57 protein-coding genes (2 of these 57 cut by a window edge) are annotated in these 57,302 nt (G+C 55.1%); 36 read left to right on the top strand and 21 right to left on the bottom strand.

The window, feature by feature from the left end; translation table 11 throughout:
• Nucleotides 1–258 carry the 3' portion of an FAD assembly factor SdhE gene (locus ENH71_RS12450; protein ID WP_294129758.1) on the top strand. Its footprint begins 12 nt before the window's first position, so the window shows 258 of its 270 coding nt (coding positions 13–270); its start codon lies beyond the left edge, outside the window; the stop codon is at nt 256–258.
• Nucleotides 259–341: 83 nt separating this feature from the next.
• Nucleotides 342–710, top strand: a complete 369-nt coding sequence (locus ENH71_RS12445; protein WP_294129761.1) for a hypothetical protein — start codon at nt 342–344, stop codon at nt 708–710.
• On the opposite strand, the gene nadB is transcribed toward ENH71_RS12445, so the two are convergent.
• Nucleotides 695–2,335: an L-aspartate oxidase gene (nadB, locus tag ENH71_RS12440; protein ID WP_294130199.1), complete on the bottom strand. Its 1,641-nt coding sequence runs from the start codon at nt 2,333–2,335 to the stop codon at nt 695–697. The genes ENH71_RS12445 and nadB overlap by 16 nt on opposite strands.
• A 192-nt stretch (nt 2,336–2,527) precedes the next feature.
• Between nadB and rpoE the strand changes: the two genes are divergently transcribed.
• From rpoE to ENH71_RS12360, 16 genes are all read left to right on the top strand, one after another.
• On the top strand, nt 2,528–3,106 hold the full coding sequence (gene rpoE, locus ENH71_RS12435; RefSeq protein ID WP_294129763.1) for an RNA polymerase sigma factor RpoE: 579 nt from the start codon (nt 2,528–2,530) through the stop codon (nt 3,104–3,106).
• Nucleotides 3,107–3,224: 118 nt separating this feature from the next.
• The gene (locus ENH71_RS12430) at nt 3,225–3,881 is read left to right on the top strand and encodes a sigma-E factor negative regulatory protein (protein ID WP_294129765.1); all 657 of its coding nucleotides are present in this window, start codon (nt 3,225–3,227) and stop codon (nt 3,879–3,881) included.
• 397 nt (nt 3,882–4,278) lie between these two features.
• The gene (locus ENH71_RS12425) at nt 4,279–5,676 is read left to right on the top strand and encodes a Do family serine endopeptidase (protein WP_294129767.1); all 1,398 of its coding nucleotides are present in this window, start codon (nt 4,279–4,281) and stop codon (nt 5,674–5,676) included.
• A gap of 107 nt (nt 5,677–5,783) precedes the next feature.
• Complete coding sequence (lepA, locus tag ENH71_RS12420) at nt 5,784–7,583, top strand: translation elongation factor 4 (RefSeq protein ID WP_294129768.1); 1,800 nt, start codon at nt 5,784–5,786, stop codon at nt 7,581–7,583.
• Nucleotides 7,584–7,596: 13 nt separating this feature from the next.
• A complete protein-coding gene (gene lepB / locus ENH71_RS12415; protein WP_294129770.1) occupies nt 7,597–8,370 on the top strand; it encodes a signal peptidase I in 774 nt (257 codons plus the stop codon).
• 47 nt (nt 8,371–8,417) lie between these two features.
• The gene (rnc, locus tag ENH71_RS12410; protein WP_294129772.1) at nt 8,418–9,122 is read left to right on the top strand and encodes a ribonuclease III; all 705 of its coding nucleotides are present in this window, start codon (nt 8,418–8,420) and stop codon (nt 9,120–9,122) included.
• Nucleotides 9,123–9,124: 2 nt separating this feature from the next.
• Complete coding sequence (era, locus tag ENH71_RS12405) at nt 9,125–10,015, top strand: GTPase Era (RefSeq protein ID WP_294129774.1); 891 nt, start codon at nt 9,125–9,127, stop codon at nt 10,013–10,015.
• On the top strand, nt 9,984–10,919 hold the full coding sequence (gene recO, locus ENH71_RS12400) for a DNA repair protein RecO (protein ID WP_294129776.1): 936 nt from the start codon (nt 9,984–9,986) through the stop codon (nt 10,917–10,919). The genes era and recO overlap by 32 nt, the downstream gene beginning before the upstream one ends.
• Before the next feature lie 36 nt (nt 10,920–10,955).
• Nucleotides 10,956–11,885, top strand: a complete 930-nt coding sequence (gene cysM / locus ENH71_RS12395) for a cysteine synthase CysM (protein ID WP_294129778.1) — start codon at nt 10,956–10,958, stop codon at nt 11,883–11,885.
• A gap of 9 nt (nt 11,886–11,894) precedes the next feature.
• Entirely contained in the window at nt 11,895–13,298 is a 1,404-nt protein-coding gene (gene rlmD, locus ENH71_RS12390) for a 23S rRNA (uracil(1939)-C(5))-methyltransferase RlmD (RefSeq protein WP_294129780.1), read from the top strand.
• Nucleotides 13,299–13,306: 8 nt separating this feature from the next.
• A complete protein-coding gene (locus ENH71_RS12385) occupies nt 13,307–15,349 on the top strand; it encodes a RelA/SpoT family protein (RefSeq protein ID WP_294129782.1) in 2,043 nt (680 codons plus the stop codon).
• Nucleotides 15,346–16,206: a nucleoside triphosphate pyrophosphohydrolase gene (mazG, locus tag ENH71_RS12380; RefSeq protein ID WP_294129784.1), complete on the top strand. Its 861-nt coding sequence runs from the start codon at nt 15,346–15,348 to the stop codon at nt 16,204–16,206. The genes ENH71_RS12385 and mazG overlap by 4 nt, the downstream gene beginning before the upstream one ends.
• 36 nt (nt 16,207–16,242) lie before the next feature.
• The gene (adk, locus tag ENH71_RS12375) at nt 16,243–16,893 is read left to right on the top strand and encodes an adenylate kinase (protein ID WP_294129786.1); all 651 of its coding nucleotides are present in this window, start codon (nt 16,243–16,245) and stop codon (nt 16,891–16,893) included.
• 161 nt (nt 16,894–17,054) lie between these two features.
• Nucleotides 17,055–18,023: a hypothetical protein gene (locus ENH71_RS12370; protein WP_294137848.1), complete on the top strand. Its 969-nt coding sequence runs from the start codon at nt 17,055–17,057 to the stop codon at nt 18,021–18,023.
• Nucleotides 18,024–18,161: 138 nt separating this feature from the next.
• On the top strand, nt 18,162–18,872 hold the full coding sequence (gene tsaB, locus ENH71_RS12365) for a tRNA (adenosine(37)-N6)-threonylcarbamoyltransferase complex dimerization subunit type 1 TsaB (RefSeq protein WP_294129791.1): 711 nt from the start codon (nt 18,162–18,164) through the stop codon (nt 18,870–18,872).
• On the top strand, nt 18,872–19,705 hold the full coding sequence (locus ENH71_RS12360) for a class I SAM-dependent methyltransferase (RefSeq protein ID WP_294129794.1): 834 nt from the start codon (nt 18,872–18,874) through the stop codon (nt 19,703–19,705). The genes tsaB and ENH71_RS12360 overlap by 1 nt, the downstream gene beginning before the upstream one ends.
• Here the strand turns inward: ENH71_RS12360 and dapE are convergent.
• The 5 genes from dapE to map all read right to left on the bottom strand — a co-directional run bounded on the left by dapE (nt 19,698) and on the right by map (nt 25,898).
• Complete coding sequence (dapE, locus tag ENH71_RS12355) at nt 19,698–20,867, bottom strand: succinyl-diaminopimelate desuccinylase (RefSeq protein WP_294129796.1); 1,170 nt, start codon at nt 20,865–20,867, stop codon at nt 19,698–19,700. The two genes, ENH71_RS12360 and dapE, sit on opposite strands and share 8 nt — an antisense overlap.
• A gap of 34 nt (nt 20,868–20,901) precedes the next feature.
• A complete protein-coding gene (dapD, locus tag ENH71_RS12350) occupies nt 20,902–21,942 on the bottom strand; it encodes a 2,3,4,5-tetrahydropyridine-2,6-dicarboxylate N-succinyltransferase (protein WP_294129798.1) in 1,041 nt (346 codons plus the stop codon).
• Nucleotides 21,943–22,005: 63 nt separating this feature from the next.
• On the bottom strand, nt 22,006–22,350 hold the full coding sequence (locus ENH71_RS12345; protein WP_294129800.1) for an ArsC family reductase: 345 nt from the start codon (nt 22,348–22,350) through the stop codon (nt 22,006–22,008).
• A gap of 4 nt (nt 22,351–22,354) precedes the next feature.
• The gene (locus ENH71_RS12340) at nt 22,355–25,066 is read right to left on the bottom strand and encodes a [protein-PII] uridylyltransferase (protein WP_294129803.1); all 2,712 of its coding nucleotides are present in this window, start codon (nt 25,064–25,066) and stop codon (nt 22,355–22,357) included.
• Between the two features lie 58 nt (nt 25,067–25,124).
• Nucleotides 25,125–25,898 (bottom strand): type I methionyl aminopeptidase, encoded by a 774-nt coding sequence (map, locus tag ENH71_RS12335; RefSeq protein WP_294129805.1) that lies wholly within the window; start codon nt 25,896–25,898, stop codon nt 25,125–25,127.
• Nucleotides 25,899–26,063: 165 nt separating this feature from the next.
• Here map and ENH71_RS12330 point away from each other — a divergent pair, with 165 nt between their 5' ends.
• From ENH71_RS12330 to ENH71_RS12300, 7 genes are all read left to right on the top strand, one after another.
• Nucleotides 26,064–26,342 (top strand): hypothetical protein, encoded by a 279-nt coding sequence (locus ENH71_RS12330; RefSeq protein WP_317622328.1) that lies wholly within the window; start codon nt 26,064–26,066, stop codon nt 26,340–26,342.
• Nucleotides 26,335–28,311 (top strand): hypothetical protein, encoded by a 1,977-nt coding sequence (locus ENH71_RS12325; RefSeq protein ID WP_294129807.1) that lies wholly within the window; start codon nt 26,335–26,337, stop codon nt 28,309–28,311. Before ENH71_RS12330 ends, ENH71_RS12325 begins: the two co-directional genes overlap by 8 nt.
• A gap of 78 nt (nt 28,312–28,389) precedes the next feature.
• Nucleotides 28,390–28,863 carry a VanZ family protein gene (locus tag ENH71_RS12320; RefSeq protein ID WP_294129809.1) on the top strand — a complete coding sequence of 158 codons (474 nt, stop codon included), beginning with the start codon at nt 28,390–28,392 and terminating at the stop codon, nt 28,861–28,863.
• A 16-nt stretch (nt 28,864–28,879) separates the two neighbouring features.
• Entirely contained in the window at nt 28,880–29,932 is a 1,053-nt protein-coding gene (locus ENH71_RS12315) for an NAD-dependent epimerase (protein WP_294129811.1), read from the top strand.
• A gap of 16 nt (nt 29,933–29,948) precedes the next feature.
• Nucleotides 29,949–30,566, top strand: coding sequence for a glutathione S-transferase family protein (locus tag ENH71_RS12310; protein WP_294129812.1), 618 nt, complete (start codon nt 29,949–29,951; stop codon nt 30,564–30,566).
• A 1-nt stretch (nt 30,567) separates the two neighbouring features.
• Nucleotides 30,568–31,950, top strand: a complete 1,383-nt coding sequence (gene dbpA, locus ENH71_RS12305; RefSeq protein WP_294129814.1) for an ATP-dependent RNA helicase DbpA — start codon at nt 30,568–30,570, stop codon at nt 31,948–31,950.
• A gap of 91 nt (nt 31,951–32,041) precedes the next feature.
• A complete protein-coding gene (locus ENH71_RS12300; protein ID WP_294129815.1) occupies nt 32,042–32,728 on the top strand; it encodes a tellurite resistance TerB family protein in 687 nt (228 codons plus the stop codon).
• 14 nt (nt 32,729–32,742) lie between these two features.
• On the opposite strand, the gene ENH71_RS12295 is transcribed toward ENH71_RS12300, so the two are convergent.
• On the bottom strand, nt 32,743–34,080 hold the full coding sequence (locus ENH71_RS12295; protein WP_294129816.1) for a UDP-glucose dehydrogenase family protein: 1,338 nt from the start codon (nt 34,078–34,080) through the stop codon (nt 32,743–32,745).
• A gap of 85 nt (nt 34,081–34,165) precedes the next feature.
• Nucleotides 34,166–35,296, bottom strand: a complete 1,131-nt coding sequence (locus ENH71_RS12290; RefSeq protein ID WP_294129817.1) for a patatin-like phospholipase family protein — start codon at nt 35,294–35,296, stop codon at nt 34,166–34,168.
• 103 nt (nt 35,297–35,399) lie between these two features.
• Here ENH71_RS12290 and ENH71_RS12285 point away from each other — a divergent pair, with 103 nt between their 5' ends.
• A complete protein-coding gene (locus ENH71_RS12285) occupies nt 35,400–36,356 on the top strand; it encodes a 5'-nucleotidase (RefSeq protein ID WP_294129818.1) in 957 nt (318 codons plus the stop codon).
• Nucleotides 36,353–37,351: an HTH-type transcriptional regulator CysB gene (cysB, locus tag ENH71_RS12280; RefSeq protein ID WP_294129820.1), complete on the top strand. Its 999-nt coding sequence runs from the start codon at nt 36,353–36,355 to the stop codon at nt 37,349–37,351. Before ENH71_RS12285 ends, cysB begins: the two co-directional genes overlap by 4 nt.
• Here the strand turns inward: cysB and ENH71_RS12275 are convergent.
• A complete protein-coding gene (locus ENH71_RS12275; RefSeq protein ID WP_294129822.1) occupies nt 37,341–38,063 on the bottom strand; it encodes a phosphoadenylyl-sulfate reductase in 723 nt (240 codons plus the stop codon). The two genes, cysB and ENH71_RS12275, sit on opposite strands and share 11 nt — an antisense overlap.
• Nucleotides 38,064–38,267: 204 nt before the next feature.
• Here ENH71_RS12275 and thrH point away from each other — a divergent pair, with 204 nt between their 5' ends.
• Nucleotides 38,268–38,885, top strand: coding sequence for a bifunctional phosphoserine phosphatase/homoserine phosphotransferase ThrH (thrH, locus tag ENH71_RS12270; protein ID WP_294129824.1), 618 nt, complete (start codon nt 38,268–38,270; stop codon nt 38,883–38,885).
• Here thrH and pabB read toward each other — a convergent pair whose 3' ends face one another.
• The 7 genes from pabB to ENH71_RS12235 all read right to left on the bottom strand — a co-directional run bounded on the left by pabB (nt 38,886) and on the right by ENH71_RS12235 (nt 46,137).
• Nucleotides 38,886–40,331: an aminodeoxychorismate synthase component I gene (pabB, locus tag ENH71_RS12265; RefSeq protein ID WP_294129826.1), complete on the bottom strand. Its 1,446-nt coding sequence runs from the start codon at nt 40,329–40,331 to the stop codon at nt 38,886–38,888.
• Nucleotides 40,331–41,014, bottom strand: a complete 684-nt coding sequence (locus ENH71_RS12260; protein WP_294129827.1) for a hypothetical protein — start codon at nt 41,012–41,014, stop codon at nt 40,331–40,333. Before ENH71_RS12260 ends, pabB begins: the two co-directional genes overlap by 1 nt.
• 126 nt (nt 41,015–41,140) lie before the next feature.
• The gene (locus ENH71_RS12255; protein WP_294129828.1) at nt 41,141–42,346 is read right to left on the bottom strand and encodes a cupin domain-containing protein; all 1,206 of its coding nucleotides are present in this window, start codon (nt 42,344–42,346) and stop codon (nt 41,141–41,143) included.
• A 123-nt stretch (nt 42,347–42,469) separates the two neighbouring features.
• Entirely contained in the window at nt 42,470–43,837 is a 1,368-nt protein-coding gene (purB, locus tag ENH71_RS12250; protein ID WP_294129830.1) for an adenylosuccinate lyase, read from the bottom strand.
• A gap of 50 nt (nt 43,838–43,887) precedes the next feature.
• Complete coding sequence (gene hflD, locus ENH71_RS12245; protein WP_294129832.1) at nt 43,888–44,559, bottom strand: high frequency lysogenization protein HflD; 672 nt, start codon at nt 44,557–44,559, stop codon at nt 43,888–43,890.
• Complete coding sequence (gene mnmA, locus ENH71_RS12240) at nt 44,540–45,667, bottom strand: tRNA 2-thiouridine(34) synthase MnmA (RefSeq protein ID WP_294129834.1); 1,128 nt, start codon at nt 45,665–45,667, stop codon at nt 44,540–44,542. Before mnmA ends, hflD begins: the two co-directional genes overlap by 20 nt.
• Complete coding sequence (locus tag ENH71_RS12235; RefSeq protein WP_294129837.1) at nt 45,664–46,137, bottom strand: NUDIX hydrolase; 474 nt, start codon at nt 46,135–46,137, stop codon at nt 45,664–45,666. The genes mnmA and ENH71_RS12235 overlap by 4 nt, the downstream gene beginning before the upstream one ends.
• A gap of 183 nt (nt 46,138–46,320) precedes the next feature.
• On the opposite strand from ENH71_RS12235, the gene moaC reads away from it, so the two are divergent.
• From moaC to moaE, 3 genes are read left to right on the top strand one after another with little or no spacing between them, the layout of a single operon-like run.
• A complete protein-coding gene (gene moaC, locus ENH71_RS12230; protein ID WP_294129840.1) occupies nt 46,321–46,803 on the top strand; it encodes a cyclic pyranopterin monophosphate synthase MoaC in 483 nt (160 codons plus the stop codon).
• A 5-nt stretch (nt 46,804–46,808) separates the two neighbouring features.
• Nucleotides 46,809–47,060 (top strand): molybdopterin converting factor subunit 1, encoded by a 252-nt coding sequence (moaD, locus tag ENH71_RS12225; protein WP_294129842.1) that lies wholly within the window; start codon nt 46,809–46,811, stop codon nt 47,058–47,060.
• A 2-nt stretch (nt 47,061–47,062) separates the two neighbouring features.
• Nucleotides 47,063–47,545, top strand: a complete 483-nt coding sequence (gene moaE, locus ENH71_RS12220; protein WP_294129844.1) for a molybdopterin synthase catalytic subunit MoaE — start codon at nt 47,063–47,065, stop codon at nt 47,543–47,545.
• 6 nt (nt 47,546–47,551) lie between these two features.
• On the opposite strand, the gene ENH71_RS12215 is transcribed toward moaE, so the two are convergent.
• Together ENH71_RS12215 and cspD are read right to left on the bottom strand one after the other, a co-directional pair.
• Nucleotides 47,552–48,121 (bottom strand): pseudouridine synthase, encoded by a 570-nt coding sequence (locus tag ENH71_RS12215; protein WP_294129846.1) that lies wholly within the window; start codon nt 48,119–48,121, stop codon nt 47,552–47,554.
• A gap of 153 nt (nt 48,122–48,274) precedes the next feature.
• The gene (gene cspD, locus ENH71_RS12210; protein ID WP_294129848.1) at nt 48,275–48,496 is read right to left on the bottom strand and encodes a cold shock domain-containing protein CspD; all 222 of its coding nucleotides are present in this window, start codon (nt 48,494–48,496) and stop codon (nt 48,275–48,277) included.
• A 229-nt stretch (nt 48,497–48,725) separates the two neighbouring features.
• Here cspD and clpS point away from each other — a divergent pair, with 229 nt between their 5' ends.
• Both clpS and clpA read left to right on the top strand, forming a co-directional pair.
• A complete protein-coding gene (gene clpS, locus ENH71_RS12205) occupies nt 48,726–49,061 on the top strand; it encodes an ATP-dependent Clp protease adapter ClpS (RefSeq protein ID WP_294129849.1) in 336 nt (111 codons plus the stop codon).
• Between the two features lie 64 nt (nt 49,062–49,125).
• A complete protein-coding gene (clpA, locus tag ENH71_RS12200) occupies nt 49,126–51,438 on the top strand; it encodes an ATP-dependent Clp protease ATP-binding subunit ClpA (RefSeq protein WP_294129851.1) in 2,313 nt (770 codons plus the stop codon).
• 77 nt (nt 51,439–51,515) lie between these two features.
• Here the strand turns inward: clpA and infA are convergent, their stop codons facing one another.
• The 3 genes from infA to trxB all read right to left on the bottom strand — a co-directional run bounded on the left by infA (nt 51,516) and on the right by trxB (nt 53,482).
• The gene (infA, locus tag ENH71_RS12195; RefSeq protein WP_058021674.1) at nt 51,516–51,734 is read right to left on the bottom strand and encodes a translation initiation factor IF-1; all 219 of its coding nucleotides are present in this window, start codon (nt 51,732–51,734) and stop codon (nt 51,516–51,518) included.
• Nucleotides 51,735–51,802: 68 nt separating this feature from the next.
• Nucleotides 51,803–52,516 (bottom strand): leucyl/phenylalanyl-tRNA--protein transferase, encoded by a 714-nt coding sequence (gene aat / locus ENH71_RS12190; RefSeq protein WP_294129856.1) that lies wholly within the window; start codon nt 52,514–52,516, stop codon nt 51,803–51,805.
• 27 nt (nt 52,517–52,543) lie between these two features.
• A complete protein-coding gene (gene trxB / locus ENH71_RS12185; protein ID WP_294129858.1) occupies nt 52,544–53,482 on the bottom strand; it encodes a thioredoxin-disulfide reductase in 939 nt (312 codons plus the stop codon).
• Nucleotides 53,483–53,798: 316 nt separating this feature from the next.
• On the opposite strand from trxB, the gene ENH71_RS12180 reads away from it, so the two are divergent.
• The 3 genes in view from ENH71_RS12180 to ENH71_RS12170 are tightly spaced (at most 59 nt apart) and all read left to right on the top strand, a layout consistent with a single transcriptional unit that may run on beyond the window.
• Nucleotides 53,799–56,126: a DNA translocase FtsK gene (locus ENH71_RS12180; protein ID WP_414704918.1), complete on the top strand. Its 2,328-nt coding sequence runs from the start codon at nt 53,799–53,801 to the stop codon at nt 56,124–56,126.
• Between the two features lie 59 nt (nt 56,127–56,185).
• Nucleotides 56,186–56,881, top strand: coding sequence for an outer membrane lipoprotein periplasmic chaperone LolA (lolA, locus tag ENH71_RS12175; protein WP_294129859.1), 696 nt, complete (start codon nt 56,186–56,188; stop codon nt 56,879–56,881).
• A gap of 4 nt (nt 56,882–56,885) precedes the next feature.
• Nucleotides 56,886–57,302, top strand: partial view of a replication-associated recombination protein A gene (locus tag ENH71_RS12170; RefSeq protein ID WP_294130202.1) — the start only. 948 nt of this gene lie beyond the right edge of the window; only the first 417 of its 1,365 coding nucleotides appear in the window; the start codon lies at nt 56,886–56,888; its stop codon lies off the right edge, out of view.

The following is a 57,302-nucleotide window of genomic DNA, read 5'->3' as shown; positions in this document are numbered from 1 at the left end:
ATTGCATACAAGAAAATGCTCTGGCATAGCCGGCGCGGCATGTGGGAACTGGATATATTATTGCTGCCCTTTGCCGAAAATAAGCTTCGTTCTCTTGAACCTGCCGAGCAGGCGCTTTACGAACGTTTACTGGAAGAAGAGGATCAGGATCTGTTCGCCTGTCTGGTAGAGCGCACTTCGCACCCTGACCCCAAGATACAGGCGCTAGTGGTCAGAATTCGCGACTACGCAGCCTCAGGCGTGCGCCGCCCCCACTAGTGGAGCTTCAGTTCCGGCCGGGCCCTTCGTACTGCCTGGCGGCTTTATATGGCCTGCTGCATCTGGCCGCCGTCGCAGCACTCGTGGCAAGTGCACTGCCATTGCCAGCGCAGTTGGTGCTGATACTGGCCCTGAGCGTACACGCAACACTGCTGATACGCGGTGCCTTGCTGATCACGGGCAGGAGGCTGACTGCTGTTGACGCTGACGCCGGCGGCATCCTGCTGGCGTTTGGTGACGGGCGACGGGTTCCGGTTGTCATCAATTCCATATACTGCACGTCATGGCTACAGGTCGTACAGTTCCGTCGTCAATCCGCCATTGACAGGCGGACTTTCTGGCTAATTGTACTGCCTGACACCGCTGATGCAGACAGCCGGCGCCGGATACGTGCCTGGTTGCTGGCGGTGCCAGTTCAGCACAGCACCATGCCCGTTCAGACCTGCGACTGAGGTGGTGCCAGCACCGTGTCGCTGGCAACATCCAGCATGTCCGGGTAGTCCCGGGTGAAGTGCAGGCCCCGGCTTTCCTTGCGCAGCAGCGCTGATTCTATGATAAGACGTGCCACGAGTACCAGATTTCGCAGTTCCAGCAGATCTCTTGAAATCATGTGGCGACGGTAGTGCTCGTAGATCTCCTGCTCCAGTAACTGAATGCGTTTATGCGCAAGCTGCAGACGTCGGTCGCTTCTGACTATACCGACGTAGTCCCACATCATGCGACGCAATTCGTCCCAGTTATGAGAGACGACAACCTCTTCTTGCGAACGCGTGACGCGACTTTCATCCCAGTCCGGAATGCAGTCCGGAACTGCGGGCGTTGTGGCCAGCCTGGCACGAATATCGTCAGCGGCGCCAAATGCCAGTACAAAACACTCCAGCAGAGAGTTGCTGGCCATACGATTGGCACCGTGCAGCCCTGTGCAGCTGGTTTCACCGATGGCATACAGGTTCGTGATACTGGTTTGGCCGACTTTATCAACGACCACACCGCCACATGTGTAATGTGCTGCCGGCACCACCGGTATCCGGTCTTTGGTTATGTCTATACCAAAATCCAGACACCTGGAATAAATGGTCGGAAAATGCGTCGTGATAAATTCCGCAGACTTGTGCGTAATATTCAGGTAAACGCAGTCGCAGCCCAGTCGTTTCATTTCATGATCAATAGCGCGTGCAACGATGTCACGCGGAGCCAACTCCCCGCGGCTGTCAAATGCCGGCATGAAACGGGTGCCGTCTGGTAGCTCCAACGTAGCGCCTTCGCCGCGCAAAGCCTCAGTGATCAGAAAGGAGCGTGCATGCGGATGGTACAAACAGGTCGGATGAAATTGATTGAATTCCATATTGGCCACCGGGCAACCGGCACGCCATGCCATGGCGATGCCATCACCGGTCGCGCTGTCGGGATTGGTTGTGTACAGGTAAGCCTTGCTGGCGCCGCCGCTGGCCAACACCACGAAACGGGCACGAAACAACTCTACTTTTTCCTGTTCCTTGCAATACACATATGCGCCAACACAGCCGGCGCCTTCCAGCCCGAGTTTCTCGCGGGTGATGACATCTACAGCCAGCCGGTTTTCGAACAGGGAAATTCCAGGGTGATTCAGCGCGCGGTCCCTCAGCGTTTCGAAAACCGCGCGGCCGGTGGCGTCGGTGGCGTGAATGATACGGCGATGACTGTGACCACCTTCCTGAGTAAGGTGTAGCGGTTTCAGGTTGTCACGATTTAAGGGCAGGGACGCTGCACCGGCTCCGGCTTCTTCTGCCGTTTGCAGGGTAAAAGGTACGCCTTGTTCCACCAGCCAGGCGATTGCTTCCTGGCTGTGTTCGACGATGTGCCGGACCATATCTACGTCACACAGACCTGCGCCCGAATCGAGGGTGTCGGCAATGTGGGCATCAACGCTGTCGTTCTCATCGAGCACGGCAGCAATGCCACCCTGCGCCCAATAGGTGGCGCCCTGGCTTAAAGTGCCTTTGCTGAGGACGGCAACACGGGCAAATTCGGCGGTTTTGAGCGCCAGACTGAGTCCGGCGGCACCACTGCCGATGATCAGAATATCAAAGTCGTACACGGTGCCGGGTATCCGAAGTGGTGCGAGGGAGAAGAATTCTATAGACTCTGAGAACTTTTGCAAATCCCTGTGGTCTGTTGTTGCTGTGGTTTGTGACAGGTGCCGCAGCGCCCGATATTTGCAATGACGATAGTGTCAAAGTTCCAGGAGCCGGGAATTGTCAGCGGTTTAATTTAGGCTCGTAATGGACGTATGAAAAATCAGGATTCAGATAATCAGTTGGTCGAGCGTGTTCTCAAGGATGACAAGCAGGCTTTCACGTTGCTGGTACTTAGGTATCAACACAAGGTATTGGGGCTGATCAGCCGGTTTGTGAAAGATCCACATGAGGCTGAGGACGTGGCTCAGGAAGCGTTTCTCAAAGCCTACCGGGCATTGCCCAGTTTTCGCGGTGACAGCCAGTTCTATACCTGGTTGTACCGGATTGCGGTCAATACCGCCAAAAATTACCTGGTGTCACGTAGCCGACGGCCGCCCAGCACCGATGTTGACATGGAAGACGCCCAGCAGGTCGATGACAGCAGTATGCTCAGGGAAATGGACACACCCGAGGCCAATCTGGAAAAGGAAGACATGCGACGGGTAATCAACAAAGCGATAGAAGAGTTGCCGGAAGAATTACGCACCGCTTTTACCTTGCGTGAATTTTCCGGACTCAGCTACGAGGACATCACCGAGGTCATGGATTGTCCAGTGGGCACAGTTCGGTCCCGCATATTTCGGGCCCGTGAATCAATAGACAAGCGTATCAAGGAGTTACTAAGATCCTGAACTTTGTAACAATTATGGCGACCAGTCAGTTTTTTGACATATTTCTCGCACAGTCGGGAACTCGGGCTGAGCGTTGTGGTCGAAAGGGTATAGCAAAATTGGCAAGGTGGGCTTTTGCATGAAGCAAGACGATACGATGCACGATATGACTAATACGCAGGATCAGATCGACCGGGAGGCCCTGTCGGCCCTGATGGACGATGAGCTGAGCGATTTCGAATTGCGACGCCTGCTCCAGCGCATTGAGCAGCAGCCAGCTTTGTTGGCTGAATGGGAACGCTATGGGTTGGTCAGGTCTGCTTTGCAACCTGATCCGATGCGATCGCCCTCGACACCGGATTTTGCCAGTCGAGTGATGAGTGATATCGAGCAGATTCACGCAGAAGAAGGTCCTTTAACGGCGCCCATAGAGCGGCGCCTGAGCAGTCCGGGCAATGGCTGGGCGCGCAACACAACACGGTTTGCAGTGGCGGCGTCGGTCACATTCGCTGTCTTTATGGGTATGCAGACCGTACTGCAAAACCCCGGAACAGGTGACTCTGTGCCAGCGGTAGCCGCTGGCGGGTCAGATATCGATTCCCGGAACCAGCAGCTTGCGGTAGATGCCGATGCGCAGCAGCGACTGAATGATTACATTCGCAGCGTCACCATTCCCGCCCGCGTTGAGTCGCAATCGGTACCGTACAATGTTCTGTTGAACTCGCCTCAGCTGCGTCCGGTCGCTGACCGCGAACTGCTGCAGGAAGTGGAGCGCGAGCCCCTGACGCAGCCCTGAGCGGCACATGACATAGACAGCCCCGGGCGTCACTGAAGACAGCCTTGGGCGTAACTGAAGACAGCCCTGGGCGTAACTGAAGACAGCCCTGGGCGTAACTGAAGACAGCCCTGGGCGTAACTGAAGACAGCCCTGAGCGTCACTGTAGACAGCCCTGAGCGTCACCGTAGATAGCCCTGAGCGACTGTAGAGTCAGCCTCAGCCTGAAAGTAGACGAGCCCCGATCGGGTCTTTGGTTGCATGGGAGTTTCCGCAACTGACGGCTGATCGGGGCTTTTTTGTGGCCGCTCACGTTTGTCCGTTGAACCCTTGGCCGCAAAGCGGTATGTTTGATGCAAAGTTGTTCCCTGGCGCGGATGATCCATTGAGCTTCAGCGCTGTTACCGGAGTGTTTTAGATGAAAAAGTTCTTGTTGATGTCCGTGCTGCTCATGACAGCCACACTGAGCCTGCAGGCCAGCGCCAATTTGCCTGATTTTGAGACTCTGGTGGCGGAGAACTCGGTTTCTATCGTCAATATCACCACGCGCCAACAGGCGCCGCAGCGCTCCGGCGCCGAACAACGCGATCTGGAAGAACTGCTGCGCCAGCTGCGCCCCGACGGTGTGCCACCGATTGACCCGGAAGCCGCGCCGGGGCGTCCGCGCGGCGGCGTGGGATCGGGCTTTATCATGAGCAGTGACGGTTACATCATCACCAACCATCACGTTGTTGCCAATGCGGATTCAATTACGGTCACGCTGACGGACCGCCGTGAATACACGGCAGAGATTATCGGCACTGACGAATTGTCGGATGTTGCCCTGATCAAGATTGATGCAGAGGGGCTGCGCGCAGTCGTCTTTGGTAATTCAGAACAGGTCCGGGTCGGCGAATGGGTCCTGGCTATCGGCTCCCCGTTTGGCCTGGAGTTTTCTGCAGCTGCCGGTATCGTCAGCGCCAAGTCACGTAATGTGCCGTCCCGTGGCCCTGCCAACTATGTGTCATTCATTCAGACCGATGTTGCCATCAATCAGGGCAATTCCGGTGGCCCTTTGTTCAACCTCGAAGGCGAAGTGATAGGCATCAACTCACAGATACTGAGCAGCACCGGCGGCTCCAATGGCATTTCTTTTGCGATACCCAGCAACATGGCGCTCAATGTGCTCGAACAATTGCGTGAGACGGGCTCGGTCAGCCGCGGATTGCTTGGCGTTCTGATCAAGGACGTGGATCACGCGTTGTCCATGGCGTTCGATATGCCCCGGCCCTATGGTGCATTTGTGGATGACGTGCAACCCGGCAGTCCGGCGGAAGATGCCGGGGTGCAGAACAACGATATTATCCTCGCGTTTAACGGCATCACCATCGAACAATCCTCACAATTGCCGTTCTATGTCGGCCAGATCCGTCCGGGCTCATCTGCAGATCTCACTATCATGCGTGATGGTGAGACTTTCGAACTACCGGTGGTGGTAGGGGCGCTGCCGGGAAGTGATCAGGCATTTGGGGGTGAAAGGCCTGCCGCGCCGCGCGGCAACAGCCTGGCTTTGAGCGTCGGCGAGCTCGATCCCGGACTACAGCAGGACGTGCCTGCACTGGCAACGGGTGGTGTGCAGATTGAACAGTTGCGTGACGGTCCCGGCCGGCGCGCGGGGCTGGCGACCGGCGATGCCATCGTGACGCTCAATCACCAACCGATCCGGAATGTGGCGGACTTTAATAGGGTAATGGAGTCATTGCCTGAAACCGGTTTTGTTCCGGTCAGGGTTGTGCGTGATGGCCGCGGTACGACCCTGGTGCTGGAACTGCAATAAGCCCTGATTCCTGCGTGATTCTGCTGTGCCGGTGCTCGAAATCTCCTGACAGCGCATGGCAGATCATGTAGACTTGGCGCCTCTCGATTGACTGGTGATTCTCTTACGTGACTGATTTAAGCCGCATCCGCAATTTTTCCATTATCGCGCACATTGACCACGGCAAATCCACCCTGGCAGACCGCTTCATCCAACATTGCGGTGGTCTGACTCAGCGTGAGATGGCCGCACAGGTGCTGGACTCACTCGATATCGAACGTGAGCGTGGTATTACCATCAAGGCGCAGAGCGTCACACTGTTCTACGAAGCCAAAGACGGACAGCGCTATCAACTGAACTTTATTGATACACCCGGCCACGTCGATTTTTCCTATGAGGTATCACGCTCACTCGCCGCCTGCGAAGGTGCGCTGTTGGTAGTGGATGCCGGGCAGGGCGTCGAGGCACAGTCTGTCGCAACCTGCTACACCGCCATCGAACAGGGTCTCGAAGTCATCCCGGTACTCAACAAGATGGATCTGCCACAGGCTGATCCGGACAAGGTTCGTAAGGAAATTGAAGAGATCATCGGCATCGACGCTTCTGCTGCAGTCAGCGCAAGTGCGAAAACCGGTATGGGCATCACCGATATTCTGGAAGAGCTGATTCGCCTGGTGCCGGCGCCCGTGGGCGATCGCGATGCCCCGCTGCAGGCCCTGATTATCGATTCCTGGTTCGACAACTACCTGGGTGTTGTGTCACTGGTTCGCGTCAAGCAGGGTACCTTGAAGAAAGGTGATAAAATCATCACCAAGACTATCGGCAAGGCGCATCTGGTTGACCACGTTGGCTATTTCGATCCCAAGCGCCATGACATGCCCATGCTGCAGGCAGGTGAGGTGGGTTACATCATTGCCGGCATCAAAGAGATTCAGGGTGCACCTGTCGGCGACACGATTACCCATGCGTCGACGCCTGATGCCCCCATGTTGCCGGGTTTTCGTCGTATTCAGCCGCAGGTCTACGCCGGGCTGTATCCGGTGTCAGCCGATGACTTCGAAGACTTCCGCGACGCTCTGGCCAAACTGACGCTGAATGATGCGTCGCTGTTCTATGAGCCGGAAAGTTCTGACGCACTGGGTTTTGGTTTTCGCTGTGGTTTCCTGGGCATGCTGCACATGGAAATTATCCAGGAGCGACTGGAGCGAGAATACGATATCGACCTGATTACCACTGCACCAACGGTGGTGTATGAAGTGGTGATGCGCAATGACGAGGTGGTGCGTGTTGAAAGCCCTTCGTCATTGCCGCCGGTGGCATCCATTGTGGAAACCCGTGAGCCGATTGTGCTGGCCAGTATGCTGGTACCGCAGGAATATCTGGGGAATATCATCAATCTGTGTGTTGCGCGTCGTGGCGTGCAGCGCGACATGCAGTTTATCGGCAATCAGGTGTCACTGAGTTATGAATTGCCAATGGCGGAAGTGGTCATGGACTTCTTTGATAAACTGAAGTCAGCCAGCCGGGGTTACGCCTCCCTGGATTATCACTTTATCCGTTTTCAGACTGCCAGCCTGGTGCGCCTGGATGTGTTGATCAACGGCGACAGGGTAGATGCGCTGGCGCTGATCGTGCACCGCGACCAGGCGCAAAGCAAGGGTCGCTCGCTGGTAGAAAAAATGAAAGAATTGATACCACGGCAAATGTTTGATGTGGCCATACAGGCGGCCATTGGCGGCCAGATTGTGGCACGTCAGACAGTCAAGGCCCTGCGCAAGAATGTGACTGCGAAATGTTACGGCGGCGATATCACCCGCAAGAAAAAACTGCTGGAGAAACAGAAAGCCGGTAAAAAGCGAATGAAACAGGTGGGTAACGTGGAAGTACCACAGGAAGCTTTCCTCGCAGTATTGAAGGTAGACAGTTGAAGGTGGACAGGTAATGGATATCGATTTCTCGCTGGTTCTGGTAGTACTTGTCGCCATCTGCGGCTTTATCTGGCTTCTTGATGCTCTGCTGTTTGCCGGGGCGCGCAAACAGGCCAATAAAACCGAGGAACCGGTTGTTGTTGAGTACGCCAAATCCTTTTTCCCGGTTCTGCTGATTGTTCTGATGCTGCGCTCATTTTTGGTTGAGCCATTCCAGATTCCCTCCGGGTCAATGATTCCCACGCTGGAAGTGGGCGACTTTATTCTGGTCAATAAGTATCACTATGGCTTGCGACTGCCGGTCGTCGGCACCAAAATCGTTGCCAACAACGAGCCCAAGCGTGGTGAAGTCATGGTATTCATTCCACCCCACGATGAATCCTATTTTATCAAGCGCGTGATCGGGTTGCCGGGCGATACCATTGATTATGAGAACAAGATTCTTCGGGTCAACGGTGACGTCGTTGATATCGATATCGTTGACGAAGTGGCGATAGAAACTGCCGGCGGCATGCGTCCGGGCGTATTGTTCAATGAGACGCTGGGCGATGTCCCGCACCAGGCTCAGATCATTGCGCAGGACGGCCGCAATCGTGGCAGAACGAGTTGGGTGGTACCTCCCGGGCATTACTTCATGATGGGTGACAACCGGGATAATAGCGCTGACAGTCGTGTTTGGGGTCCGGTCCCGGAAGAGAACATTGTTGGCAAGGCATTTGCCATCTGGATGCATAAAGAACCCGGTTTGAATCTGCCGACTTTTAGTCGCAATCAGCGCATTCACTGACCAGCGACACCAATGCTGTTGTCAAACCTGATAGCACGGTGGGGAACATGCGAATCTCGAATCAGGCATTAGACGAGCTCCAGACCAGGCTGGGCCATGACTTCAATAACCGGGATTTGCTCATCCTTGCCCTGACGCATCGCAGCGCCGAGAAAAATCACAATCAGCGGTTGGAATTTCTTGGCGATGCCGTTCTCGGCTTCGTGGTAGCCGAAGCCCTGTATCAATTATATCCCGACGCGCCCGAAGGCGACCTCAGCCAACTCCGGGCGGCATTGGTCAATCGCGAAACGCTGTCCGAACTCGCGCGCAACCTGGCATTGGGTGACTTGCTGGTGCTGGGGCAGGGCGAACGTAAAAGTGGCGGGCAGCGCCGGGACTCTATTCTGTGTGATGCCATGGAAGCACTGCTGGGCGCTGTGTACCTGGACGGTGGAGCCGATGCCTGCCGCCGATGCATCCTCAGCCTCATGCAGGATCGAATGCAACATGATCCGGCCGATGGCGCCAGCAAGGACCCTAAGACACGACTCCAGGAGCTGTTGCAGGCAGGAGCACTGGCACTGCCTGATTACCAGGTCGTGGCAGTCCGGGGCGAAGAGCACGAACAGGAGTTTGAGGTGTCATGCAGCATTGCGCTGCTTGACCGGAAAACCAAAGGTATCGGCCGTTCGCGCCGTCTCGCAGAACAACAGGCAGCCCGGCAGGCGCTGGTGCTACTGCAAAACTCACAAATGAAGGATAAGGGCTGACAATGGCTGATCACGAAGCAACCCGGTGCGGGTTTATTGCAATTGTCGGGCGCCCCAATGTGGGCAAGTCGACCTTACTGAATCATTTGCTGGAACAGAAGATCAGTATAACCTCCCGCAAACCACAAACCACACGCCACCGCATTACCGGCATCAAAACCGATGGTGATACCCAGTTTGTTTATGTGGATACCCCGGGGCTGCACAAAAATCAGAAAAAGGCGCTGAATCGGGCCATGAATGCTACTGTCACCGAGGTACTCAAGGACGTGGATGTTGTCCTGTTTATGGTGGAACGGCTGACATTTAATGAAGAAGACGAAATGGTTTTGCAGGCACTTGAACATGTGAAAGTGCCGGTACTATTGCTGATCAATAAATGCGATCAGATAGACAACCGTGAACGCTTGCTGCCACATATACAGCAGCTCGCCGCGAAACGACAATTTGCCGAGGTCATCCCGCTGGCGGTGCTGACAGGACATAATATGAACACGGTTGAAAACTGTGTCGCAAAATATCTGCCCGAAGGTCCCTTCATGTTCCCCGAGGATCAGGTGACCGACAGAAGTTCACGTTTTCTTGCCGCAGAACTGATCCGTGAAAAAATCACCCGGCAACTGGGTGATGAGCTGCCGTACGAGGTCACGGTGGAAATTGAGAAATTCGTTCAGGAAGGCAACGTTTTGCACATCCATGGTCTTATCCTGGTAGACAAGGCAGGACAGAAACAGATCATCATCGGCCACCACGGAGAGCGTCTGAAGACCATTGGCACTGCCGCACGTCTGGATATGGAAACAGCATTCGACAGCAAGGTGATGCTGAATCTTTGGGTCAAGGTCAAGTCAGGCTGGGCTGATGACGAACGGGCATTGCAAAGCCTTAATTGACACACGTGACCATCATGCCTGGCGCAGTGGCAATCAGCACAACAGTTCAAACTATCAGGCGGTCGCATTGAAACGCATCGATCTGCAACCAGCGTACATATTGCACACGCGTCCATATCGGGATACCAGCGCGCTGGTTGATCTGTTGAGCCTTGACTATGGCCTGTTGCGCGCGGTGGCGCGTGGCGTGCGTGGCGGCAGTTCACGCAAACGCACGGTGATGCAGCCGTTTCAACCATTACTGGTGAGTCTGGCAGGTCGTGGTGAACTGCTTAATCTGAACCAGGTCGAGCATGCCGCGCCGGGTTTTCGTCTGGCCGGCGACCACCTGTTCAGTGCCATGTACCTGAATGAGTTGCTGATGCGACTGCTGCACGCACAGGAAGCTCATCCGGCAATTTACCGTGTATATCAGCAGGCTCTGGTCAGCTTGCAACAGCGAGGCTCGCTGGAAGCATGTCTGCGCCGATTCGAGTTCAGGCTGTTGCAGGAACTCGGTTATGCCTGGGATCTGTCGGTAGACGCAGTCAGCGGCGAGACCCTGCAGGCAGATCAGTGTTATCTGTTTAATCCCGAACACGGCTATGAAAGCGTACAGGCACCCGCGGGCCAATGGCCGCCGGCCCTGTTTCGGGGTGACGAATTACGTCGATTTGCTGCTGACATGGCGACCGGAGACGACAATACACCGGCCGCAGCGTCTGGCAACGGCGATGCCGACACGGAGTGCGCAGATCATGGCCGAAGCGCGGCAAAACGGCTCATGCGGCAGGCTCTGCAGCCCCACCTGGGCAGCAAACCCTTGCTCAGTCGCCGGTTGTTTGCGGCGAGATCGATATCTGACAGGCTACCTGAACAGGGCAGAACAGGGGTGATCCTACCCCCGGAGAACAATAAAGGGTAAAATTGCGCCTCTTTCAGCCACAACATATACGAGTCCATGAGTCATTCCACAAACGAACCTACCGCTACCAAGCCTTTCATTGACCACCCGGCTGTTGACAGCCAGATCGGCAACACGCCGCTGGTGCGTCTGCAGCGCATGGCAGGGGACACCAGCAATACCATTCTGCTCAAGCTTGAGGGCAACAATCCTGCCGGTTCAGTGAAGGATCGCGCTGCTTTCAACATGATTCTGCAGGCCGAGCTGCGCGGTGATATCCAACCCGGCGATACGCTGATCGAAGCTACCAGCGGCAATACCGGTATTGCCCTGGCCATGGTTGCCGCGATCAAGGGTTACCGGATGATCCTGATCATGCCGGAAACCATGTCGCAGGAGCGCAAGGCCTCCATGTCTGCGTACGGCGCCGAACTGGTGCTGGTCAGCGATGATGAAGGCATGGAGGGTGCCCGCGACCTGGCTGCAAGCATGAGTCGTGAAGGCAAAGGAAAAATCCTAGACCAGTTTGCCAACCCCGACAATCCGGCGGCGCACTATTTGACGACCGGACCGGAAGTCTGGCGTGATACGCATGGCAAGGTCACCCATTTTGTCGCCTCTATGGGAACGACTGGCACCATCATGGGCGTATCGCGCTACCTGAAAGAGAAAAACCCCGACATCAGCATTGTCGGTCTGCAACCTCGCGATGGTTCCAAAATCCCGGGTATCCGACGCTGGCCGCAAGAATATCTGCCACGCATTTTTGAACCTGCCAGAGTTGATCGGGTTATTGATATTGCGCAAAGTGATGCTGAGACCACGATGCGAGCATTGGCAAAAGAAGAAGGTATATTCTGTGGTGTTTCCTCGGGTGGTTCGGTATTTGGTGCCTTGCAGCTAAGCCGGGAGCTCGAAAACGCAGTCATTGTTGCGATCATTTGTGACCGCGGCGATCGTTACCTGTCCACCGGTGTATTTTCCTGAGTTGATTTTATGACTAAATCCCGACGCCGGCGGCAAAAGCTGCCCGCTGAAGCTGTATCCGTGACTATTGAACGTCTGAGCCATGAAGGTCGTGGTGTTGGCAAAATAGACGGTAAAATCGTTTTTGTTGATGGCGCGCTTCCCGGTGAGGAGGTAACGGCTGTTTACCGGGCGCAACGAAGCCAGTACGACGAGCTGAAGGTGCAGGACATTGTTACGCCTTCTGCACAGCGCGTGCAGCCGCCCTGTGCCGTTGCTGCCATCTGTGGCGGCTGCGTGTTGCAGCATCTGGCGCCCTCAGGACAACTCGACCTTAAACAACAGGTGCTCGCGGACCAGCTTAAGCATACGGGCGGTATCAGCGATTTTGCGGTACTGCCAGCCATGACCGGTGATACCGAGTTCTATCGACGCAAAGCGCGTCTTGCCGTTCGTTATGTGCACAAAAAGGCTGATGTACTGGTAGGTTTTCGCGAAGCCGCCAACACCTTTATCACTGATATGCACCATTGTTCGGTACTGGTCAAACCAGTCGCGGATTTGATCAGCCCACTGCGAGCCCTGATTCTCTCGCTTGATGCCTGCCGGGATATACCACAAATTGAAGTGGCTGTTGGCGAAACCCACTGTGTTGCCACTGAGCAGATGTCGGAGGTATTGCGCGTCGCTTTGGTGTTGCGTCATCTGGCACCATTGGCTGACGCCGACCTGAAACGGCTGCAGGAATTTGCAGATACGCATGGCATTGAATGGTTTCTGCAATCGGGGGGGCCGGACACGGTGAAAAAATTCTGGCCGGCCGACGACAACACGTCGCTGTATTACTTCTTACCGCAGCCTGCCGACAGATCGGGGGCTCCACAGTCACCCATTACCATAGAGTTTCGCCCCGGGGATTTTACCCAGGTCAATGCGGCCATCAACCGGCAGATGATAGATCAGGCGCTGGATCTGCTGGACCTGCAAGCGGAAGATAATGTGCTGGATCTTTTCTGTGGTCTGGGCAACTTCACGCTGGCGATCGCCCTGCGCTGTAATAGCGTGACCGGTGTGGAGGGCGGTCAGGATATGGTGACACGAGCCACCAGGAATGCAGAACGCAACAACATCGCCAACGCCAGTTTTTACGCGGCCGACCTGTTCACCGACTTTGACAGTTCCACCTGGGCCAAACCGGGTTACAACAAATTGCTGTTGGATCCGCCTCGCTCCGGCGCTATCGAAATCGTTACCCGTATCCGTGAGTTACTGCCACAAAAAATCGTCTATGTATCCTGTAATCCGGCAACTCTGGCCAGGGATTCTGCAGAACTGCAGCGCCAGGGGTACGAGTTGGTCAGTGCAGGGGTTATGGATATGTTTCCTCACACCGGCCATGTAGAATCCATGGCGCTTTTCACTCTCAAGACTTAAGTTACGCTATGGTCCAGGTACGCGAAGAATACTCCTTCAACTCAGATGGCAGCGTCAATTTCGAACAATGGCTGGCGCGCCTTGAGAGTTACGTCAGCCTGTCACGGCACGACGATCTTCGACGTGCCTGCGATTTAAGCTGGCAGGTTGAGAGTCTTGCGATTGCGGCCAAAAATGCCTGGTCTCCGGGAGTCAGCGCCTACCGCACCGGCCTGGAAATGGCCGAAATCCTGGCGCAACTTCACCTGGACAGCGAAGCGATTATTGTGGCTTTGCTTTATCGCCCGGTACGCGAATCAAGATTGCCGCTGGCTCAGGTACAGGACGCTTTCGGCCCCAACATCGCGATACTGCTGGAGGGTGTGTTGCGCATGGCGGCAATCAATGAAACCGACACCAGCAAGACCCGGGTCCTGGGCCAGAGCCAGGATCAAATGGAGAATGTTCGCAAGATGCTGTTGGCGATGGTTGATGATGTGCGCGTTGCGCTGATCAAGCTGGCGGAACGCACCTGTGCCATTCGTTCAGTCAAAACCGCAAGCCCGGTCAAACGCTTGCGGGTAGCCCGTGAAGTATTTGATATTTACGCACCGTTGGCACACCGGTTGGGCATTGGCCAGCTTAAGTGGGAGCTGGAGGACCTGTCGTTTCGCTATTTGCAGGCGGAAAACTATAAGCGTATCGCCGGTCTGATCGATGAACGCCGGGTCGATCGCGAGCGTTTCATTACCGAAGTGACCGAGGAGCTGCGACGTCAGTTCAGCCGCGCAGGCATTGATGCCGAGATCAACGGTCGTGCCAAAAGCATTTACAGCATCTGGCGCAAAATGCAGCGCAAGCAACTTGATTTCTCGCAGATATTCGATATCCGCGCTGTTCGTGTTCTGGTACCAGATGTGCGTGACTGTTATGCCGCACTGGGGATCGTACACAATCTTTGGCGAGTGATACCAAACGAGTTTGATGACTATGTCGCCAGCCCCAAAGAGAACGGCTACCAATCCTTGCATACCGCTGTAATTGGCCCGGACAACAAGGTATTTGAAATTCAGATCCGAACGTTTGCCATGGATGATGATGCTGAACTGGGCGTTTGTGCGCATTGGCGTTACAAAGAAGGTATCGTTGACCCTGATTATCGCGACGGCTTCGACGAAAAAATCGAATGGCTGCGACAGGTGCTGGCCTGGCATGATGAAATGGGAATGGTGGGTGGCCTGGCAGAACAGTTGCGCAGTGATGCCAGCGCCGACAACCGGGTGTATGTTTTCACACCGGAAGGCCATGTGGTTGATCTCATGGCCGGAGCAACGCCACTCGATTTTGCCTATTATGTCCATACTCAGGTTGGCACCCATTGCTCAGGCGCTCGCGTCAACGACAAAATTGTCGCGCTGAACTATCAACTCAAGACCGGCGATCGTGTCGAGATTATGTCCAGTGAGCTGAACGAACCCAGTCGTGACTGGTTAAAACCGCATCTGGGCTACGCCAATACGCCACGGGCACGCGCCAAACTGGTGCAGTGGTTTAAAACGCAGGACCGCGAACACAATATCACCTATGGTAAGCAATGGCTGGAGACAGAACTGAATCGACTGGCCATTCGGCACTTGCCCTATGAAGAAGTCTCGCGCCGGCTTGGCTGTCGCAATGCAGAAGGCCTGTTCGTGTCTATCGGTACCGGTGCCATCGAAGTTCACGAAGTTATCGATACCGCTCAGCAATTATCCCTGTTGTCCGGAAGACAGGATCTGTTTACCGATGAGCAGGCGGAAAGTCAGCAGCTACCCAACAGTCCGATGAGTGTCAACGTGCAGATAATCGCGCGCGACCGTGCCGGATTGTTGCGTGATGTCACTACCATTCTGGCAAATGAGGCGGTTTATGTATTGGCCGTTAACACCCGCAGCGACAAAAAGGCAGCAACCGCATCCATACAACTGGAAATAGAAATCCCATCATTCCACAGTCTGGCGCGAGCGCTTGACCGCTTGAATGACCTGGAAAGTGTAATTGAGGCCCGACGACTGGAGGATGAAAATCTGTGACTGAACATAACGAAAATGCCGATAGCCAGGTCGCTTCCGTTGCCCGGCTGGTGCATTTGATGGCCTGTTTGCGTGACCCCGTTCATGGTTGTGCCTGGGACCGCAAACAAACCCTGTCATCCCTGACCCGGCACACGTTGGAAGAAGTGTATGAAGTCATGGACGCGGTAGAGCAGGGTGATCCGGAGAAAATATGTGATGAACTGGGAGATTTGCTGTTTCAGGTAGTCTTCTACGCACGAATTGCAGAAGAATCGGGACAGTTCGACCTCGGCGCGGTCGCTAACGCCATTTTTAACAAGCTCCTTCACCGCCACCCCCATATTTTTCCTGACGGCAACCTCGCCAGCTTCGGACAACCGTCAGCACTGACGGCAGAAGAGGTCGAGCGCAACTGGGAACTGATCAAGAATGCCGAACGCGAGGCTTCAGCATCCGGCAGCGGGCCCGTGAGTGTGCTCGATGATGTCCCCAGAACGCTGCCGGCGATCGAACGTGCCGGCAAACTGCAAAAAAGGGCTGCATCGGTAGGGTTTGACTGGGACGAGATCAGCCAGGTGCTGAGCTGTCTGCAGGACGAGATTGGCGAACTGCAGGAGGCCATCACGAGCAAGGATATACAGGCACGGGAACATGAAATAGGTGATGTACTGTTTACTTGTGTTAATCTCGCTCGACATTTACAAACGGACCCTGAATCAGCCCTGCGTTTGGCCAATCAACGCTTTGAGCACCGTTTCCGCCATGTCGAAAGCAGCGCCCGCCAGGCCGGAAGTTCTGTCGCAGGCACCAGCGCTGCCACTCTTGACCGATACTGGCAAGCAGCAAAAGAATCCGAAAATTCCAACAATCAGTGACATGCTATTAACTTGAATTTTGAAACAGGAGTCATTATGCGAATAATTTTACTGGGTGCGCCCGGCGCCGGAAAGGGAACACAGGCGCAATTCATTACAACAGAGCTTGGTATCCCGCAAATTTCTACCGGTGATATGTTGCGTGCCGCGGTGAAAGCCGGCACGCCACTTGGCAAAAAAGTCGAGGACGTCATGAACAGTGGCGGTCTGGTAACCGATGAGATCATCATTGCTCTTGTTAAAGAGCGCATTACCCAACCCGATTGCGCAAATGGTTTTTTGTTTGATGGCTTCCCACGAACCATTCCGCAAGCGCAGGCTATGGTTGATGCGGGTATCGATATCGACCGTGTTATAGAGATCCGCGTCGCCGATGAAGAGATAGTGGCCCGCCTGAGCGGCAGGCGAGTTCACCCTGGCTCCGGGCGTGTTTATCATATTGAACACCAACCACCAAAGGCAGCTGGCATTGATGACGTCACCGGCGAAGCACTCGTTCAACGCGACGATGATAAAGAAGAAACCGTGCGCAAACGGCTTGCTGTGTATCACGAACAAACACAACCACTGGTCCAGTTTTATAAAACTCTGGAAGAAAAAGGCACCGGTGTAAAATTGGTCAGCATCGATGGCCAGGCAGACGTTCAGAAAATTCGCAATAAACTGGCTGAAGTTTTAAATGCCTGATCGGCTTTTTGACAGGACAATTCCAGTAAATAATAACTAGAAATTGATGCATATTACTGTATAGCATTATTTTTTTGTGTTATCGTGCCGCTCAAACGTGGGGCATTTTTGCGTTGAAAGTCGTAGGTGGTTTTTTTCCACAGTCTTGGAGAGATAAAAGTATGGCCAAAGTTAAAGCGAAAAAGAAGACGTCTGCCACATCAGCGGTCAAAAATATTAAAGACGCTGGCCTGGCAAAAGCTCAAGCATCTCTGGCAAAAATAGAGAAAGAGGTAGCCGTAAACAAGAAGAAGCTCGACGCAGCTGAAGCGAAAGCCAAAGCAGCCGCTGCCAAAGCTTCCAAAAGTGCAACTGCTGCCAGCAAAAAAGCCAAGGCAAGTGCCCAGGTTGCTGCCAAGAAAGCCGCCGCCAACCTGACGGCCGTTAATGCCAAACTCAGAACTGCCCAGTCGCAGGCAAAAGCAGCAGCGGCTGCAGCACGCGCCAAAGCAGCGGCTGAAGCCAGAAAACAGGCTGAAGAGCAGCGTAAAGCTGATCTGGCTGCCAAAGCTGATGCTGATCTGCAAAAAGCTGTTAAGGCCTTCTCTACTCAGTGGATGAGGAAACGCAAAAAAGCCGATGCAGCCAAAGAAGCGGCTCGCATTAAAAAGCAGCGAGCGAAGGAGCGCGCAGCCGCTCAGAAAGCCGCTGCCAAAGCCCGTGCGGCAGCCAAAAAAGCAGCGATAAAAGCCAGAGCTGCGGCAAAAGCCAAGGCTGCTCGTGAGCGTACCGCTGCCCGTAAAGCTGCAGCCAAAGCCAAGGCAACTGCCAAGGCCAAAGCAGCACGTGAACGCGCTGCTGCCAAACGCGCTGCTGCCAAAGCGAAAGCGTCGGCTTCCAAGTCGAAAGCTAAAGCCAAGTCTACTGCGAAGAAAGCGGCGCCTAAAAAAGCGGCACCCAAGAAAACCGCTGCCAAAAAGACTACAGCGAAAAAAGCTGCGGTAAAAAAGGCACCGGCCAAAAAAGCAGCCGCTAAAAAAGCAGCACCGAAGAAAGCCACTGCCAAGAAAGCACCGGCCAAGAAAGCTGGCGCCAAAAAAGCACCAGCCAAGCGCAAGCCTGCAGCCGCCAAGGCACCAGCACAGGCTTGATCGGCATGTAAAAAGCGTGTCGATCAACTGATCGACACGCTTTTTGTAGCCCGACAACGGCTGTCTCCCCATTTGCGGATACCGGGATATGCCCAACTTTCCTCACCGCAGCTCGTTACTGCAACATGAACCTTCATCATGACGACCTTATTGGCTATCGATACCGCTGCTGATATTTGCTCCGTCGCCCTATCGAGTGGTAACACGATTAACCAGCGCCAAAGCGCCGCTGTGCGCAAGCACGCTGCCGAGGTACTGCCGATGATTCAGTCTTTACTGGATGAGTCGGACTTGTCGTTGAGCCAGATCGACGCCATTGTCATGGTGAGTGGCCCGGGATCATTTACCGGCTTAAGAATTGGCAGCGCGGTAGCGCAGGGGTTATCGTTCGGCGCTGACATTCCTATTATCCGGATTTCATCCCTGATGATGCAGGCCCGAGCCGCTTTTGGCGCTTGCGGTCAGCGCGAGGGTACAGAAAGTGTCTTTTATACCTGTATGCATGCCCGCGAAGATGAATTCTATTTTGCCTGCTATCAGGACGATGGGGTGTCTCAGCCCCGGGCACTGATCGAAGATCAGATCAGTGACACGAAATCAATCCTGAACCTGCTGCGGGACCAGCACGACCAGTCATGCCCTCATTACCGATCAGGCAATGGTTGGCTGCAGCGTACCTTGCAGGATGCCGGCGAGGGCGATCAGGCATTGGCATTAGTGAGCGGAGCAGCGAATGCCGCTACGCTGTGTGCGCTTGGAGAGTATGCGTTGGCTGCGGGTTTGACAGATCGCGCCGACGATGCCGTTCCGGTTTATCTCAAGGAAGATATGGCGTACCGGAAATCCTGATGCACAAACTGGTGATCCACAGTCAACATGGCGATGCTAAAAGCCAGCGGCTGGCTCAGCAACTGCAATTGCCGTTGGTAGACGCAGCAGATCACCATGATGGCTTGATGTTGTCTTATCTCGACGACAAACTGACCCTGAACCGCCCATGCGACCGCGAAGCGGGGTCCGTTTGCGTGGATTTCAGTGATGCAAAACTGACCTTCAGGCTGGCGCAGGCACTGTCCCGGGAAGCCGTTGTCAAGGCGGTTGGTGGTTGCGTTCCGGCGCGAACCGACGCGTCATCAGTACCACATGTGATTGACGCCACTGCCGGCCTCGGTCAGGATGCTTTCATTCTGGCTGCAGCAGGCTGGCAAGTCAGCCTGGTTGAACAGTCCCCCATTATTCATGCCCTGCTTGAAGACGGTCTGCGAAGAGCCCGTGACGCGGTTTCGGAGGCCACACACAATCATCTGATCAGCGACCCGGCTGCCCGGCGCGCGCAGATGCTTGCTGATATTCTGGGGCGTCTGCAGTTGTGCACGGCCGGTGACAGTGTCGATGTGCTACCCAAGCTGAAACCGGCATCGGTAATCTATCTTGACCCCATGTTTCCGGGTCGTGAAAAAACCGCTCGAGTAAAAAAGAACAGATTTCTGCTGCAACAACTTCATGGCGCAGAAGGTTCAGGCGAGGGATTGCTGACGATCGCATTAGGCCTCGCCGCCAAAGTTGTGGTCAAGCGCCCCCGTCTTGCCGTTCCGCTGGACGGGCTTAAGCCGGCGTCCAGTCTGACCGGCAAGACCAGCCGTTTCGATATTTACGTGGGTAACAGCAGCGCACTCAAGTGAGCAGCAGGCGACGCAGGACTCCCTGATACATAAGAGACAGCTCATCAAGATCAGTCAGGCGCACATGTTCATCTATTTTGTGAATGGTGGCGTTGCAAGGCCCCAGCTCCACGACCTCAGCACCGGTCGGAGCGATAAATCGACCGTCAGATGTACCACCCGAGGTGGAAGCTTCTGTGTTGACCGCGTTCACCTCGTACACACTGTCCTTGACTGCCTGAATCAGGCGTTCGCTGCGCGTCAGAAAGGGCAGGCCTGACAGTTTCCATTCCAGCGTGTAGTCAAGCCCGTGAGCATCGAGAATGGCTTCTGTTCGCTGTCTTATAGTGTCTTCACTGAGCTCGGTTGAGAACCGGAAATTGAAGGCTGCGGTCAGCGTACCCGGAATGACATTGTCAGCACCGGTACCGGACCTGATATTTGAAACCTGGAACGTGGTCGGCGGAAAAGCGGCATTGCCGTCATCCCAGCTTTCCCGGGCCAGAGCGTCCAGCGGCAACATGGCCTGGTGAATCGGATTTCTGGCCAGATGCGGGTAGGCAACATGGCCTTGCACGCCGTGCACAGTCAACAGACCATGAAGCGATCCACGACGGCCAATTTTAACCACATCCCCGAGCGTCTCCGTGCTGCTCGGTTCACCGACAATACACCAGGTTATGCTCTCTTCTCTGGCCTGCAGTGTGTCAATGACTTTGCGGGTACCGTTGATGGCAGCGCCTTCCTCGTCGCCCGTGATCAGGAACGCAATCGAACCTTTGGGTGTCGTACCATCGCTCTGGCATTGGGCCAGAAAGCGCTCGCAGGCAGTAACCATGGCGGCCAGGCTGCCTTTCATATCGGCGGCTCCACGTGCGTATAACATGCCGTCGCGAAGAGTTGGGGTAAACGGAGGGGACTGCCAGTTTTCCTCGGGACCTGTTGGTACCACATCAGTATGACCGGCAAAACACAGGACAGGTCCGGTGGTGCCGAAACGCGCCCAGAAATTGTTGACGTCACCAAAGCGCATAACTTCGCTATTGAAGCCAATGGCGTTTAGGCGATCCATCATCATCTGGTTGCAGCCTTTATCATCAGGCGTCACCGACGCAATCTGCAGCAGCTCGATAGCAAGTTGCGCGGTGGCGGACAATGACTGATTTTCCGGATTCTGGTTCATGCGGACTTGCTCTTGTGATTGAATGGGGCGCTGTTCAATTGTTTGAGTGTAACTCTTCATTGAGCGCGATTCGGGTTTTATTGCTCTTGCACTCGACCGCGCCGGTCTGGGAATTTCGGCGGAACAACAAATCGCTCCTGCCCGACAGCGACTTTGCCTTGATCAGTTCGACCAGATTGTTTTCATTGTCCAGGAGGCTGATTTTGGTGCCGCCTGTCACATACAAACCGGCCTCCACGATACAGCGATCTCCCAGGGCGATTCCAATGCCCGCATTGGCGCCAATCAGGCAATCACGGCCGACTGAGATAATGGCCGTGCCACCACCGGACAGTGTGCCCATGGTAGAACAACCGCCACCCAGGTCGCTGCCCGAACCGATCATGACACCAGCCGATATACGGCCTTCGATCATCGCGGTGCCTTCGGTGCCCGCATTAAAGTTGATGAACCCTTCATGCATCACCGTGGTGCCTTCACCCACATAGGCACCCAGTCTGACACGGGCAGTGTCCGCGATCCGGACCCCGGCTGGTACAACATAGTTGGTCATCTTCGGGAATTTGTCGACTGACATGACATCAATCAATTGCCCCTGTGCCCTGGCCAGCAACTGTCGCGCCGGCAGGTCCTCCAAGGCGATGGCGCCCTGATTGGTCCAGGCAATGTTGCGCAGAACAGCAAACGCTCCCTGCAGGTTCAGGCCGTGCGGCCTGGCCAGGCGGTGAGAGAGCAGTTGCAGCTTAAGATACACTTCTGCGATGCTGGTCGGTGCGATATCTTCCGCAATAAAGGTAGCAACAACTGTCTGCTTGCTACCGACCAGGGTATCTACAATCGCGGAGAAAGCCGGGTCTGTTTTGTCTTTACCGGTATCCTGCAATGCTTTCAGATGTGTCGGCGTCAGTTTGATGCACTGATTGCCACCACTGTAACCGCAAGCGCGGATAAGTGCCGACAGGGTGTCCGGGGCTGGGTCTACGATCGGCTGGGGATAGTAGACTTCGATGATGTCCTGTCGGGCATCCGTGGTTGCGATACCCAGTCCAAAACTGTGCAGTTGCGGTGTCTTCATGGATGAAAATGTCTCCTTGGAATAATCTGTTGATTCTGGTCAGAGCTGACGGTTATGCCTCTGTTAGCCGGACAATACCATCAACTGGTCATAGCCCAGTAACCAGCCATGCGTGCGGGCATGGACAATCGGTCGTTTAATCAGGGCAGGGTAGGTCTGCATCAACTTGATGGCAGAGGCGGGATCGGTAATTTTGTGCTGCTCACTGGCATCAAGCTGGCGCCACGTAGTGCCACGTTTATTGATCAGGCGCTCGGCGCCGAATGCTGCCAGCAAGTCAGCAGCGAGCGCATCATCAAGGCCATGCTTGCGATAGTCATGCAACGTCCACTCAATGCCCTGAGCGTCCAGCCACTTGCCGGATTTGCGCACAGTATCGCAATTGCTGATGCCATATAATGTGATCATGACTTCAGGCCGCCAGTTCTTGTGACAGCGCCTGCTGCAAACGTTCTATCTGCGCCGGGTCGGTGATGGGTTGATCATTGGCATCCGCAATAAAGAACAGGTCTTCCACGCGTTCGCCGAGCGTGGCAATGCGCGCATTGAGCAGCTGAATGTCCTGTTCCGCAAAGACCTTGCCGATGGCGGCGAGAATACCGGGCTTATCAATACAATTCAGTTCCAGAGTAGACCAGGGCTGGCCTTCTTTATTGATAATGTCCATTTCCACCTGTTGGCCAAAGTGCTGCAGTTTGCGCGATGCCCGTTTTTTGGCAACACGAAGATGTGCAGACGGTTCGGCCAGGTATTTCCGTAGCGTCTTCTTGATTTCCTCGATTCGGCGCGGATTGTCACCGATAGAGGTGCCGTCACCGTCCAGTACCGAGTAGGTATTCATGCAATAATTTTTGCTTGAGGTGAAAATTCGCGCGTCCTGAATATTCAGGCCCAGTTGCTCCATGGCAGCGGCACTGCCGGCAAACAGATGGTTGCGGTTCACAGTATAAATGAAGATATGGGTCGCGCCCTCTGCCAATGTATCGGTTGTATCCTGCACCAGTACCAGGGTTTCATCCGCTGCGCTGGACGCCTTGTGGCGGGCAATCGATTCGGTATGCCAGACAATATTGGCAGCCGACTCACGGACAAAATACTCATCGTCGGTATTCTCCCAGATTGCCAGTACATCAGCGTCGTCTATGCCCTTGGCACGGAGTTTTTCCAGCGCACTTTCCTGTTTATCCTTGATCCGGTCCACACGATCAATCGGATTTTCCAGGCCGCGTCGCAGTGCTTTTTTGGTGTTCATATACAATTGGCGCAACAATGAGGCACGCCATGCATTCCACAATGTCGGGTTGGTTGCGTTGATGTCTGCAACCGTGAGCGCGTACAGGTAGTCCAGGTGCAGTTTGTCGCCCATTTGCAGAGCAAAATCGTGAATCACTTCCGGATCGGAAATATCCTTGCGCTGCGCAGTCATCGACATCAACAGGTGTCTGCCAATCAGCCAGGACACCAGTTTCGCATCCCAGGCGCTCAAATGATGGCGTTGACAGAACAGGGTGGCGTCTTCCATGCCCAGCGTCGAATGATCTCCGCCGCGGCCCTTGGCGATATCATGATAAAGACCAGCGATGTAGAGCAATTCGATTTTGGGTAGCTTGTTGACGATATGGGCCGCGATCGGGAAATTTTCTTCCGCTTCCGGGAAGCGAAAGCGGCGCATATTTTCAACCACCTGCAGCGTGTGGGCATCGACAGTGTAAATATGAAACAGGTCATGTTGCATTTTGCCGGTAATGGCGCCGAACTCGGGCAGGTAGCGGCCCAGCACGCCGTAACGTGCCATGCGTCGCAGCTGTGAGGTGAGATCATGGGGCGAGCGCAGCAACTCCATGAACAACGACGTGTTGCGTATGTCATGACGAAACTGGTCGTCAATCAAGGATCTGTTTTCCCGAATCAACCGGATGGTGGAGGCGCGCACGCCCTTAATTTCCGGATTCTGTGCCATCAGCACAAAAATCTCCATCAGGGCAAACGGGAAGCGTTTGAATACATCACCGTTACGAACCTCAATATAGCGACTGCGAACCTGGAAGCGGTTATTGATTTCAGTGACTTCGACATGTTCTCCGGCGCGCAGAATAGCCTCGTCAAATAATTGCAACAGCATGTCATTCAGTTCACGCAGGGTCGCAACAGCGCGATAGTACTCCTGCATCAGTTTTTCCACCGCCAGGCTTTTGTCGTCATCCTGATAGCCAAACATGGCAGCAAGTTCACGCTGCTTGTCAAACAGCAACCGATCTTCCTTGCGGCCGGCGAGAAGATGCAGACCATAACGCAACTTCCACAGCAGTTTCTCACCCCGGATCAACTGCTCAAATTCCGAGGGCAGCAGGAACCCCAATTTGACCAGATCTGCCAGATTGTTGGCATCATAGTGTCGCTTTGCGATCCAGCCGATAGTCTGGATATCGCGGAGACCGCCAGGCGAGGTTTTCACATTGGGTTCGAGCGCGTAATCGATATCGTAATACTTGTCATGCCGGGCTATTTGTTCGTCGCGCTTGGCGGTAAAAAAATCACGCGCCGGCCATACATCGTCAGCCTGTGTGACTCTAATCATTTCCTGCCGCAGACTATCAGGATCCTGTTCCGGCCCGACAATGGTCCGCGATTCCATCAGGCTGGTGGTTACCGTGATGTCCTTGACCGCTTCGTCACGGCATTGTGCAATGGTCCGTACACTCTGACCGATCTCAAGGTTGATATCCCACAGAAAAGCAAAGAAGCCACTGAGCGCATTGCGATTCGCCGCAGCCTGGTCGTCGCGCATCAGGAACAGCAGGTCAATGTCCGAGTGCGGGTGCAGTTCGCCGCGGCCATAACCGCCGACCGCGAGCAAACTCAGGTGGCTGGCATTAATCCAGTCGAACTGGGCCCATGCCCGTTGCAGGATCTGGTCCATGAACCAGGCGCGACCGATAATCAGTTCCCTGATGTCAGCGTCGGCACGATAACGTGAATCAAGTTCTTCGCGCGCATGGCTCAGGGCATCTTTGAACACCTGCACGGCAGGCTCGCCGTTTTGCAGGCGCTGCTCGAACAGGGCCTTGTCAAACAACTGCTGGTCTGCAGGAGTGCCGACATCGACCGGTCTGATTTCACTCATCAATAACTACCTCGGGAAACGGGTTGATGTCACGGGAACTGGGCTTCAGGTACAGGGATCAGAATGGCTCATCCGGGCGCCGGGTCAGCACCTCAACACCATTCTGGGTGACAACCAACGTGTGCTCCCATTGTGCTGACAATCTGCGATCACGGGTGGTCACAGTCCAGCCGTCAGCCTTGGACAGTTTGGTATGACGCTCACCCAGGTTGATCATGGGTTCTATGGTGAAAGTCATGCCTTCTTCAAGCTTGAGGCCGGTCCCGGGTTTGCCGTAGTGCAGTACCTGAGGGTCTTCATGAAACACCCGACCGATACCGTGACCGCAATATTCACGAACCACCGAGTAGTTATTGGCTTCGGCATGCGTCTGAATCACATGACCGATGTCGCCGAGCTGAACACCGGGCCGGACAATTTCCATGGCCTTGTACAAACACTCCTGGGTGACCCTGACCAGGCGTTTGGCGTGCGGTGCCACCTCGCCGACGAAAAACATTTTGCTGGTATCGCCATGATAGCCGTCTTTTATGACGGTAACGTCGATATTCAGAATATCACCGTTTTTCAGTATTTTGGCATCACTGGGGATACCGTGGCAGACAACCTGGTTCAGGGATGTACAAATTGATTTCGGGAACCCATTGTAATTCAACGGTGCCGGAATCGCTTGCTGCACATTGACGATATAGTCGTGGCAGATACGGTCCAGCTCGCCCGTGCTGATGCCGGCGCCGACATGGGGTCCGATCATTTCCAGCACGTCCGCCGCCAGGCGACCGGCAACACGCATTTTTTCTATCTCGTCCGGGGTTTTGAGACTGACAGGCATGAAGCTCTCTCTAGATAAAACAGATTAGTGGCGTATTGTAAGAGCTATGCAGGGCCAGAGCAAACCAGCGATGCCTTTTTACGCCAGTGCCTGCCGTGATGTTCGGCGTCAGAAATGTTAGCATCAGGCAATTCCAGCACAGGCGCTTCCCGACAGAAGCAAACGATGGAGAAAGATACAGGCAAAGCGTATGCAGTATTCTGCAGCGCCGGCTGTTTTGGTGGTTATCCACGTCGGCGCATGCTCAGCCGAATGATGTTAGCCCAGCAGACCGGGGATCACTCATACATTGAGCCGCACGAATCGACACAGCCACTGGACAAAACCGTGACCAGACGTCCCGCTTTGGAGACACAACGGGGGCTGATTTACTTTACCGGGGATGATCCGTGTATGATGCGCGATCTGCTTAAAAAACAGGAAGAACTGGATTTTTATGTCTGACACGCTTTTGACAGACCTGCTGCCACGCATGGATGAAGCATTGCAGGTGTTGACCGACACGCCGGCGATGAGCAAAACCCTGGAAATACGACGCGTTCTGGATACAGCGCGACATGTTCTTATGCAGCCCGGCGGCTGCGAAGCCCTGGAGCAACGCGCGCAGCAGATAGATGACAGCGGGGTGTTTCTGGGCACTGACTGGGCTGACCCCCAGATCCTGGTCGCGTCTCTGACACAGCATGCATTCCAGACCCGGGATCCGGACATTCTGGTGCTTGAGGCGATGAGTGAAATTCGCCTGCTGGCGGTGGCGCGCGGCGAGCATGAACACCCGACCATGACTTCTGTGCAAGCGCATCATTTCCTGACTCAGGTACTGGCGTTGAATCTTGAATTGATGTTTCAGGGTATCAACGAGGCACGGCGAACGGCTCAGGGGCAGGCCGCCGTGATCCCGGATTTTCTGCTGCGGCATCTCGCCGAGCGCATCGGCTACGAACATATTATCGACAGCCTGATCGAAGAAATCTGGCGAATGCTGAAGCAACGTCCCATTCAGGTAGATACCGTCAAACAGATGGTGACACAAATCGCTGTGTGTCAGGTGAATCCGGATATTGAGTTTCGCAGCAGCGGGCAGGGCGCCGATCGCCTGGTCAGTGCCCTGTTTGGTCCGACAGAAGCCAGCCGGGAGGACCCGGGGCTGGCCATTTATCTCGAACGTCTGGAGCGCATGGATCAGGGGGCACTGCAATCCGAAGCCACCGGTATGTCGCGGGCCATGCACGATACCGGATTGGTGTCGGCCTACCACGTCGTTCTGCTCAGGTACCTGTGTCTACAGGAAGAGTTTGCCCATCTGGTTCACGACGCCATGGGGCTGTCCAGCACCGGGCGGGAATGTCTGATGTGCTACCGCCCGCTGGTAATGGAGCTTATTGATAAGGCTATTCATGCCGAAACCACTCAGGCACTTTATGGCCTGACCCTGATGCTGGAACGCGGTATTCTTTATCAGTCGCCGGTGGCTCCGGCCTTGTGGCGACAACTGTCATTGACCCTGAACCCGGTCGCCCGGGAGCGCATGACGCTGGCCTACGGTGATGCGCAGCCTCCCAATGTGCGTCTGCTCGAAGGTGTGTTATGCATGCTGGGCCTGCCACTGGGTGTAGGGCAGGGCAACAACCCGACATGTCAGTCCGCCAGGGCGCTGTCGATGTGGGCATACAATGATCCCGACTACCTGCTGCAAATGGTGGTCTGGGCTGCGCGCGATGATGAAATCGTCATGCACTTCGAAGGTCAGCCGATCTCGTCGCGAGACAGCCAGGCCGGGCTTGCCTCCGGTCTGGTGCTGGACCTGGACCCTGTGTCGCTCCTGGTGGTACCGCACCTGGACCGGATTTACGCGGAAATGGGTCGCCGCTGCATAGGCCGTGATGAAGATCCGCACCGCTGGATCAACCCGGAATTTCATGGCTGGTGGACAGGCCGCGGTTTTCGCATTGCGGTTGATATCGCGACTGGTCATCTGGCGCAGCTGGACGATTTTCTGCGCTACTTTTACGCGTCGTATCATCCGTATTTTAATGACAACCAACCCGTCATTCATCCCCAACCTGCCGGTATCGCAGTCACTGATACCGCAGGGCGCTTTATCGGCTGGCATGCCATTACCATTCAGCGCGTTGGTCTCGATCCTGACCAGATGATGCGGGTGTATTTCTACAACCCCAACAATGACAGTGGTCAGGACTGGGGCCATGGCGTAGTGGTCAGCACGGCAGGCAATGGCGAGCGCTTTGGCGAAGCATCGTTGCCGTTTGAACAGTTTGCCTCACGCCTGTACATCTTCCACTACGACCCGCTGGAACCGGGTAACCCGCAGACAGTCGAGCAATCCCTGCTCGACGACATTACTGCCATGGTGCATCAGAGCTGGGCCGCCGCACGAATACCGGAAATCTGACATCACAGTGCAACTGACCTGGTGTATCATGGCAGCTTGCCATTGATCTCCGGCCAGCGAAGCAGACAAGGATATCCGGTGCAGAGTCAACACATCGAACACGGCACGGTCCGCTTTAAGCATGCTGCCTGGCTGGCGTTACTGCTGACCGCAATTGTGTTGCTCACTCCCGGTGCCGTGCTGGATGCTGTACAAGTCTTTATTGAGCCGACCCTGAATGCACTGCGTCACTGGAAGAATAGCTGGTGGCCATGGCCGGTACCGGATGCAACGGGCGGCGGTCTCGCCGTCGACAAAATTATCCATGCGTTGCTGTTTGCAGTGTGCGGCGTACTCGCCGCCAGGTCGTGGCGCAATACTTTAAGCCTGGCCTCTATTGCGTTGTTATTAGTACTATTTGGCGCCCTGACAGAAATTGCGCAGACTGCCATTCCCGGCCGGGGCATGAGCCTGGGTGATTTAGTCGCTGATATGGTTGGTGTTTTGGCAGGCATTGGAATATGGCAATGGATTGGCCCCACACGCCAGAGAACCGGGCGCGGAATATCTTGACTCTTCGAGGACTGACATGAAAATTCTCATCACAGGGACTGCGGGATTCATCGGTTCCCACCTGGCACAAAGACTGTTGGCCAGGGGCGACGAAATAGTCGGCCTGGACAGCATTAACGACTACTACGACCCACGCGTCAAATTCGGCCGTCTGCAACGTGCAGGCATCACGGAAGCCGACATCCCGTTCAACACCATGCTGCAATCGAAAACACTGTCAGGATATCGCTTTGTTCGCATGCAACTTGAAGACAGCGCGGCGCTAAACGCCCTGTTCAAGGCAGAGCGGTTCGACGCTGTGTGCAACCTGGCGGCGCAAGCCGGTGTGCGCTACTCACTGGAAAATCCGCGTGCCTATGTTGATGCCAATATCGTCGGCTTTCTTAATATTCTGGAAGCATGTCGGCACCATGATGTGAGCAACCTTTGTTATGCCTCCAGTTCATCGGTGTATGGTCTCAATTCGAGTCTGCCGTTTTCCACGCACGACAATGTGGATCATCCGATCAGCCTGTATGCCGCCAGCAAGAAGTCCAACGAATTGATGGCGCATACCTATTCACATTTGTTTGGTATCCGTACCACAGGCCTGCGCTTCTTTACCGTTTACGGGCCATGGGGACGTCCGGACATGGCGCTTTTTCTGTTCACCAAAGCGGCTCTGGCAGGAGAGCCTATCCAGGTGTTCAACAATGGCAACATGCTGCGTGATTTCACTTACATCGATGATATTGTCGAGGGGCTGGTGCGCGTCATTGACAACCCGGCGAGTGCCAACAGCAACTGGGACTCCGCACAACCGGATCCCGGCTCTTCGTCCGCCCCATTCAAGATCTATAATATTGGCAACAATAACCCGGTAAAACTGATGGATTTCATCGAAGCCATTGAAACCGCCATTGGCAAACCCATCGAAAAAATCATGATGCCGCTTCAGGCCGGTGATGTGCCGGCAACCTTTGCCAATGTCGACGATCTGGTTGAGGACATGGACTACAAACCGGCCACACCGGTACAGCAGGGTATCGACAATTTTGTCACCTGGTACCGCGAATTCTTTAAAATCTGACCTCAGGGAGACCACCATGATTACACTGCATCACCTGCGCATCGGGCGCTCGATTTTTACCGTCTGGCTACTCGAAGAACTGGGCGTTGACTACGAGCTGAAGGTGTATCACCGCAACCCTGAAACCATGCGCGCACCGGATGACCTGAAACAGGTGCACCCGCTGGGGAAATCTCCGGTGATCGACGATGACGGCTTGATAGTCTCCGAAACAGGCGCGATCACATCCTACCTGCTGGAGAAATTTGATCAGGATCACAAATTTTCCCCGCCACGCTCGGATCTGGAACAATGGGCCACGTTTACACGCTGGCTGCATTACCCGGAAGGGTCGGTTTTCACACCTTTGCTGATGCGTATGTTATTGCTGCGCAGCGGCCAGCCACACGAGTTTCTGCAGGGCTTCAGTGACAAAGAGATTGCCTTGCACATGAATCACATCGCTGAGCAACTGGCAGGCAATGAATTCATTTTAGGTGATTCTTTCAGTGCCGCTGATATCGGTATCAGCTATATGATATCGATGGCCAAGCGCCTCGGAGTATCTGCAGACTACCCAACGCTGGAAGCCTATCTTGCACGTAACCAGAGTCGACCCGCATGGATTTCTGCGATCGAGCGGGCGGTTGAGTAAGATGTCCACAACTGACTTTGCCTCACTTCGTCTCAAGCCTGAGCTGTTTTCCAATCTTGAGTCACTGGGCTACGAGCGCATGACACCGATCCAGACCCTGAGTTTGCCGCCAGTGCTTGCCGGCCAGGATGTCATCGGGCAGGGCAAAACCGGCTCAGGCAAGACGGCTGCGTTCGGCCTGGGGCTGTTGCAGAAGCTGGACGTGAAACGTTTTCGCATTCAGACACTGGTGTTGTGCCCGACACGCGAACTGGCGGATCAGGTAGCCGTCGAAATACGCAAACTCGGTCGGGCCATGCACAACGTCAAGGTATTGACCTTATGCGGTGGTGCTGCGATTGGTCCTCAGATTGGTTCTCTGGAGCACGGCGCCCATATTATTGTCGGCACACCGGGCCGTATCGAGGATCATCTGCGCAAGGGCACTCTCAAGCTCGACGATGTGGACACACTGATCCTTGACGAAGCCGATCGCATGCTGGAGATGGGATTTCAGGATTCTCTGGAGGCCATCGTTGCCCATATTCCGGCTTCCAGACAGACCCTGTTGTTCAGCGCCACCTTCGCTGAGGACATGCAGCGTATCGCCAGGCGCATGATGCGGGACCCGGTGATGGTTGAAGTTGAAGCAAGTGAAGAGGTGTCGAGCATCGACCAGCGCTTTTATAAAGTGGGAGCTGATGTCGATCGACTGACTGCGCTGAAGCTGCTATTACAGGAAATCCGACCGGAATCCGCATTGGTGTTTTGTACCACCAAGCGTGATGTCGATGATGTCTGCCAGCAGCTTCAGCGCAGCAATTTCAGCGCCATGGCCTTGCACGGAGACATGGAGCAGCGTGACCGGGACCGGACCCTGATTCTGTTCAGCAACAACAGCATTTCTGTTCTGGTGGCGACCGATGTCGCTGCGCGTGGGCTGGATATCGACGCTCTGGACCTGGTCGTCAACTATCACCCTGCCCGCGACACTGACACCCACATCCACCGCATTGGTCGCACTGGCCGGGCCGGCAGCCAGGGTCTGGCCTGCACACTGTTCGATGAATCCGATGCACATAAAATTGCGCGTCTGGCGCTGCCGGGCGATCCGGTAAAGCATCCGCGGCCCTTGCCCAAACTGACTCTGCTGGATCAGAAAACCCCTTACCCGGCCATGCAAACCTTGCAAATAGACGGCGGCAAAAAACAAAAACTGCGGCCTGGCGATATCGTGGGGGCACTGACCAACGGCGGCGAGGTCAGTTTTGAGCAAATTGGTAAAATCAACGTAACAGACAACAGTGCCTATGTAGCTGTTCACCAGAATATTGCCAAAGTAGCACAGCACAAGCTGAGTGAAGGCAAATTGAAAGGTCGCTCTTTCCGCGTTCGCAAGCTTTGATCATCGTTTCGCTCAGGTGCGACAAATGCTTGGTGGGTGCCGGTTGTTTCGTTACAATCGAGGACTGAAACCACTACGAGCAGAGGTCACGATGATAGATCCGAACAGGTTCCTGGAGCAGTTCATGGGCGGCAATAGCGGCGCTGGGCAAGGAGCTCAAAAACCAGCCTCCAGCGGCGGGGGCTTTGCCAAAGGCGCAGTGGCAGGGGGTGTACTGGGTCTACTGGTTGGCAACAAGAAAGTCAGAAAGATGGGCGGCGGCATGCTGGCCTACGGTGGCGCCGCGGCAGCCGGTGCGATGGCGTTCAAGGCCTACCAGAACTGGCAGCAGGGCAAACAGGTAACAACAGCGCCGGTTGCCACTGAAAACGACATGCAACACGTCGATTCACGCTTTCTGCCACAACAGACACCGCGAACGGCAAGCGGCGGCAGTTTTTCATTGACGTTGATCATGGCGATGATTTCCGCCGCCAAGGCTGATGGCCACATTGACGCCAAGGAACAGACGCATATCTTTGAGCAAGTCGAAAAAATGTCGCTGGATGCGGAGAGCAAAGGCTTTGTTTTTGATGCACTCCGCCAGCCCGCTGACATGGCGCAACTTGCCAGTGGCGTTCAGGGTATCGAACAGGCGGCCGAGGTGTACCTGGTGTCGAGATCCGTACTGGATGTTGACCATCCGGCAGAACGGGCCTATCTGCAGGCCCTGGCTCATCGACTGGACCTGCCAGCAGACCTGGTCGCCCATCTGGACCATCAGGTTACTGGCGAGTAGTCAGTCGTCATCCGTTATCGGTGCAACGAGGCGCCGCGGCCGATGGCATAATAAGTCAGACCGGCGTCACTGACGGTTGTCGGGTCGTACACATTGCGACCGTCGAATATCACTTTGTCAGTCAGGGTTTCCGCCAGCCATTCAAAATTGGCTGCGCGGAAATGTTGCCACTCCGTACATACAATCAACGCATCCGCGCCCACCAGGGCTGCGTCACGGGTGCCTGCCAGGCGCAGATCACTGCGCTGCCCATAGAGGCGCTCAACCTCCTGCATGGCCTCCGGATCATAAGCCTGAATGTTCGCCCCGGCCTGCCACAAAGCTTCCATAATGACCCGACTGGGAGCCTCACGCATATCATCGGTTTTGGGCTTGAATGACAGTCCCCAGATAGCGAAAGTCTTGCCTTTGACGCCCCCCGGGTAATGCTGCCCGATCAGGTCCACCAGGCGCTGTTTCTGCCGGTTGTTAACCGCTTCAACCGCCTGCAGAATGTTCATTTGCATGCCGTGCTCGCGGCCAGTGCGTTCCAGCGCCTGAACATCCTTGGGAAAGCAGGAACCACCGTAACCGATCCCCGGGTAAATGAATTGATACCCGATGCGAGGGTCGGAGCCGATGCCGTGACGAACCTGTTCGATATCAGCACCCAGCAACTCGGCCAGATTGGCAATCTCATTCATGAAGCTGATCTTGGTGGCGAGCATCGCATTGGCCGCATACTTGGTCAGCTCGGCAGCCCGAATATCCATAACAATCATGCGATCCGAATTGCGGTTAAACGGGGCGTACAGCTCTGTCATTTGTTTGCGCACCCGGGCCGAATCCGTGCCGACAATTATCCGGTCCGGTTTCATGAAGTCGTTTATGGCAGCGCCTTCCTTGAGAAACTCCGGATTGGAGGCAACGTCTACCTGTAACGCCGAGCCTCGCGCATCCAGTTGCGCCTGCGCAGCTTCACGCACTTTCCCGGAAGTACCGACCGGCACCGTAGACTTGGTTATGATTGTTTTTGACCCGCTCATCAAGCGCCCGACCTCGGAGGCCACGGCCAACACATACTTGAGATCGGCGGACCCATCGTCATCGGGAGGTGTGCCCACAGCGATGAATATCAGGTCGGCAAAATTAACGGCCTCCGCTGCATCTGAGGTGAAAAGCAGGTTGCCCAGCTTGCTATTCTCCATGACCAGCGTCTCCAGACCTGGTTCATAGATGGGGATAACACCCTGGCGCAGTTTTGCAATTTTGTCTGCATCGACATCCATGCACATCACCTGATGCCCCGAATCTGCCAGACAGGTTCCTGAAACCAGTCCGACGTAACCCGTTCCGAAAATCGTGACCTTCATATTTCCCCTAATCCATGAACAAATGTGATGACGCAAGTCTAGTGCAACAACAATGTCACTGTCATGACATAATCAGCAAAACCACTCACTCGTGGAAAAATGCTCTGATCTGTTCACGCTTGGCCATGGCATCGGCAATACCCAGATCCATGAGCTCCTGACAATAGTCTTTTTCGAACATCAGCAGACTGGCAATCGAGCTGGCATTGGTGTCGCGTATGAACAATCGAATGGAGCGCGGCAGCGAGCTGTAGTGATCTTCCGCAATTCGGTTCAGATCCAGACTCGGTGTGATATCCAGCAGTTCTATCGGGCGTACATCAAGCTGCGCAGAGGGCTGACATTTGGGGATCATGGCGTTGTAGCGACGCAGCACAGCCATATCACTTTCCAGCGTATCCACAAACGCACTGTTCAGAACATGCCCGATAATTTGCGACAGGGAAGGGTGGGTCACCTGATCGCCTTTGGCCGGACGACGTGTGCCGCTGCCACTGACGCCAATAGCGAGGATTTTTTGCGCCCCCATGTGGATCGCCGGACTCAGCGGCGCAAGCTGCCGGATGGCACCGTCACCAAAAAACTCGCGATTGATACGCACGGCAGGAAACAGGGTGGGGATGGCGGTTGAAGCCAACAGGTGCTTGTGTCGCAAATCCGTGCGTATGCCCAGTCGGTGCGGGCGATGCCAGTTGGGGATATCCCGCGTGCTCTGGAAAAATGAAACGGACTCACCACTGGTGTAACCGGAGGCGGTAACGACCAGACTTTCAAGGTGGCCGGCAGCCATATTGCTGTTGATGCGCTCCAGACGCAATACAGCATGCAGCAATGACTCCAACGGCGAGTTGTCCAGCAATGATGCCGGTGTGCGCCGCCGGCGATTGGCCAGAACCGAAAAAACCCAGTTGGAAGCGCTACTGATTAAACCAACAGAATCAAGTTTGTAAACCTGATCACTGCGCATATTGCCCCACACGTACTCCAGCATCCGGATGCCGGTGCGGAACTTGTGCGCCTGCGTGGCGAGGCCAATGGCGTTCAGCGCACCTGCCGATGTACCTGAAATGATGCCAAACGGGTTCGGTGCATCCTTGCCCAGCACGGTTGCGATTCCACGCAGTGCACCCACCTGATAGGCAGCCCGGGCACCTCCGCCGGAGAGCACCAGGGCTTTCTGAGACTGACCTGTGTCGATCGCGTGTGGCGATTGCATGCTGTTGTTTTCCCTGATTAGCGAGCTTTGCCTGAGCGGCAATTCCAGCGTAGAATTCTACCTCGCCAGCGCTCAATTGCCAGCGCCAACAAGGATATGCTGCATGTCTGACAAGAAAGATATTGAGAAACTGGTCATTGCGATATCCTCCCGCGCCCTGTTTGATCTCGATGACAGCCATCGGGTTTATGAAGAGCAGGGCCTGGAAGCCTACCAACAGTATCAGATAGCCCACGAAAGCGAACCCCTGCAACCTGGCGGGGCGTTCAGTCTGGTAAAGAAGCTGTTGCATCTTAACAGGCAGCTGAACACCCAGCGCGTGGAAGTCATTCTGTTGTCCAGAAACAGTGCTGATACCGGCCTGCGTATCTTCAACTCCATCGAGCATTACGGCCTTGCCATCACCCGTGCCGCATTCTCTGGCGGGACCAGCCCCTACCGCTATATCTCGGCCTTTAACAGTCACCTTTTCCTGTCCATGGACGGTGCTGACGTGCGTCATGCACTGGAGCAGGGCGTCGCGGCAGCAACGATTCTGCCATCTGCGACGACGATGGCCAGTGATGACACACTCAAATTTGCCTTTGATGGTGATGCCGTCCTGTTCTCGGACGAAGCCGAGCGCATCTACAAAAGCGAAGGCCTGGAAGCATTTGCCCGCAGTGAAAAACAGTCAGCAAATCAACCATTGTCGGGAGGACCATTCAAGCCCTTTCTGGCCGCCCTGCAACAACTGCAAATGGAGTTTGCGCCCGGTGAATCACCTATAAGAACCTGTCTGGTGACGGCGCGTTCGGCGCCGGCACATGAACGGGTAGTACGGACGCTCAGGGCCTGGAACATCCGTATCGATGAATCTCTGTTCCTGGGCGGCATGGACAAAGGGGTTTTCCTCAAGGCATTTGACGCTGATGTCTTCTTTGATGACCAGGAAGGGCATTGCGACTCGGCACGACATCATGTAGCCACCGGTCACGTCCCTCACGGCGTGGCCAATGAAACACCCGGGCCTGACGCCGGTCACGATGCAAAAACCGGCAATAACCAGGGGAAGGCATGAAGCTTCAACAATTGCGCTATATCTGGGAAGTGTCCCGCCATGGCTTCAGTGTCTCGACCGCAGCACAACGTTTGCATACGTCACAGTCCGGCATGAGCAAACAGATACTGGCACTGGAGGAAGAGCTGGGGCTAAAGATATTTCTGCGCAACGGTAAACATCTGGTGGGGATGACCGAAGCAGGTCAGGCAATTATGAAGACGGCGGGAGAAGTGCTGCAACGCACCGACAATATTCGCCGCATGGCAGCCGAATTTTGTGATGACAGCTCAGGCAGCCTGGTCATCGCCACCACCCATACGCAGAGTCGCTATGTGCTACCACCGGTGATTTCGGCGTTCATCAAGAAGTACCCCGATGTATCTCTGCAGTTGCATCAGGGAACACCCCATCAAATTGCCGAAATGGCGGCCAAGGGCGCAGCAGACTTTGCCATTGCCACCGAAGCCATGGAAAATTTCAGTGACCTGATGATGATGCCGTGTTATCGCTGGAACCGCGCAGTGCTGGTCCCGCGCGGACATCCTCTGGCGACCCTTGAACGTTTGACACTTGCCGATGTCGCCGCGTATCCATTGGTCACTTATGTGATCGGTTTTACCGGCCGCTCGCGACTGGACGATGCGTTTGCTGCCCAGGGTCTCGACCCCCGGGTTGTCTTCACGGCGGTCGATGCAGATGTCATTAAAACCTATGTTCGCCTCGGCCTGGGTGTTGGCATTATTGCCAATATGGCCTATGACGCGCACAGGGACAGTGACCTGATAGCACTCAATGCCAGTGACCTGTTTGATTACAGCGTGACTCGCATCGGATTCAGGCGCGGCACCCTGTTGCGCGCCTACATGATCGACTTCATGCGCATGTTTGCCGGCAATGAGACCGGGCCGGGCGTGGAAGAGGTGATTCAATGTCAGAGTCAGTCAGATATCGACAGGCTGTTTGCCAATACAGTATTGCCGGAACTCAACAGTATGCCTGACATTACTCAATAATATTGATCTTGTGCAATCCGCACTCTTTTGCTGTTGCTTCCTCCCACCACCACCGGCCTTCGCGTTCATGCTGATTGGGACCAATGGGTTTGGTGCAGGGTTCACAGCCGATGCTGACGTAGCCCTGGTCATGAAGAGGGTTGTAGGGCAGATCAAACATGCGGATATAATCCCAGACGTCTTTTGAGCGCCAGTTGGCAAAAGGGTTAAACTTCAGCAAGGTTTTACCTGGCGCGGCAAATGTCGAGTCCACCTGGGCCAGCGCCACATCCGTGCGGGTCGGACTCTGATCCTTGCGTTGACCGGTAATCCAGGCATCAACAGTTGCCAATTGCCGGCGCAACGGCTCGGTTTTACGAATCGAGCAACACTCCTCGTGGCCATCCTGATAGAAACTGAATAAACCCTTGCGCCCGGTTAGCGCCTGAATCGCCGCGGTATCCGGGTAGAGAAAATCCAGATCGAGGCCGTAATCCTGTCGAACCCTGTCAATAAACTGATAGGTTTGAGCGTGCAGGCGCCCGGTATCGAGCGTGAATACCTTGATATTCTTTTTCAGTTTCCAGGCCATCACTACCAGCGCGACATCTTCGGCACCACTGAACGACACTACAACATTGGGGATATCCGCCAGCACCTGCTGCAGAATCTCTTTGGGCTCCATGCGGTTGAATTGTTCATTTATTTCAACGATATTTTGCGCGCTAATCATGCTCTACCTTCGATTCATTGTGGTTCATGGTGCCGGACTCAGGCGGTATTGTAGGGTGCAATAAGGTTGCTTGCACGTTTTTGTCAGGCAACTGCCTTCAGGGTGCTGGTATGTCTGGCGGCGTAACTATAAAATTGCCGCCTTGCGATGACAACGCCGTTGTCTGACAACTGAACTGACATGAACTGACGAGAGGTATTTTGCGTGGAGATCGCCTGTCTTGATCTTGAGGGTGTGTTGATTCCGGAAATCTGGATTGATTTCGCGGAGCGCACAGGTATTGATGAACTGCGGGCTACCACGCGTGATATCCCGGACTATGATGTATTGATGCAGCAACGCTTACGAATTCTGCGCGAGCACAAACTGGGCTTGCCGGATATTCAGGAGGTAATCGCTGGCATGGCGCCGATGCCCGGAGCCCGCGAATTTGTGGACTGGTTACGTGAGCGATTCCAGGTTGTAATATTGTCCGATACCTACTACGAATTTGCCCAGCCCCTGATGCGCCAACTGGGTTTCCCAACGCTGTTCTGCCATCGCCTGGAGTCTGACGAAAGCGGCATGATTGTGAACTACCACCTGCGCCAGAAAGACCCCAAGCGCGAGTCAGTGAAAGCTTTTCACAGTCTTAAATACCGTGTTATCGCGGCCGGAGACTCCTACAACGATACCACCATGTTGTCTGAGGCAGAGGCCGGCATTTTGTTCCGGGCACCGGACAATGTGATCCGGGAATTTCCCCAGTTTCCGGCGGTACATGAATACGAGGAGCTGAAACAGGAGTTTCTCAAGGCCAGCGTACGGACTTTAAGTTTGTAATTACGGGCGCGCGGATACCAGATCCATCAGAGTAGACACCTTGTCATGGGCCTCCTGGTATTCGCGCGACACCTCCGAATCAGCCACAATGCCACCCCCGCCCCAGCAAAATATATGACCTTGCCGGCATAACAACGTCCGTATGCAGATATTGCTGTCCATTTTGCCGCGATAGTCGCAATAGGCGACACTGCCGCAGTAGACGGCACGCGGCAGCGGCTCAAGTTCGGCAATGATCTGCATGGCTCTGATTTTCGGCGCCCCGGTGATAGAGCCACCTGGAAAACAGCGCTTCAGCAATGCCAATGGACTGACATGTAAAGGCAATGTACCGGTGATAGTGCTGATCAGGTGATGCACCTGACTGAAGCTGTGCAATTTGAATAATTCCCGGGTTTGCACGGAACCGGTTTCACAGACAGTGCCCAGATCATTGCGCAACAGATCAACAATCATCAGATTTTCGGCCCGGTCTTTTTCACTGGCCAGCAGCTCGTCACTGAGTTGTCTGTCGATGACCGGGTCTGGTGAGCGTTTGCGCGTACCCTTGATAGGCTGGGTGGTGACCTGACGATCCTGAACGGACACAAAGCGTTCGGGAGATAAACTGAGGATTTGCGTATCACCGGTATTCATAAAGGCGGAAAACGGACTGTGGCTGTGTTGCCGCAGGGTCAGATAGGCTTGCAAAGGGTCGCCACTGAAAGCCCCGACGAAAGGAATTGCAAGATTGGCCTGGTAGCAGTCACCGGCGACGATGTAGGATTTCAGCCGGTCGAAAGCAGCTTCGTATTGAGAGCGGGACAGTTGCGCCTGAAATGATCTGTGCAGATCGAAATCACTGCTCCTTGCTGCGGCGTCTGACTCGGCGTCTGTGCAATGCAGGAGCGGGGGGACAACGTCCTGCAGCACTTGCTGACGAATCACGTCAGGGCACTCAGGCAGTATAAACAATGATGTTGTCATGCTTTGATGATCGACAACAATCGCCCATTGATAGAGACCGCACACGGCAACAGGCACCTGCATCAGGATATCGTGCAGCGCGCCGGAATCATGTTGCGTTGCCTGCGGTGACGCTGCGTCATAACCGAAACAGGCAATGACACCACCACAAAAGGGCAGCTGTGAAAGCTGCGCCATCGTTTTGCTGTCAGGTCGGTCCTGTTGCAACAGCGACTCTGCTTCGGCAAAGATGCACGAAGACGCTGGCATGACCTGCCATGACCTTTGCCCGTCCTGACGCTGCTCCAGAACCGGGCGCCGGGACGTTGCGCGCATACGCAACTGGCGCGAAGGCAAGCCAGTCAGAATGTCGTAGCGGCCTGTTTGCTGATTGCCCAGGCCGCTATCCAGGCAAACGGCATCGGGCAGGGCACCGATACGCCTGATCAGATCATTGCTATCGCGTTGATACGGCAAAGACTGCAACAGGAGTTCTGCCATCAAGGGACTCTATCGACACGCACGGCCACGTCAGCGTTGATGGGAGACGTCGCATCATCGGCCGCGGCACTGACATCTGTGCCATTCTCCACAGTATTGTCGGTGCCATCTAACGTTTCGGGTACCGGCACAGGGATGCGCTGCCAGACGCCCAGCGGCACACGCATGATGTGGCTTCCCGTCAGCCCCGGGACGTTGTCCAGAATCACGTTCACGGAAGCCAGATTCCCGGCAGCGTCACCAGGCAGGATTTCTGCGGCAATAGTGATGCGCGCCGGGTTACTGACCTCCGAGTCATCCGTGCCATCGGTGCCTGCGATAAAAACCAGCTGTTGACCTTCAATAGCCTGGCTTTGCTGTTGCCCCTCGCGGACGCTGGCGTTGGCGTCATTGCCATCGGTGCCAGTCAGTTCAGATGAATACGCAAAATCAACGCCTATGACCAGGCGCCGGGGCAGCACATCGGTGTCGGCAATGATGTCCTGTATCTGCAGCAGATTTGATGCAGTTGTCGCGATAATCAGTTTGTCATCCATTTGCCCGATGCTGCCGCGGGGGTCGAGCACGGGTCGCACACTCTCACGAATTTGGCCGGGGTCACGGTGCATGATCTGAATGATGTCGATGACGGCCCGTTCCCCGGTGCCTTCCTGAGCCACAGAGGCGACTGCGGTCGATAACATAATGGCGCCAACTACCGGCGTTATGAGTCTCAGGGCAAGTGTGCGCAAAAAGCAGGTCATAAAAAGCCTATGTTGAATGTTGTCAGGAGTCCCGGAAAACCATAATGCTGTCGTTGAAACCACCCGTCAGCCAATAATCAGTGAGCCACGATTGTACAAGGTCAGCAATAACTGTGCTGCCTCTTCATCGGCATTACAGGCCGCCACCACGTCAGGGTCCAGCGCTTCAGTATAACCGGGCGCGCTCAGTGCCTGCAGCAAGGTGAGCAGACGCCAGTTACAGTGATAACACTCACCGTCGACAAACAGCTCGGCATGCGAGCTATCCAGCGCATAGGCATAACGGGAGCCCGGCACCTTGAATACTTCCGCACCAGCGTCGAGCGCTGCGCGCAATGAAATTATATCGCTAATGTCGGCATGGTTATGGTCATGACCATCCTCATGCTCACAGCAGGAAGGTGCATCCTCCGTGGCGTATTTTGGCGTTGTCATGGTTTTGCCAAACCACTGCCGCATCAGCTCTGGCCGGTCAATCATGCCCATAACCAGCTCGCGCAGGTGCCGGACAACTTCCGGAGATATTTCACCCGGGTGCAAAGGTATGCCTGGTTTAACATCAACAAAGCGTTGATCTTCTGTCAGATCATCGAGTATTTCGTCTGCCAGTCCACTGGCAATGTCGGCATGCGACGGCGCACGAAACCCCACGGAATAGGTCATGCTGTTGCCAATTGCCACGCCGTAGTGTGACACACCCGGCGGCAGGTAGAGAATGTCGCCGGGGTTTACAATCCATTCCTGTTCCGCCTGAAAATCCTGCAGCAGGCGCAATCCACTTTCATCACGGCGTGGCGTCATGCTGTTGCACATGGCACCCGTTTGCCAGCGTTTCTGACCCATGCCCTGAATCAGAAACACGTCATAGTAATCAAAGTGAGGCCCGACATTGCCACCGTCGGTGGCATAACTGACCATCACATCATCGATACGCCAGGACGGAATGAAATCAAAATCCGCCAACAGGGCGCTGACCTCATCCGTCCAGTGATCAACTGCCTGCACCAGCAGGCTGTAATGCGTCTGCGGCAGGGACTCAAATTCGGCTTCGGTGAACGGACCGGTGCGCAACTGCCACGAGTCCTGCGCAGAATTGACCTGGATCAGTCGCGATTCCACTTCCTGTTCACATGCCAGGCCAGCAAGTTCTTCCGGCGTTATGGGATCAACAAAAGGCAGCTCTCCGGCCCGAATCAGCAATGGTTTCTTTTGCCAGTAATCACGCAAAAACAGCTGCCGGTCAAATTCGGCAGGCAATACAGATTCAATCACGAACGTTCCTCGTTAAAACTCCGGGCTGTCGGTAACGTTGGCCCGGTGTCACACAATGCGGTCTGAGTGCAAACAGGTTTGATCAGACAGCTTTGGTAAAATGGTTGTGGATAAATGATTTTGTTAAATCGCCTTGGCCTGCGCTACCGCATTACCGATATAGTTTTCCGGACGCAATGCACGCAGCTCCCGACGTGCGGCTTCCGGTATATCAAGACTGTCGATAAACGTACTCAGCACTTCCGCGTTGATGGTCTGGCCACGGGTCAGCTCTTTAAGTTTTTCGTAAGGTTTCTCCACACCATATCGTCGCATCACGGTCTGGATAGGCTCGGCCAGTATTTCCCAACTGTTATCCAGATCGTCGCGCAGCCGCTGCGGGTTCAGGCTAAGTTTGCTCAGCCCTTTCAGGGTCGCGTGATAAGCGATCAGGCTGTGAGCAAAGCCGGTGCCGACGCTGCGTAAGACGGTAGAGTCGGTAAGATCGCGCTGCCAGCGCGAGATAGGCAGTTTTTCCGCCAGGTGCTGCATGATGGCATTGGCAATACCCAGATTACCTTCGGAGTTCTCAAAATCGATCGGGTTGACCTTGTGCGGCATGGTGGAAGAACCCACTTCGCCGGCGACGGTACGTTGCTTGAAATAGCCCAGGGAAATGTATCCCCATATGTCACGATCCAGGTCGATCAGAATGGTATTGAAACGGCAGCAGGCGGCGAACATTTCCGCAATATAATCATGCGGCTCGATCTGGGTTGTGTACGGATTCCAGTCGAGGCCAAGTTTTTCCACAAAACTTTTCGCATTGGCCTGCCAGTCGATATCAGGGTAGGCCGACAAATGCGCATTGTAGTTGCCCACCGCGCCATTGATCTTGCCCATCACCGGGCTGTCGGCCAGTTGCGACAGTTGCCGTTGCATCCGGTACACCACATTGGCCAGCTCCTTGCCCACAGTTGTGGGTGAGGCGGTTTGACCATGGGTACGTGACAGCATCGGCTGCTCTGCTGTGTCATGGGCCAGTTCGCGCAAGCGATCAAGTAACTGATGCATGACCGGCAACATAACCAGGTCGCGACCATCACGCAGCATCAAGGCATAGGACAGGTTGTTGATGTCTTCCGAGGTGCAGGCGAAATGCACGAATTCGACTTGCTGTTTCAGGTCAGGATGGTCAGCAATCTTTTCCTTGATGAAATACTCAACAGCCTTGACGTCATGATTGGTGGTACTTTCAATCGTCTTGACACGCGCGGCATCGGTTTCGGAAAAATTCTTGATAATGCTTTCCAGCAATTCATTGCCGGCGTCACTGATGGCAGGCGCTTCGCTGATGCCCGGATGTGCCGCCAGTTGCTGCAACCAGCGAATCTCGACAATAACGCGATAGCGAATCAGGGCATATTCGCTGAAGTAGGCGGCCAGAGCCTCGGTTTTGCCGCGGTAGCGACCATCGACTGGGGATATGGCAGTGAGAGTTGATATGCTCATGAGCCTTGATGATTCCTTGCTTGGATGATTGTGATTTAGTTCTGTGCGGCCTAGCTGATCAGCTTGCGTCGGATGCCGCTCAGGGTTTCGCGGATGCGTTTCTTGTAGAAAAACAGGTGCCAGCGTCGACCACCCAACTGGTGCCACAAAAACGCCGAACGGATACCGGCCAGCAACAGGGCGCGTATCTGATCAGCAACGACATGGTCACGCAGATGCTCGGGATTACCGGCGACATGAATGCGGAAACTCAGTTTGCTGATGGTATCCTGGTAGAGTCTGGCAAGCGCCGAACAGTCGGCATGCAGGGCCTGAATGGGCATATCTTCGGGCATCAGTTCAGCGCCGGGGTCGTCCGGAAGCAGGCTGTGTAATCGCTCGCCTATTGCGGCCTGCATGGCTTTTTCGCCCGACAGTCGTTGTTGCAGGACCAACATGCCCAGCATGTATCGCACCACTTCGGCGTTTTCTTTCAGGCCCGCACTGTCAAAACTCTGCTGCAGGGTTTTGATACCTTGATTGAGGTCTGCGATATCAGGATACAGCTGTTGCACGGAATCGGGATTCATCAGGTACACCGGCCGCAGACAGGCCCGCATGGTATGACGGGAGACACTGCCCTCGGTTGCCAGTTCGTGAACCAGTACCGCGCACTGGGCGACGGCGGCCAGCGCGATATTGCGGTATTCCCAATCGGAAAATTCAGCGGTAATACTGCTCAATGACGCCCCCTCCCAAACAGATTTCACCCTGGTAAAACACAATGGCCTGGCCAGGAGTCACCGCACGTTGCGGCTTGTCAAACGTTACCCGGACGTCGTCGTCCTTCGCATTTGCCCCCGGTTCCAGCTCGACCAGACAGTCCTGGTCGGCCTGCCGATAACGGATCTTGGCGGTGCAGCGAAGCGGCAATTCGGGTGCCCGGTGATTAATCCAGGCGACCTGGCTGGCCTGCAGCGCAGAAGAGAACAGGGCAGGGTGCTCACTGCCCTGGGCAACAATCAGACGATTGCGTGTGAGATCTTTACCCACGACATACCAGGGCGCATCATCGTGCGCTCTGAGCCCACCGATGCCAAGTCCCTGACGCTGTCCGTAAGTATGATACATCAGTCCGTGATGCTTGCCGATGATCTCACCGTCGACTGTCTCGATATCTCCGGGCTGAGCCGGCAGATACTTCTGCAAAAAGTCCTTGAATTTGCGTTCGCCGATAAAACAGATTCCGGTGCTGTCTTTTTTGGTGCTGGTAACAAATCCGTGTTCCGATGCCAGTGCACGGACGTCGGGTTTTTCCAGATGTCCGACCGGAAACAGGCTGCGGGCCAGACAATCCTCACTCACCGCGCACAGGAAATAACTTTGATCCTTGTTGTTATCCAGCCCCTTCAACAATCGTGTTTCACCGTTTTCATGGAGGCGTCGCACGTAATGTCCGGTGGCAATATAGTCGGCCCCCAACACCAGAGCATAGTCCAGAAAGGCTTTGAACTTGATTTCCCGATTACACAGAATGTCCGGGTTGGGCGTTCGTCCGGCCTGGTATTCCGCCAGAAAGTGGGCAAAAACCCCGTCCCAGTACTCCGCTGCGAAATTGGCAGTATGCAGCACTATGCCCAGACGATCACACACAGCCTGGGCATCAGCAAGATCCGCTTTGGCGGTGCAGTATTCGGTATCGTCATCTTCTTCCCAGTTCTTCATGAACAGGCCTTCGACCTGATAGCCCTGCTGCAACAGCAGCAGGGCGGCTACAGACGAGTCTACGCCACCGGACATGCCAACAATAACCCGGGTGTCACTGTGCTGTGTGCTGGTTGCGTTGCTCATGTCGCGCTCAGATCCCTGACCAGGCTCAGCGGATAGACCTGACCGCGCAGATAGTCTTCAATAACCACAACCACGGCAGGGCTGCGCAACTGCGCCTGCTGTGCCTGTAAATCGGGCAGGCTGAACCAGTGGGTGCGAATGATGTCACTATCCAGGTCGCGGTCAGCCTCGTGGCGGAGCGCTCGTGCGGCGAAACAATTACGGATATAACAGATTCCATTGGCGGCTGATACGGTCTGGTAAACCCCGATAAATCCGGTCAACTCAACGTGCCACGCGGTTTCTTCCAGCGCTTCACGGACGGCTGCCTGTGCCAGCGATTCGTTAGCCTCCAGATGCCCGGCAGGCTGATTGAACACCACGCGCCCGTCGCTGACTTCTTCAACGATCAGAAATTGCGGCGTTGCAGTCGGGTCAGTGCGTGGTTTTTCAACCACAACGGCGACTGTCTGGTGGGGGTACCAACTCATACGGGCTCTTTTCAGCGTATCCAAAACAGGTTTTGAGGTTTGCACCCGGTGCCATTATGATGCCCGGGCGGGGTCATCAACAGGGCGGGGATTGTACCGGAAAACACCGGAAAATGCCTCCACTTCGTGACCAATAAGGGTGATAATGGCCGCGTTTTTAATAAACCGTAAACAGGGAAGACGATGACTGAATTAACACATCTGGATGCGCAGGGTAACGCCCGCATGGTCGATGTCGGTGGCAAGGCGGTGACATCCCGCATTGCGCTTGCCGCTGCTGAGGTGACGATGGCAGCCGACACGCTGGCGCTGATTGCCGGCCGCGGACACAAAAAGGGCGACGTACTCGCGGTGGCCCGCATCGCAGGTATTCAGGCGGCCAAGAAATGTTCCGACCTGATCCCTTTGTGCCATCCCTTGATGCTGACATCAGTGACCGTGGATTTTGAGTTGGACACGACCGGCAATCGAGTGCTTATCCATGCCAGTTGCGCACTTGATGGCAAGACAGGCGTTGAGATGGAAGCGCTGACAGCGGTGTCGGTGGCCGCACTGACCATATACGATATGTGTAAGGCAGTAGACAAGAACATGGTCATCAGCAATATCCGCGTGCTTGAGAAAAAAGGCGGAAAATCAGGTGATTATCAGAGAAAGGCAGACTAAACATTATGCTTAGCATTCACTATTTTGCCAGTGTGCGGGAAGCACTTGGCCGCGACAGCGAAACCATCGAACAGGCAGCGCAGATCAGTACCGTGGCCGACCTGATTGCCATGCTGAGCGCGCGCGGCGGCGCATGGCCGTTGCTGGAAGATCGCAACCGGATACTTGTCGCGGTCAATCAGGCGGTTGCTGACCGTGATCAGACACTGACAGGGAATGAAGAGATTGCGTTCTTCCCGCCGATGACAGGGGGCTGACAATGGCCACCATGATACGTGTAGATGTGCAGCCGCAGGACTTTGATCTGGCAACGGAGTATGCCTCGGTCCGGGACAAGGCAGACAATCCCGGCGCGGTAACAATTTTCAGCGGCCTGGTGCGTGAGCTGCAGGACAGCGGCAGTGCAGAACAGAGCCTGACACTGGAGCACTACCCGGGCATGACAGAAAAGGCCTTGCAGGACATTGCCGAACAGGCCGCGGATCGCTGGCCGCTGTCTGTGTGTCGCATTATTCATCGCGTGGGAACACTGCAGCCGGGGGATCAGATAGTCCTGGTAGCGACAGCCAGCTCGCACCGGGAAGCAGCGTTTGAGGCGGCTCATTTCATCATGGACTATCTCAAGACGTCGGCGCCGTTCTGGAAGAAGCAGGTCACCGGGACGCAGAATTTCTGGGTCGACAGCCGGACCTCTGATCATGAGGCCGCGGCGCGCTGGCAAAACAAACAGGGCGCGGAATAGCCGATGTCATTGCCACCAGCGTGGGGGCAGGGTGAGGATCCGGTAATCACCCGGCTGCAGATCCCCAAGCTGCCAGTCGCCGATACTCTGACGGATCAGGCGCAAGGTCGGGCAACCGACGGCTGCTGTCATCCTGCGAACCTGCCGATTGCGTCCTTCGTACAAGGTTAGCGCCAGCCAGGATGTTGGAATCAGTTTGCGTTCACGGATGGGTGGCATGCGCGACCAGATTTGCGCATTAACCTCAGGGTCCGACAAGATTTGGGCCCCTGCCGGACGACTGCGCCCATCCTTTAGCTTTACCCCCTGCTGCAGCCTCTGTAGTGCCTCATCTGACACCAGACCTTCGACCTGGGACCAATAGATCTTGCCAAGTTTGTGTTTTGGGTTGCTGATTCGTTGCTGGGTTTCGCCGCAATCGGTCAGCAGCAACAGACCTTCGGAATCCTTGTCCAGTCGTCCCGCCGGATAAAACCCGGGCGCCTGCAGATAGTGGGCGAGGGTTTCCTCGGGCGCAGCACCGGTGAATTGCGACAGCACATTGAATGGTTTATTGAACAGTATGAGTTGCGGCATGTGGCGTATTATAGCTGAATTGGACGTCCTGCATGCACGCCGCTCTTGCAACACCCCGGACAGAATGCAAAACGGCGATAACCACTGTATCTGGTTACCGCCGCCCCTGACGCCGCTATCAGCATCATTAATGCTGCCGTTAGACCCTGAAGCTCAGGCTTGCTGTTGCTGTTCAGCGGGCCTGATATTGGTTGCGTGCAATCCTTTGGGTCCCTGCAGAGTTTCGAATTCAACGGGCTGTCCCGCTTTGAGTGTTTTGTAGCCGTCCATTCCGATAGCTGAATAGTGTGCGAACAGGTCGCTACCACCGTCATCCGGCAGAATGAAACCAAAACCCTTTGCGTTGTTAAACCACTTTACTTGCCCCGTAGCCATTGTAATACTCCGTTCTACGTATAATTTTATTTTAATTGTCGTACACGTCGGGTTCTTTGACCCAAGTGTTATCCTTAACGGTTTTTGCCGTCCCTGTCAAAGCGTATTATTCACCATTTTTGTCTAATTGCAACAGGTTGTAATCACGCAGTACACTAAAGTGGCTTGTGATAACCTGCAACCGTCCCCATATAACACACACGTTAGCCGTGAATTGGTAGTAAACACTATGTCCGACGAGAAGTTTAATAAGCCGGATGATGGCCGCGAAGGCGATCTGGCGACCGCCGCCAGTAAACCCAAACTGGCCAAACCACCGCTGTACAAAGTCCTCATTTTCAATGATGACTACACACCCATGGACTTTGTCGTGGTTATTCTGGTTGAGTTTTTCCATATGCCGACAGAAAAAGCCACTCAGATCATGCTCAAGATCCACACCGAAGGGAAAGCCGTGTGTGGCGTATTCAGCAGGGATGTCGCAGAAACCAAAGCACAGCAGGTCAATGATTTTTCGCGAGAGAACAATCAGCCTTTGCTGTGTCACGTTGAGGTTGATCAGTGAGTTCAGTTGGGCTTATGCTGATTATCAGGCGTTCGTTGATTGTATCGCCGGGGAGAACTAAGCGATGTTAAGTCGGGATTTGGAAGTAACCCTGAACAGTGCTTTTTCCAGCGCTCGTGGCAGGCGTCATGAATACATGACCGTTGAGCATTTACTACTGGCCTTGCTCGATAATGATGTGGCAGTCGATGTGCTGTTGCACTGCGGCGCAGATCTTGCCCGCTTGCGGGCCAATCTGGTGGATTATATCGACAGCACTACACCCGTGGTGCCGGACGAAGAAACCGAGCGCGAAACGCAACCGACACTGGGCTTCCAGCGCGTGCTGCAGCGTGCCGTATTCCATGTGCAGTCTTCCGGTCGCCAGGAGGTCAGCGGCGCCAACGTGCTGGTGGCTATCTTTAGCGAACAGGAAAGTCAGGCTGTGTATCTGCTCGGCCAACAGGACATCGCGCGCCTGGATGTAGTGAACTACATCAGCCATGGTATCAGCCGCCATGCGGCCGGCGACGGCAGTGCGGGAGAGGGCGCCCAGGAAGGCCAGCAGCAGGAAGGTATTGACGGCGACGAAGACCATGCCGGATCTGCCAGCGCGCTGGAAACCTATGCCACCAACCTCAACGAAATGGCGCGCCAGGGTAAAATTGACCCGCTGATCGGACGCGAAAAGGAAGTGACCCGCGTTATCCAGGTGTTGTGCCGTCGGCGCAAGAACAACCCGTTGCTGGTCGGTGAATCCGGCGTCGGCAAGACTGCGGTTATCGAGGGCCTGGCGCGTCTGATCGTGGAAGATCAGGTGCCGGATATATTAAAAGGCAGTGTCATCTATTCGCTGGACCTGGGTGCGCTGCTGGCTGGCACCAAGTACCGTGGTGATTTCGAAAAACGCTTCAAGACCTTGCTGGCTGAGCTGAAGAAGAAGCCTGAGTCCGTGCTTTTTATTGATGAAATTCACACCATCATTGGTGCCGGCGCGGCTTCCGGGGGTGTCATGGATGCCTCCAACCTGCTCAAACCTATCCTCACGTCAGGCGATTTGCGTTGCGTCGGATCGACCACGTATCAGGAATATCGCGGTATCTTTGAGAAAGATCGCGCCTTATCGCGTCGTTTCCAGAAAATTGATGTGGAAGAGCCTGATGTCGAAACCACCTATAAGATTCTCAAAGGCCTGAAGTCACGCTTTGAAGAGCATCATAAATTGCGTTACAGCGATAATGCGTTGCGCGCCGCCTCGGAGCTGGCAGGTCGTTATATCAATGACAGGTTCATGCCAGACAAGGCCATCGATGTCATTGACGAAGCCGGTGCATGGCAACGCCTGTTGCCCGAAAGCCGCCGCAAGAAACTGATTCAGGCGACGGACATGGAAAAGGTGGTGGCCTCCATCGCCCGAATTCCGCCGCAACATGTCACCAGCTCCGACGTGGAGAATCTGAAAACCCTGGAAGCCAACCTGAAAATGGTCGTGTTTGGCCAGGATGAAGCCATCGGTTCACTGGCGACAGCCATCAAACTGTCGCGTGCCGGCCTGAACACCCCGGACAAACCCATTGGTTCCTATCTGTTCTCGGGGCCGACGGGTGTCGGTAAAACCGAGGTCAGTCGTCAGCTTGCCCGCATCATGGGCATTGAACTGCTGCGCTTTGATATGTCGGAATATATGGAGCGTCATACAGTGTCGCGCCTGATCGGGGCGCCACCTGGTTACGTCGGCTTTGATCAGGGCGGCCTGCTGACCGAGGCGGTCAATAAACATCCGCATTGTGTATTGCTGCTCGATGAGATCGAAAAAGCGCATCCGGACGTGTTTAATATTCTGCTTCAGGTTATGGATCATGGCACGCTGACCGATAACAACGGGCGTAAAGCGGATTTCCGTAATGTCATCCTGATCATGACCACCAACGCCGGCGCGCAGGAGATGTCGCGAGCGTCCATTGGTTTCACGCACCAGGATCACAGCACTGACGGTATGGAAGTCATCAAAAAGAGCTTCACCCCGGAATTCCGCAACCGGCTTGATGCGGTGGTGCAATTCGGTCCGCTTAACGTGGAAACCATCCGTACAGTGGTGGACAAGTTCCTGGTTGAACTGCAGGTACAGCTCGACAGTAAGAAAGTGACATTGCACGTGGACGAAAGTGCGCGCGAGTGGTTTGCCGAGCACGGTTACAGTCCGGCTATGGGCGCACGCCCCATGGGCCGTCTGATTCAGGAAAAACTGAAGAAGGCACTGGCCGAGGAAATTCTGTTTGGCCGACTGAGCAACGGCGGTGAAGCTATGGTCTCCATCCGCAACAACGAGGTCGAGCTGGAGATTCGCAGCAAGGCGGAGAAAGCGGAAGGTAAGGAGCTGAGTTCAGCGGATAGCTGAACTCGCTGATGCCCGGTTCAGTCGAGAGTCGGCTGAACCAGCGTCAGTCACGGCCTGGCTGGCACTACCGTGGGGAATTAGCGGGCGCGATAGGTGATACGGCCCTTGGTCAGGTCGTATGGTGTCAGTTCCACTTTTACCATGTCGCCGGTAAGAATACGGATGTAGTTCTTACGCATTTTGCCGGAGATGTGTGCGGTCACAATATGACCGTTTTCCAGTTTTACACGGAACATGGTGTTGGGAAGGGTGTCTACCACTTCGCCTTCCATCTCTATCTGGTCTTCTTTAGCCATCTAAAAGAATATCTCACTGCGAAAAATAAGCGCGTATTTTGCCTGATATACGCTAATTTGGCAAAGCATTAGTGTTTTTTCAGCACGTTATTGTCAAATGTCCACTGTCCTGGTTGCGTTTCATCGTCACGCCAGCGTTGCAAAACGTCCTGGAATTCAGCTCGCGACATTTCGCACGCACCCAGGCTTTGCAAGTGATCAGTGGGCATCTGGCAATCAATCAGGGCAAACTCCCATTGCTGCAATTGCCTGGCCAGCGCCACAAAAGCGATTTTTGAGGTACTGGCCGCCAGACTGAACATGGATTCACCAAAAAACAGTTTCCCCATCGCGATACCGTACAGACCACCGACCAGCCGATCAGCCTGCCAGACCTCAACTGAATGGGCATGTCCCAGACGATGCAACTCCCTATAGGCAGCCTGCATTTCCTCTGTGATCCAGGTGCCTTCCCGGTCAGCGCGCAGGCCCGCGCAATGGCCGATGACATCGGCAAACGCGGTATCCATGGTAATACGATAACGATCCTGTCGGATCAGCTTGGCCAGACTGCGCGAGACATGAACAGCATCGGGTGGCAATACCATACGGGGATCCGGTGACCACCACAAAATCGGGCTGTCATCGTCATACCATGGAAAAATGCCGCGCGCATAGGCCGCCAGCAGGCGATCCGGACGCAGATCACCGCCGGCGGCAAGCAGCCCCGGCGGATCGTCGAAGGCCTGGTCAACGGGCGGGAAGTGCAGGCTGTCCGTACCTAACCAGGTGATGGTTTTCATGTAAAGCCGATGCCGATAAAGGGACGTTTACTGATCCAGAAACTTCTCGGCATCAAGCGCCGCCATACAACCGAAGCCGGCCGAGGTGATCGCCTGCCGATAGACGTGGTCTGCAATATCACCGGCTGCAAAAACACCGGCAACACTGGTCTGCGTCGCATTGCCGTCAGTGCCACTGTGAATCTTCAGGTAGCCGTCTTTCATGTCGAGCTGGCCATCAAAGATGTCCGAGTTGGGCTTGTGCCCGATCGCGATAAAAACACCGTCCACGGTCAGACTTTGTGTCGAGCCGTCCTTGGTGCCGACGATATCAATACCGGTCACGCCCATATCATCGCCTTTGACTTCACTCAGCGTGTGATCCCAGACGATCGTGATGTTTTCGCGCGCAAACAGCTTGTCTTGCAGAATTTTTTCAGCGCGCAGGCTGTCGCGGCGGTGCACCAGTGTCACCTGGGACGCGATATTGGACAGATACAACGCTTCCTCCACCGCGGTGTTACCACCACCGATGACCGCAACCGGCTTGTTGCGATAGAAAAAACCGTCGCAGGTCGCGCAGGCACTGACGCCTTTGCCCATGAATGCTGATTCCGAGGGCAGGCCCAGGTACTGTGCTGACGCGCCAGTGGCAATGATCAGAGCGTCGCAGCTGAACACACCGCTGTCGCCGTGCAGGATGAAGGGACGCTGCCCCAGCTCGACCTTGTTGATGTGGTCAAACACAACCTGTGTATTGAAGCGCTCGGCATGCTCTTTCATGCGCTCCATCAACGCCGGCCCTTGCAGGCCCTCGACATCGCCTGGCCAGTTGTCGACATCTGTTGTGGTGGTCAACTGCCCGCCCTGAACGATCCCGGTAATCAACACCGGATTGAGATTGGCGCGGGCGGCGTAAACAGCGGCAGTGTATCCGGCCGGACCGGACCCCAGGATTATCAGGCGATGGTGTGCAGGTGCGCTCATAGATTGATGTTTCCCCGTGCAAGCGTAAAACGTGACAAATGGATGCGCAGACGCCTTCAGTGGCGACGCAAGCGCGGCATTATACAATCAATAGCGGCGGGGTGCTTGATTATCAAGCTGTGATCAGGGATACAGTCAAGGCCTGGCGCAATGTGATATTCTCAACATCAGGTGTCCAGCGGCTCAGGGTCAACCATCGGGCAGGATTGACTGTCATGCGGAACGCCATTGTTTGACTGACCGCTCAAATCCATTATGATAGCGCTCACTTACCTTGAAAAAGATTTAGATTAACTACGCAGGCGACTGATAAATTTTGAAAAATGCGTCGAAACAAAAAGCGGTAACGGATGACCGGCTACGAAGCCTGTCGCAACGTATCATGCGTGAAGGGGCATTGATCAGCGCGTTTTTGCTGGGTGTGGTGCTGTTGGTGGCGCTGCTCAGCTACTCACCGCAGGATCCTGGTTTCACCACCACCGGTTCCGGTGATCCGGTAGAAAATGCCATCGGTAATATGGGCGCATGGCTGGCCGATGTACTCCTGCACATGTTCGGCTATTTCGCCTATATTTTCCCGCTGGCGCTTGGCTTCAAGGTGTTCACCCTGTTCCGGGACTCCGCCCGTGATCGTGAATTTTCCTGGATGGTGGTATCGCTCAAGGCCATGGGCATTGTGCTACTGGTGATCGGTGCCTGTACGCTCGCGACCCTGCATTTCTCTATTCCCGAGGACAGCACCTGGCCTGCCGGCGGACTTATCGGCTCCGCCATGGCTGATGCCAGCGTGCCCGTTCTGGCCGTGTTCGGCAGCACGCTGGTGTACCTGAGCATTTTCCTGTTTGGTCTCACCGTCACCTTTGAAATCTCCTGGCTGAAAGTGGTGGACCGCATTGGCTATCTGACCATGAATGGCGCCACGCTGGCGACCGAGGCACTACGCGCATGGCAGGAAAAGCGCGCAGAGGACACCAAAGTGCGCCAGGGTGTGGAAAAACGCAAAAAAGCGCTGGATGTGCGTATCGAGAAAGACAAGAAGCGCACACCGCCGCGCATTGAGCCGGTGATCAGCACCCCTCCACAACGCAGTCAACGGGTCGAAAAAGAGCGGCAAACCAAGTTGTTCACGGATAGCGCACCGGGTGATCTGCCTGCCGTCAGTCTGCTGGACGAGCACAAGAACCCCGGCAATAAAGGTTACTCAACCGAGTCACTGGAAGCCATGTCCAAACTCCTGGAGCTCAAGCTGCAGGACTTTGGCATCGAAATCGAAGTCACCGCAGTCAACCCGGGGCCGGTCATTACCCGCTTTGAAGTGCAGCCTGCGCCCGGCATCAAGGCCAGCCGCATTACCGGCCTGGGTCGGGATCTGGCGCGTTCACTGGCCGTGGTCAGCGTCCGGGTGGTCGAAGTCATCCCGGGCAAAACCGTTATCGGCATAGAGATCCCCAATGAACATCGCGAAATGATCATGCTCAGCCAGGTGCTGGCATCGCCTGAGTTCGACAAGGCGCAATCGGCGCTGAGTATGGCGCTGGGACACGATATTGTCGGCAAACCGGTGATTGTGGACCTGGCCAAGATGCCGCATTTGCTGGTGGCAGGGACCACCGGCTCGGGCAAATCGGTGGGTATCAACGCCATGATCCTGAGCCTGTTGTACAAGTCCACACCCGAACACGTCCGCATGATCATGATCGATCCGAAAATGCTGGAACTGTCTGTGTACGATGGTATTCCGCATCTGTTGACGCCGGTGGTAACGGACATGAAGGACGCTGCCAACGCCTTGCGCTGGAGTGTTGCGGAGATGGAACGGCGTTACAAACTGATGTCAGCATTGGGTGTGCGCAACCTGGCCGGCTATAACAAGAAGGTACAGGACGCGATCAAGGCAGGTGAGCCCATCATCGATCCCATCTGGCGCCCGGACCCGATGGCATTGCAGGACGATCAGGAAGCCCCTCCGCTGGAAGAGTTGCCCAACATTGTTGTGGTGGTCGATGAGCTTGCCGACATGATGATGGTGGTGGGCAAAAAAGTTGAGGAACTCATCGCCCGCATCGCACAAAAGGCGCGTGCCGCCGGTATTCACCTTATTCTTGCCACCCAGCGCCCCTCGGTGGATGTACTGACCGGTCTGATCAAAGCCAATATCCCCACGCGGTTGTCATTCATGGTGCAGTCCAAGGTCGACTCGCGCACGATTCTGGGTGAAGGCGGCGCCGAGCAGTTGCTGGGCAATGGTGACATGCTGTTTCTGCCGCCCGGTGGTGGCATCGCCAAACGTGTTCATGGTGCCTTTGTCAGCGATGAGGAAGTACATCGGGTGGTGGCAGACTGGAAGTCACGCGGTGAACCTGTATATATCGAGGAAATCACCCAGGGCGTTGAAGAGCGCGATATGAACATGGGCGGTGGTGGCAGCAGTGACGGCGCCGAGGAAGATGATGCGCTTTACGATGAGGCTGTCGCTTTCGTCTGTGAATCACGCAAGGCGTCGATTTCTGCGGTGCAACGCAAACTGCGTATCGGTTATAACCGTGCCGCCCGAATGATTGAAGCCATGGAGGCGGCCGGTGTGGTTACGGAAATGGGCACCAATGGCAGCCGGGAGGTGCTGGCACCACCGCCGCCGCGTTAAGCCCCGGTTAACCCGATTGCGCTTAGACTTACCGAAACTCAATGTGAAAAGGACTGCCAGTGAAACCCTATCTTCTGTTCTGTGTGCTCAGCCTCAGTCTGGCGGCGACCCCGACCTTGCTGGCGCCGCGCGCCAGTGCTGCGGCGCAAGAGACAGTGACTGCAGTCGAGCGCCTGTCTGGCCTGCTTGCTGATCTGAATACATTGCGTGCCGATGTCAGACAGCTCATTACCGAGTCCAGCGGCGGCGTGCTGGAAGAAAGTGACATTCTGTTCATGCTCAAGCGGCCTCACGGTTTCTATTGGGAAACCCAGGCACCTTTCCCGGAGCTCATTGTCACCGATGGCGCCACCTTGTGGAATTACCAGCCCGACTTGCTGCAGTTGACCATTGAAGACTGGAACCCCGATGAATCAGAGCTGGCGGCGCAACTGCTGGGCGGTGAAACCGACGCTATCGCTGACCAGTACAGCATCGACGCGGTGCCGGTGTCCGACAATGACTGGGAGTTTGTGTTGCGTCCGCTGGATCCGGGCAGTCTTTATGAGCGCGTAATGCTGTATTTCGTGGACGGCCTGCTGGAATCCATCCTGCTGATTAATACCAATGGGCAACGCACCCTGTGGGAGTTCTATAACCGGCAGGTCAATGAACCCATCGAAGACACTGTGTTCACTTTCGAAGCACCTGAAGATGACTTTCTGGATGTCATCGACAACCGTTCGCCAGACACTGATGAAACAGACCAGCTTTGACGACATGACCAGTGCCACGGCGGAAGCAGAACAGGCACCGCTGCAGTCCCAGCCCTTGGCCGCCCGCATGCGCCCGCGCTCGCTGGATGAGTATATCGGGCAATCACATATTCTGGGCCCCGGTAAACCGCTGCGGGAGGCAATCAGTCGCGGTCTGCCGCATTCAATGATCCTGTGGGGCCCGCCGGGTACCGGTAAAACGACATTGGCACGTATGGTGGCGATCGCCAGCGACGCCAGTTTTGAAAGCATTTCCGCGGTGCTGTCCGGCGTCAAGGAAATACGGGCCGCCGTCGAACGCGCCAAACAGCGCAAACAGTACAACGGGCAGGCCACCATCCTGTTCGTGGATGAGGTACACCGCTTCAATAAGAGCCAGCAGGATGCATTTCTGCCACATATTGAAGACGGCACGCTGATA

It is taken from the genome of Pseudohongiella sp. (assembly GCF_011050365.1).
Lineage (GTDB): Bacteria > Pseudomonadota > Gammaproteobacteria > Pseudomonadales > Pseudohongiellaceae > Pseudohongiella.
The sequence above is the reverse complement of the archived record's forward strand: the minus strand, read 5'-3'. Positions and strand labels throughout refer to the sequence as shown.

Bases quoted from the DNA above. Each gene is read 5' to 3' on its own strand.
- rpoE (WP_294129763.1), top strand. From the start codon at position 2,528: ATGAAAAATCAGGATTCAGATAATCAGTTGGTCGAGCGTGTTCTCAAG.
- ENH71_RS12430 (WP_294129765.1), top strand. From the start codon at position 3,225: ATGAAGCAAGACGATACGATGCACGATATGACTAATACGCAGGATCAG.
- ENH71_RS12425 (WP_294129767.1), top strand. From the start codon at position 4,279: ATGAAAAAGTTCTTGTTGATGTCCGTGCTGCTCATGACAGCCACACTG.
- lepB (WP_294129770.1), top strand. From the start codon at position 7,597: ATGGATATCGATTTCTCGCTGGTTCTGGTAGTACTTGTCGCCATCTGC.
- rnc (WP_294129772.1), top strand. From the start codon at position 8,418: ATGCGAATCTCGAATCAGGCATTAGACGAGCTCCAGACCAGGCTGGGC.
- era (WP_294129774.1), top strand. From the start codon at position 9,125: ATGGCTGATCACGAAGCAACCCGGTGCGGGTTTATTGCAATTGTCGGG.
- recO (WP_294129776.1), top strand. From the start codon at position 9,984: ATGACGAACGGGCATTGCAAAGCCTTAATTGACACACGTGACCATCAT.
- cysM (WP_294129778.1), top strand. From the start codon at position 10,956: ATGAGTCATTCCACAAACGAACCTACCGCTACCAAGCCTTTCATTGAC.
- rlmD (WP_294129780.1), top strand. From the start codon at position 11,895: ATGACTAAATCCCGACGCCGGCGGCAAAAGCTGCCCGCTGAAGCTGTA.
- ENH71_RS12385 (WP_294129782.1), top strand. From the start codon at position 13,307: ATGGTCCAGGTACGCGAAGAATACTCCTTCAACTCAGATGGCAGCGTC.
- adk (WP_294129786.1), top strand. From the start codon at position 16,243: ATGCGAATAATTTTACTGGGTGCGCCCGGCGCCGGAAAGGGAACACAG.
- ENH71_RS12370 (WP_294137848.1), top strand. From the start codon at position 17,055: ATGGCCAAAGTTAAAGCGAAAAAGAAGACGTCTGCCACATCAGCGGTC.
- tsaB (WP_294129791.1), top strand. From the start codon at position 18,162: ATGACGACCTTATTGGCTATCGATACCGCTGCTGATATTTGCTCCGTC.
- ENH71_RS12360 (WP_294129794.1), top strand. From the start codon at position 18,872: ATGCACAAACTGGTGATCCACAGTCAACATGGCGATGCTAAAAGCCAG.
- dapE (WP_294129796.1), bottom strand. From the start codon at position 20,867: ATGAACCAGAATCCGGAAAATCAGTCATTGTCCGCCACCGCGCAACTT.
- dapD (WP_294129798.1), bottom strand. From the start codon at position 21,942: ATGAAGACACCGCAACTGCACAGTTTTGGACTGGGTATCGCAACCACG.
- ENH71_RS12345 (WP_294129800.1), bottom strand. From the start codon at position 22,350: ATGATCACATTATATGGCATCAGCAATTGCGATACTGTGCGCAAATCC.
- ENH71_RS12340 (WP_294129803.1), bottom strand. From the start codon at position 25,066: ATGAGTGAAATCAGACCGGTCGATGTCGGCACTCCTGCAGACCAGCAG.
- map (WP_294129805.1), bottom strand. From the start codon at position 25,898: ATGCCTGTCAGTCTCAAAACCCCGGACGAGATAGAAAAAATGCGTGTT.
- ENH71_RS12330 (WP_317622328.1), top strand. From the start codon at position 26,064: ATGGAGAAAGATACAGGCAAAGCGTATGCAGTATTCTGCAGCGCCGGC.
- ENH71_RS12325 (WP_294129807.1), top strand. From the start codon at position 26,335: ATGTCTGACACGCTTTTGACAGACCTGCTGCCACGCATGGATGAAGCA.
- ENH71_RS12315 (WP_294129811.1), top strand. From the start codon at position 28,880: ATGAAAATTCTCATCACAGGGACTGCGGGATTCATCGGTTCCCACCTG.
- ENH71_RS12310 (WP_294129812.1), top strand. From the start codon at position 29,949: ATGATTACACTGCATCACCTGCGCATCGGGCGCTCGATTTTTACCGTC.
- dbpA (WP_294129814.1), top strand. From the start codon at position 30,568: ATGTCCACAACTGACTTTGCCTCACTTCGTCTCAAGCCTGAGCTGTTT.
- ENH71_RS12300 (WP_294129815.1), top strand. From the start codon at position 32,042: ATGATAGATCCGAACAGGTTCCTGGAGCAGTTCATGGGCGGCAATAGC.
- ENH71_RS12295 (WP_294129816.1), bottom strand. From the start codon at position 34,080: ATGAAGGTCACGATTTTCGGAACGGGTTACGTCGGACTGGTTTCAGGA.
- ENH71_RS12290 (WP_294129817.1), bottom strand. From the start codon at position 35,296: ATGCAATCGCCACACGCGATCGACACAGGTCAGTCTCAGAAAGCCCTG.
- ENH71_RS12285 (WP_294129818.1), top strand. From the start codon at position 35,400: ATGTCTGACAAGAAAGATATTGAGAAACTGGTCATTGCGATATCCTCC.
- cysB (WP_294129820.1), top strand. From the start codon at position 36,353: ATGAAGCTTCAACAATTGCGCTATATCTGGGAAGTGTCCCGCCATGGC.
- ENH71_RS12275 (WP_294129822.1), bottom strand. From the start codon at position 38,063: ATGATTAGCGCGCAAAATATCGTTGAAATAAATGAACAATTCAACCGC.
- pabB (WP_294129826.1), bottom strand. From the start codon at position 40,331: ATGGCAGAACTCCTGTTGCAGTCTTTGCCGTATCAACGCGATAGCAAT.
- ENH71_RS12260 (WP_294129827.1), bottom strand. From the start codon at position 41,014: ATGTTATCGACCGCAGTCGCCTCTGTGGCTCAGGAAGGCACCGGGGAA.
- purB (WP_294129830.1), bottom strand. From the start codon at position 43,837: ATGAGCATATCAACTCTCACTGCCATATCCCCAGTCGATGGTCGCTAC.
- mnmA (WP_294129834.1), bottom strand. From the start codon at position 45,667: ATGAGCAACGCAACCAGCACACAGCACAGTGACACCCGGGTTATTGTT.
- ENH71_RS12235 (WP_294129837.1), bottom strand. From the start codon at position 46,137: ATGAGTTGGTACCCCCACCAGACAGTCGCCGTTGTGGTTGAAAAACCA.
- moaC (WP_294129840.1), top strand. From the start codon at position 46,321: ATGACTGAATTAACACATCTGGATGCGCAGGGTAACGCCCGCATGGTC.
- moaD (WP_294129842.1), top strand. From the start codon at position 46,809: ATGCTTAGCATTCACTATTTTGCCAGTGTGCGGGAAGCACTTGGCCGC.
- moaE (WP_294129844.1), top strand. From the start codon at position 47,063: ATGGCCACCATGATACGTGTAGATGTGCAGCCGCAGGACTTTGATCTG.
- ENH71_RS12215 (WP_294129846.1), bottom strand. From the start codon at position 48,121: ATGCCGCAACTCATACTGTTCAATAAACCATTCAATGTGCTGTCGCAA.
- cspD (WP_294129848.1), bottom strand. From the start codon at position 48,496: ATGGCTACGGGGCAAGTAAAGTGGTTTAACAACGCAAAGGGTTTTGGT.
- clpS (WP_294129849.1), top strand. From the start codon at position 48,726: ATGTCCGACGAGAAGTTTAATAAGCCGGATGATGGCCGCGAAGGCGAT.
- clpA (WP_294129851.1), top strand. From the start codon at position 49,126: ATGTTAAGTCGGGATTTGGAAGTAACCCTGAACAGTGCTTTTTCCAGC.
- infA (WP_058021674.1), bottom strand. From the start codon at position 51,734: ATGGCTAAAGAAGACCAGATAGAGATGGAAGGCGAAGTGGTAGACACC.
- aat (WP_294129856.1), bottom strand. From the start codon at position 52,516: ATGAAAACCATCACCTGGTTAGGTACGGACAGCCTGCACTTCCCGCCC.
- trxB (WP_294129858.1), bottom strand. From the start codon at position 53,482: ATGAGCGCACCTGCACACCATCGCCTGATAATCCTGGGGTCCGGTCCG.